The organism is Saccharothrix coeruleofusca (assembly GCF_017876325.1).
Taxonomy (GTDB): Bacteria; Actinomycetota; Actinomycetes; order Mycobacteriales; family Pseudonocardiaceae; genus Actinosynnema; species Actinosynnema coeruleofuscum.
The window spans coordinates 114,386-169,521 of sequence record NZ_JAGINV010000001.1 but is presented as its reverse complement, the minus strand read 5'-3'; the positions used below and the strand labels follow the sequence as shown (position 1 = coordinate 169,521).

Below are 55,136 nucleotides of genomic sequence, written 5' to 3'. Positions count from 1 at the left end.
GCCGGTGGAGATGCCCGCGAAGATGCCCTCCACCTCCAGCAGCTGCCGGGTGCGGCGCAGCGCGTCGTAGGAGCCCACCGAGTAGCGGCCGGTGAGCACCGTCTCGTCGTACAGCTCGGGCACGAAGCCCTCGTCGAGGTTGCGCAGCCCGTAGACCAGCTCGCCGTAGCGCGGCTCGGCGGCGACGACCTGCACGTCCGGCTTGTGCTCGCGCAGGTACCGGCCGGTGCCCACGAGCGTGCCGGTGGTGCCCAGACCCGCCACGAAGTGGGTGATCGTGGGCAGGTCCTTGAGCAGCTCCGGACCGGTGCCGGAGTAGTGCGCGCCCGCGTTGGCGGCGTTGCCGTACTGGTAGAGCATCACCCAGTCGGGGTTCTGCTCGGCCAGCTCCTTGGCCCGCGCCACGGCCTGGTTGGAGCCGCCCGCGGCCGGGGAGAACACGATCCGCGCGCCGTAGGCCTGCAGCAGCTGCTTGCGCTCCGCCGAGGTGTTCTCCGGCATGACGCAGACCAGGCCGTAGCCCTTGAGCTTGGCCGCCATGGCCAGCGCGATGCCGGTGTTGCCCGAGGTGGGCTCCAGGATCGTGCAGCCGGGGGTGAGCGCGCCGGACCGCTCCGCCTCCTCGATCATCGCCAGGACCGGGCGGTCCTTGATCGAGCCGGTGGGGTTGCGGTCCTCCAGCTTCGCCCACAGCCGCACGTCCGGCGACGGCGACAGCCGGGGCAGCCCCACCAGCGGCGTGCCGCCGACCGCGTCGAGCAGGGACTCGTAGCGGGCCACCGGGGATCAGCCGCCCGCGACGGCCGGGAGGATCGTCACGGTGTCGCCGTCCTTGACCGCGGCCTCCAGGCCGCCCGCGAAGCGCACGTCCTCGTCGTTGACGTAGACGTTGACGAAGCGGTGCAGGCTGCCCTCCTTGACCAGGCGCGCCTTCAGACCACCGTGGTTGGCCTCCAGGTCCTCGATGACCTCGGCGAGCGTGCTGCCCTTGGCCTCGACGGACTTCTGCCCACCCGTGTGGGTGCGCAGGATCGTGGGGATGGAGACGGTGACGGCCATGCTGGAACCTCCGAGGAACCGGGATGTGCTGTGCGGCGGGACGCGCGTCAGGGACAGTCGGGCGTGTCGTCCGAGCCGGTGTGGGCGAACATGTACGACTCGACGACCTCGACCGGCTCTTCGGTCACGACGCCGTCCACGATCCGGTAGGAGCGCAGCTCGTGCTGCTCCGGGTCCCTGGTGGACACCAGGACGTAGTGCGCGTCGGGCTCGCCCGCGTAGGCCACGTCCGTCCGCGACGGGTACGCCTCGGTGGCGGTGTGCGAGTGGTAGACGACGACCGGCACCTCGTCGTTGCGGTCCATCTCGCGCCACACCTTGAACTGCTCGGCGGCGTCGAACCGGTAGAAGGTCGGCGAGCGCTCCGCGTTGTCCATCGGGATGAACCGCTCGGGACGGTCGGAGCCCTCGGGGCCCGCGATGATCCCGCACGCCTCGTCGGGGTGGTCGCGACGGGCGTGCGCCACCATCGCGTCCACGAGGTCACGGCGAATCACCAACACACCGCCATCCTACGTGGTGGCGGAAGTCGTCCCGCCCGGTGAGAAGTCCCACCTGCCGACGCCCGCCCGCTGCCGGTAGGTGAGGTGGCCGCCCAGGTAGCCGCCCGCGCCGATCAGGGACATCCCGACGTAGCCCACCGCCCTGGCGACCACGCCGAAACCGTGGTTGCGCAGCCGGTAGGAGGTCAGGTAGCACAGGGCGGCGGCGGTGTTGGCGGTCAGGTGGGCCACCGCGGTGCGGCGCTGCGGCTCGTCCAGGGTGGTGTACTCGGCCAGGCCGGTGGCCACGGCGGCGGGCGTGACGGCCAGGCCGAGGCCGATCATGGTCTTGGCGGCCCGGCCCTCGCCGGGCATCAGGTCCAGCACGGCCGAGGCCGCGTACAGGCCGACCGGCAGCAGCACCACCACCGGGTGCGCGGCGTGCCCCAGCGGCTCGCCCTTGAGGACCTCGGTGACGCGGTGCTGCCGCAGTTGGGGCGGGATCAGCTCGGCGAGCGCGCCCGCGGCGCGGTCCAGGGCCTTGCTCTCCTCGATCCGCTTCATCAGCCTCATGAGTCGCGACATGGCCCTCGTGTACCCGCCCGCGCGCGAGTCGAACGCGCGGGCGGGCCTACTTCACCCCATGACCACTTCGACCAGCGTCTCCTGCACCCAGGTCAGCCAGTGGTAGACGCCCAGGTGCGGTGCGCGGGGGTCGTCGGGGGGCAGCTCGTCGGGCATGTCCTCCTGCACGTCCAGCGCCGTGCCCAGGGCCAGCCGCACGTCGTTGAGCGCCGCCAGCCACGCCTCGGCCTGCTCCTGCGACAGCCGCACCTGGCCCCCGTCGGGCGGGCAGGTCGCCAGCACCACGCCCGCCACGCCGGTCTTGAGGTCCAGCAGCTCGGGCTCGTGCAGCGAGCGCAGCGCGGCCGCCGAGTCGACCTCGGCCGGGTCCGGGGCGTCCGGGTCCAGCCGGTGGAAGTCCGGCAGCAGCCTGCTCAGGATCGGGTCGTCCGGCGGCGTCGACGGGCCGGTGCGGATGCCGGTCAGCTGCGCCAGCTCGTCCTGCGGCGCCTCGTCGGCGCGCGCCCGGAGCATGTCCTGGACCTGGCTGACCAGACCGCGCACCACGGCGGCCTCCTGGCGGTCGAAGCGACCGAGCACCGCGCCGCCCCTGCGGCTCCACTTGTTCACGACGAGCGCTGCATGGTCGCCCAGAGGCCCGCCGCGTGCAGCTTCGCCACGTCGGCCTCCACCTTGTCCTTCGAGCCGGACGACACGATCGCCCTGCCCTTGTGGTGCACGTCCAGCATCAACTTCGTCGCGTGGTCCCGGCTGTACCCGAACAGCTTCTGGAACACGTAAGTCACGTAGGACATCAGGTTCACCGGGTCGTTCCAGACCAGCGTCTGCCACGGCCGGTCCTCGAAGGCGACGTCCTCGCCGACCGGGTCAACCTGCGTCCGCTCGTGCTCGACGGGCGTGGTCATACCGCCAATGGTGTCACGTCCCGGTTCGTGGCGGAGCCCATAGGGGCACCCCGTGTGATCCGGCGTGGCGCGCGCCTAGGCTTTGCCCTCATGTCGACCACGGCGTTGTTGACCGACCACTACGAGCTGACCATGCTCGCCGCGGCGCTGCGCGACGGCACCGCGGAGCGGGACTGCGTCTTCGAGGTCTTCGCCCGCAGGCTGCCCGAGGGCAGGCGGTACGGCGTGGTGGCGGGCACCGGGCGGCTGCTGGAGGCCATCGAGTCCTTCCGGTTCGGCGAGGCGGAACTGGCCCAGCTGGAGCGCACCGGGGTGGTCGACGAGCGCACCCTGGCCTGGCTGGCGGACTACCGGTTCACCGGCGACGTGGACGGCTACCCCGAGGGCGAGCTGTACTTCCCCGGCTCGCCGATCCTGTCCGTGCGGGCCCCCTTCGCCGTGGGCGTGGTGCTGGAGACGCTGGCGCTGTCCATCCTCAACCACGACAGCGCGATCGCCTCGGCCGCGGCGCGGATGGTGAGCGCGGCCAACGGCCGCCGCATGATCGAGATGGGCTCGCGGCGCACCCACGAGGAGGCCGCGGTCGCCTCGGCCCGCGCCGCCTACCTGGCCGGGTTCACCGCCACGTCGAACCTGGAGGCCGGGCGGCGGCACGGCATCCCCACCGCGGGCACCTGCGCGCACGCCTTCACGCTGCTGCACGACAGCGAGGAGGACGCCTTCCGCGACCAGGTCGAGGCGCTGGGCGTGGGCACCACGCTGCTGGTGGACACCTACGACATCACCGAGGGCATCAACACCGCGATCCGGGTGGCGGGCCCGGAGCTGGGCGCCATCCGGATCGACTCGGGCGACCTGGGCGTGCTGGCCAGGCAGGCCCGCGACCAGCTGGACTCGCTGGGCGCGAAGAACACCCGGATCGTGGTCTCCGGCGACCTGGACGAGTACTCCATCGCCGCGCTGCGGGCCGAGCCGGTGGACGCCTACGGGGTGGGCACGTCGCTGGTGACCGGCTCCGGCGCGCCGACCGCGGGCATGGTCTACAAGCTGGTCGAGGTGGACGGCCGCCCGGTGGCCAAGCGCAGCTCCTCCAAGGAGTCGCGCGGCGGGCGCAAGAACGCGCTGCGCAGGCACAAGGACACCGGCACCGCGCTGGAGGAGGTCGTGTTCCCGCACGGCGAGCAGCCGGAGCTGGGCGAGCACGACCGGCTGCTGCCGGTGCCGCTGATGCGCGCGGGCGACCGCGCCGAGGGCCTGGACTCCCTGGCCCAGAGCCGGGAGCGGCTGCGCGCGGCGCTGGTCAGCGTGCCGTGGGAGGGTCTGAAGCTGTCGCGCGGCGAGCCCGCGATCCCGACGACGTTCCGGTGAGGGGTTGGACATGACCAAAGCGCTGATCGTGGTGGACGTGCAGAACGACTTCTGCGAGGGCGGCTCGCTGGCCGTCACGGGCGGCGCGGCGGTCGCGGCGGCGATCTCGTCGCACGTCAGGGACAACGCCTACGACCACGTCGTGGCGACCCGCGACTACCACGTGGACCCCGGCCCCCACTTCAGCGCGGAGCCCGACTACGTCGACTCGTGGCCGGTGCACTGCGTGGCGGGCACGGCCGGGGCGTCGTTCCACCCGGAGCTGGACGTCACGGCGGTGGAGGCGGTGTTCTCCAAGGGCGAGCGCGCCGCGGCCTACTCGGGTTTCGAGGGCGCGTCGGGCTCGGGCGAGCCGCTGGCGGAGTGGCTGCGGGCGCGCGGCGTGGAGGAGGTGGACGTGGTGGGCATCGCCACCGACCACTGCGTGCGGGCCACCGCGCTGGACGCGGCGCGGGCCGGGTTCACCACCACCGTGCTGCTGGACCTGACCGCCGGGGTGGCCGCGCCGACCGTGGCGACCGCGGTGGACCAGCTGCGGGAGGCGGGCGTGGCGCTGCGGGGCGAGCCGCGCGTGGGCTGACGACCGGACCCGGCCCACGGGAGTGCTCCCCCGTGGGCCGGGCGGTGTCCGGCGCGGTTGTCCGGCGCGGTGTCCGGCGCGGTGTCCGGCGCGCGGTGTCGCGGGCGTTACGGCGTCGGCGAGCAGGCCGCCGCGCCCAGCACGACCTCGCCGCTGAGGTGCGACTCGGGGGTGAAGCGGAAGCGCGCGAGGCTCACCGACATGCTGCCGTCGTTGGGGTCGGGCAGCACGACCTCGCTGAACGTCACCACCGCCAGCACCACGCCGGAGCGGCTCTTGACCTCGTGCGCGTAGTTGGCGGGCAGCTGCGCGGGCAGGTCCGCGAAGCCGCTCATGCCGCCCAGCTCCCACGCGCTGTCGGTGCCCCTGTCGGTGGCCGAGCAGGAGATCCGCCACGAGCCGACGCGCAGCCTCGGGCCGCCCGCCGCCACCAGCGCGGACAGCTCGAAGTCCCGGCCGACCGCCTCTGACCTGGTCCTGGTGGTCCCGCCGGCCGGGTCGACGACCTCCCTGACGCAGCTGGACGAGCCCGCGCCGAACCGCACGCCCGACGCGACCACCGGCTCCGACGAGCCCGTCGGCGCGTCGTCGACCGCGCAGGCGGCCAGCGCGGGGACGAGGACCCGCTTGCCGTCCTTGGTGAAGTCGGCGGAGCCGACCGAGGCGACCCCCGGTGGGTTGGCCGCCCAAGCCGGCGCCGCCGCGGCGGCGGTCAGGGTGATCGCGAGCGCCGCGGCCACCGCTGCGGTCCGGCGCGCTCGGAGGTGTCTCATCGCATGACCTTCCTTGGTAGTCCCACTTCTCGGGGCCCACTTCTCGCGGCGATGATCGGCCGGAGCGGCGCGCGTGGTGGCGGTTCTCCAGCCACGTCACTCGACCGAGCAAGCACGCCACTCGATCGAGCACACGTCGTCCCGGCTCCGGGACGCGGGCACCCGCTCGCGTGACGTGGCCAACTTTGTAGAAGTTCGCCAAAGACCGAATCGGTGATCGCCGGTTAACCTCCCCCCGAGAAGCACCCCCTTGATCCCCCGGAGGTCATCCCGTGTCCGTGCTCGCCGTTCCCGGCCGCCGTGCGGTCCTCGCCGATCTCGTCCCCGGTGCGCTGGCGCGCGACATCGCCCTCGTCGTCGCGGGGGCCGGTCTGACCGGACTGGCCGCGCAGGTGGCGCTGCCGGTGCCGGGCAGCCCGGTGCCGATCACCGGCCAGACCTTCGCCGCCCTGCTGGTCGGCGCGGCGCTGGGCTGGCGGCGCGGCGCCGCCTCGATGGCGCTCTACCTCGTCGCGGGCGTGGCGGGCGTGCCCTGGTTCCAGGGCGGCTCGTCGGGCTGGCCCGCCTCGCTGGGCTACGTCGTCGGCTTCGTGCTGGCGGGCGCGCTGGTCGGCCACCTGGCGGGCCGCGGCGGCGACCGCACGCCGCTGCGCACCATCGGCACGATGGTGCTGGGCAACCTGGTCATCTACGCCTGCGGCGTGCCGTGGCTGATGGCCGCCGCGGGCGTCGACCTGGGCAAGGCGCTGCAGCTCGGCGTGCTGCCGTTCCTGATCGGTGACGCGCTCAAGGTCGCGCTGGCGGCGGGCCTGCTGCCCTCCGCGTGGGCGCTGGTCAAGCGCCGCTGAGAGCCTCCCCGGTCCCCGCCCAGGCGGGGACCGGGGACCGCGTCAGCCGCCGGTGCGGCGGCGGTCGAAGTCCGGGTAGAACTGGCGCAGCAGCCGCGAGGTCTCGCCGAACTCCAGCTGCCCCGAGGTCGGCCGGTCACCGATGAAGGAGTAGGTCAGCCGGGAGCCCAGCGCGGGGAAGAAGACGCGGGAGAGGGTGCCCGTGGCGCCCATGCCGATGACGATCATCCCGAGGTCCTCCGGGGCGTTCGTCAGCAGGGTCGCCAGCCGCCGCACGTCCTCCCGCGAGTTCGCCATCGTCGACACCTTGACCAGGTCGGCCCCGACCTCCCCGGCCTCCGCCACGACCGCCCGCAGCCGGTCCAGCTCCGGCGTGCGCTCGAAGTCGTGGTACGACGCGATCACCACGGCGTCGTGCCGCCGCGCCTCGGCGATCACGTCGTCCCTGATCTCCCGCGAGGACAGCTCCACGTCCACCGCGTCCACGTGCGGCGCGAGCGCGCGGAACAGCTCCAGGCGCTGCTGCTCGGACCCGCCCCACTCGCCGCCCTCGCGGCGCGACCGCACGGTCGCCAGGGTGGCCAGGTCACCGAACTCGGCCGCGCAGGCCAGGACGTGCTCGACGTCGGTGCGCTCGAACTGGTCCACGCGCAACTCGGCGACGTCGACCCCGGCGGCCTTCGCCTCCTTGGCCGTCCGCGCGCAGTCGTTGTCGTAGAAGCTGACGGCGACGAGGGGAACACCGCTGTCCAGCAGCGCCCGCATGGTGCTCATCCCGGCCACTTCCCTCGCTTCGTCCCGGTCCCGGTTGCCGCGCAGGCCGCACCCTACACCGGGAAATCGCGCGGATTCACGGCGCGAGGACCGGTGACCGCCGCCCCGGGGGTGCCGGTGGGGGCGGCGGGTACGGTCTTCGCCGTGCCCGCTACCACCATCCCCGACACCCGAACGCTGCTCTCCGTCGCCGTCGAGGCGGTGGGCGGAGCCGAGCGCGAAGGGCAGGTCGAGATGGCCAGGGCCGTCGAGCGGGCCATCCGCACCGGCGAGCACCTCGCCGTGCAGGCCGGGACCGGCACCGGCAAGTCGCTGGCCTACCTCGTCCCCGCCCTGCGGCACGCGGTCGCCGAGGAGTCGACCGTGGTCATCTCCACCGCGACCATCGCGCTGCAGCGCCAGCTGGTCGACCGCGACCTGCCCCGGCTGGCCAAGGCGCTGCGCCCGGTGCTGGGCCGCGAACCGCGCTTCGCCATCCTCAAGGGCAGGCGCAACTACCTGTGCATGCACCGCCTGCACACCGGCGCGCCCGACGAGCCCGAGGAAGCCGGGCTGTTCGACCCGTTCGCGGTCTCCCGGCTGGGCCGCGAGGTCAAGCGGCTGCACGAGTGGTCCTCCGACACCGAGACCGGCGACCGCGACGAACTGGTGCCCGGCGTGAGCGACCAGGCGTGGCGGCAGGTGTCGGTGACCGCCCGCGAGTGCCTCGGCGTGAGCAAGTGCCCGGTCGGCACCGACTGCTTCGCCGAGCGCGCGCGGGCCGAAGCGGGCCGCGCCGACGTGGTGGTCACCAACCACGCGATGCTCGCCATCGACGCCCTGGAGGGCTACCAGGTGCTGCCCGACCACGACGTGGTCGTCATCGACGAGGCGCACGACCTGGTCGACCGGGTGACCTCGGTGGCCACCGAGGAGCTGAACCCCTCCGCCATCACCGCCGCCGCGCGGCGCTGCGGCAGGCTCGTCGACCAGGGCGTGGCCGACCGGCTGGCCGAGGCGGGCGACGGGCTGGCGATGATCCTGGAGGACGCCCCGGTCGGCAGGCTCGACGCGCTGCCGCAGGCGCTGGCGGGCGCGCTGCGCGCGACCAGGGACGCCGCCCACGCCTGCATCACCGCGCTCGGCCCGGAGCGCAAGGAGGACGTCGAAGGCGCGACCGACCGCAAGCTCGCGCGGGCGCTGCTGGACGAGGTGCACGACTGCGCGGCGCGAATCCTCGACGCCTTCGACGACGACCACGACGTGGTGTGGGTGTCCGGCGACTTCGCCGACCGCGGCCGCACCCCGTCGCTGCGGGTCGCCCCGCTGGGCGTGGGCGGACTGCTGCGCGAACGGCTGTTCGGCACCCGCACCACCGTGCTGACCTCGGCCACGCTCACCCTGGGCGGCACGTTCGACGCGCTGGCCCGGCAGTGGGGGCTGCCCGCGTCCTCGTCCGCGAAGCAGGCCGACGGCGCGGCCACGGAGAAGGAAGCGCCCTCGGACGCGGCCCCGGTGCGGTGGACCGGGCTGGACGTGGGCTCGCCGTTCCAGCACGGCAGCAGCGGCATCCTGTACGTGGCCAGGCACCTGCCGCCACCGGGACGCGACGGACTGCCACCGTCCTATTTGGACGAGCTGGAGGGCTTGGTCAACGCGGCGGGCGGCCGGACGCTGGGGCTGTTCTCGTCCATGCGCGCGGCCAAGGCGGCCACGGAGGCGTTGCGGGACAAGCTGGACCACCCCGTGCTGTGCCAGGGCGACGACCAGACCGGGCAGTTGGTGAAGAGGTTCGCCGAAGACCCCAGGACGTGCCTGTTCGGCACGTTGTCGCTGTGGCAGGGCGTGGACGTGCCGGGGCCCGCGCTGCAACTGGTGGTGATGGACCGCATCCCGTTCCCGCGCCCGGACGACCCGCTGGTGTCGGCGCGGCAGAAGGCAGTGGAATCGCGCGGTGGCAACGGGTTCCTGACCGTGGCGGCCACGCACGCGGCACTGCTGCTGGCGCAGGGGGCGGGGCGGCTGCTGCGGTCGATGAAGGACAAGGGCGTGGTGGCGATCCTCGACCCCCGGCTGGCGACCGCGCGGTACGGCGGGTTCCTGCGGGCCTCCCTGCCGCCGTTCTGGACCACGTACGACCCCGAGGTCGTGCGAGCGGCGCTGAAGCGCCTCGACGCCGCCAACCCCTGACCCCCTCCCCGCGAGTCGAACGCTCGGGTACCGCGAGTCGAACGCTCGGGTACCGCGAGTCGAACGCTCAGGTACCGCGAGTTCGTCGTTGGGGTTGGGTTATCCAGCAAAGCGGCGCTCGCCGCGCGGCAGGTCGCCAAGGATGGCGGGTCGCGCCGTCCCCGCATGACCTGCCGGAGGCGAACCACACGCGTCAAGGGGCCCCGGCTCGTGTCCGGGGTTGGTACTGCGTTCAGGGCCCCTTGACACGCGTGGTCGGGACGAGCCCAGGTCATACGGGGACGGCGCTCACGGGCACCCCGCTGCGCGCGCTCCGCGCGCGCCCCCTGGTGCGTGGGCAAGTACTACCCGACGGGGCTGGGGAGGCCGGTAACTACTACCCGAGGCACGGAAGCGGGCGCGCGAGCGCGGGCTGGGGCGCGAAAGCGCGGGGCGAGGCCGCGAGAGTGCGGGTGCGGGGTGCGCGAATGTTGAATTCGGGGTGTCTGAGCGTTCGACTCGCGGGGGCGACACGCCCAACACGCCCATAGGCGGGTGACGCTGGGAGCGGGCGTGGTGGGGTTAGCCGTCGACCAGGAGGCCTCGGAGGGGGCCTTGGAGGCGGCCTGCGCGGCGGGAGACGCCGGGGAGGGCGGCCACGCGCTCGTGGCCGGACTCCAGGGCGGGACGCCAGCAGTGGTCGACCACGTCCGCCGGGTCGCCGGAGACGTCCTGGACCGGGCGCTGGAGGTGCTCGGCCCACAGCCGCAGCCGGGTGGCGCGAGCCACCTCCGGGGCGTCGCTGACCAGGTTGGCCTCGGTGTCGTTGAACAGCGAGTGCTCGTTGAGGTTGGCCGACCCCACGGTCAGCCACCGGTCGTCCACGATGGCGAGCTTGGCGTGCACGTACACCGGGGTCCGCTCGTGGCTGATCAGCGTCGCCGCGACCAGTCTGCGCCCGCCGTCGTCGGCGTCGAGCAGCCTGCCGAGCTGGCCGCGCGTGGTGTCGGCGCCGTTGCTGGGTTTGCGCGGCAGCACCAGCACCACCCGGAACCGGTCGTCCGGCGGGGTGCGCAGCTTCTCGATGAGGATCTCGGTCACCTCGGGCGACCACAGGAACTGGTTCTCGACGTAGATCAGCCGCCGCGCCGACCGCAGCATCCGCAGGTGCGCGTCCAGCAGGCTGAACTCCCCCTGCGGGGCGAAGTCGTAGGTGCGCTCGGGGATGGTGCGCACCAGTTGCACCGAGGAGTTGCCCGCCGGTGCGGGCGTCGACGGCTCGGGCAGGTGCTCGCCCGCCACCTCCTGCCAGCGCTGCCGGAAGTGCTCGGCCACGTCGGCGACCACCGGGCCGCGCACCCGGCCCACCAGGTCGTGCCAGCCCAGCGGGCGGCGCGGCGGGTGCTCGGTGCTGTCGTGCCGGTCGCCCTCCAGGGCGGTGAAGTCCATGCCGCCGACGAACGCCAGCTCGTCGTCGACGACCACGATCTTCTCGTGGTGGCAGTGCAGGGTGCGCTCGCGCGAGTCGAGCACGCACTTGACGCCGGTGCCTCGGGTGAACTCCTGCCGCGCCTCGATCATCCGCTTGCGGGTCGGCTCGAACATGGGCACCGGGGGCCCGGCCCACAGCAGCAGCCGCACGTCCACCCGTTCGGCGGCCTCGGCCAGCAGCTCGCGGAACGTCGGCGCGCCCGGCTCGCGGGTCAGCCGGAAGTCCGGGCTGGCGCACCAGCTCGCGATGTGCACGTGCGAGCGGGCGGTGCGGATCGCCTCGGCGATGCGGGGCAGCGCCTCGCGGCCGTCGACCAGCACCTCCAGGTCGTTGCCCGCGCGCACGGGCCGCCGCGGCGACCAGCCGTCCGCGCACTCCTCGAACACCGAACCCCAGCCCAGCCGGTTCAGCCTGCGCCCGTGGTGCGCGCACAGCAGGTTCTCCAGCCCGTCCCCGAGACGGGCGTCGAGCACGTCCAGCAGACCCATGCCCGTGTTGTTTGCCCGGTTCGACCCGCGTCAAACTCGATGCCCTCGGAGCGGGATTTCCGCTACCGTCGTCCGCCAACACCGGGGGGCGTCATGGGCGTGCGGGTTTCCGACCTGACCAGGACCTACCGCCGGGGCAAGGGGTGGCGGCCCAGGGGGGCGGAGGTCACCGCCCTGGCCGGTCTGTCGCTGGAGGTCCCGACCGGCGAGGTGCACGGGCTGCTCGGCCCGAACGGCGCGGGCAAGACCACGCTGTGCAAGGTCCTCTCCACGATCCTGCTGCCCTCGTCGGGCAGCGCGGCGGTGCTGGGCCACGACGTGGTCGCCGAGGCGGCGCTGGTCCGCCCGCTGCTGGGCATCGTCTTCGGCGGCGAGCGCGGCCTGTACTGGAAGCTGTCCGGGCGGCAGAACCTGCGCTACTGGGCCGCGCTCTACAAGCTGCCCGACGACGTGGCCCGCAGGCGCGCCGACGAGCTGCTGGAGCGCCTGGGCCTGACCGCCAAGGCCGACGACCTGGTGGAGACCTACTCGCGCGGCATGAAGCAGCGCCTGCACCTGGCTCGGGGCCTGATCGGCGACCCGAAGGTGGTGCTGTTCGACGAGCCGACCACCGGCATGGACCCGGTGGCCGCGCACGACTTCCGCGGGCTGATCGGCGAGCTGCGCGACGAGGGCCGCACCATCCTCATCACCACCCACGACATGGCCGAGGCCGAGGAGGTCTGCGACCGCGTCACGCTGATCGACAAGGGCCGCGTGCTGGCCACCGAGACCCCGCGGCCTGGCCAGGATGTCCGCCCGGCACCGCTGGGTCGAGGCGGACGAGGCGGAGGTGGACGTGCGGCACCTGCCCGGCGTGGTCGAGGTGGCGCGGCGCGACGGCGTGCTGCGGGTGCGGACCGACGGCGACGCCTCCGCCCGCGCGGTGCTGGACTTCCTGCTGGACAACGGGGTCCGCTCGGTGCGCGCCGCGCCACCGACCCTGGAGGAGGTCTACCTGGAGATCATCGGCTCGCGCGGCATGGGGGTGTGAGCGGTGCGCCTGTTCCTGACCGGGCTGCGGGTGCAGTTCGAGGTGATGCGCAGGCAGCCCGACCACCTGCTGACCCTGTGCACGCTGCCGTTCACCGCGGTCATCCTGCTGTCGGTGGTGCTGCACTCGGCGCGGCCCGACCTGGTGGTCAACGCCTTCCTGGCGCCCGCGCTGATGGGGCTGTGGGGCTTCGCCACCGGTTCGGCGGTCGAGGTCGTGACGGGCGACAACTGGTCCGGCACGCTGGAGCCGGGGATGGCCGCGCCGGGGGCGCTGCACCCGGTCTACCTGGGGCGCATCGCCGCCGTGATGGGTCTGGGCGTGATCCCGCTGGGCGAGACCTGGCTGCTGGGCGGGGTGCTGTTCGGCGTCACGCCGACCATCCACCACCCGTGGGTGTTCTGGGCGGCGATGGCGGCGTCGGTGTTCGCCATGACCGGCACGAGCCTGCTGATGGCCGCCGCGCTGCTGTTGAGCCGCAACGGCGGGATCTACCAGAACTTCCTGAGCTTCCCGATCTACGTGCTGTCGGGCGTGATGGTGCCGGTGTCCTACCTGCCGGAGCCGCTGCGGCCGTTCTCGCACCTGGTGTTCCTGTCGTGGGCGGCCGATCTGATGCGGGACAGCGCGTCGCCCGGCCCCGTCGCGGCGGTGGGGTGGCGGTTGCTGGCCGTCGTGGTGCTGGGCGTGGTCGGGCTGGTCGCCGGGCGGCTGCTGCTGGCCGCCGTGCTGCGGCGGGCGCGCGAGCTGGGGACGGTGCGGTATGCGTGACCAGCTGCGGGTGCTGCGGCACGCCACCGCGGCGGCCTGGGTCCAGTACTCCGCGTACCACACGTGGCGGACGTGGGCGTTCACCTGGTTGAGCAGGTTGCTGATCCAGGCCTGCTTCTACGCCCTGATCGGGCGGATGCTGGGGTCCGCGGACCAGGTGGAGTTCCTGCTGATCGGCAACGTCGTGGCGGTCATGGCGATCGACGCGACCGTGGTGGTGCTGCTGACCGTCACCGAGCGGCACCTGGGGACGTTGGCGCTGATGGTGGCCGCGCCCGCCAGCCACCTGGTCACCTACCTGGGGCGGGGCCTGCCCAACCTGGCGTCCGGGATCGCCGCCTCCACCATCGCGTTCCTGGCGCTGCCCCCGCTGTTCGACGTGCCGGTGCCGTGGCCCCAGGCGCTGGTGGTGCCGCTGATGATCGCGGTCGTCGGGGCGTCCTGCTACTGCTACGGGGCGTGCGTCGCCTCGCTGGTGCTGGGGTTCCCGTCGGCCCGGTGGGTGGCCCTGAACCTCAGCTACCTGACCCTGATGACGTTCTGCGGGGTGAACGTGCCGATCTCGTTCTGGCCCGACTGGTTGGGGGCGCTCACCTCGGTGCTGCCCATGGCGCACGGGCTGGGCGCGATCCGGGCGTTCCTCGACGGCGGGACGTGGAGCGCCGTGCTGGGCGGGCTGGGGCTGGAGGTGTGCGTCGGCGCGGCCTGGTTCGCGGTGGCGGCGTACGGCTTCCGCCGCATGGTCGCCAAGGGCCGCGCCGACGGCACGATCGAGTTCGGCGTCTAGCGCTCGGGCGTTCGGGGAGCAACGGCCACGGTCGCGGTTCCGGGGGCGACTTCGGTGTACCCCGCGTCGCGGACCACGACGGCGTCGGGGCGGGCCGTCAGGGCGTCCCACTCGGCTGGTGCGGGAGTGCGCACGGCGCAGCGGTACTCGGCCGCGGCCCACTCCTTGAGCTCCTCCTCGGACAGCGTGGGCGCCAGCAGCATCGAGGCGTGCCCGACCTGGGCCGCGGCCTTGCCCGCGGTCATCTCCACGCGCGGGTTCAGCCACAGCAGCCGGGCGTGCGGCGGCACCGGCCCCGGCTCGTCCTCGGGCAGCTCGCTGCCGGAGATCTGCAACCGGGTCAGCTCCTTGGGCGCCTGGCCCACCCGGCCGGGCACCAGGGCGCGCACCTGCGCCCCGCCCACCTCGACGGTGATCCCGGGCAGCGCCTGGACGGCCTCCCAGTGCACCCCCCGAGCCCGCCGCGACACCTTCCGGATGCGTCCCCGCACCCAGGCCGCGACCTCCTCGTGCCACTCCCCGCCCGGCTCGGCGCGCGGGTCCAGGCAGACCGCGATGGCCGCCGCGGCGGCGGCCTCCAGCACGTCGGTGCGGCACGGCGGGGCGGTCCGCTCGATGCGCAGCACCACCGGCATGGCGCGCACCGCCGCCGGGTCCTCCTCGTCGGTCGAGTAGTGCCTGCCGACGAGCATCTCCAGGATCGGGTTCACAGCCGTTCCGGCTCCAGTCCGTCCGCCGCGTCGGCGGCCTCCACCTCGGCCCTGGTCACCCCGAGCACGAACAGCACCGCGTCCAGGAACGGGTGCGACAGCGCGGTGTCGGCCACCTCGCGCAGCGCGGGCTTGGCGTTGAACGCCACGCCCAGCCCCGCCGCCCCGATCATGTCGATGTCGTTAGCGCCGTCGCCGACCGCCACGGTCTGCGCCAGCGGCACGCCCTCGGCCTCGGCGAACCGGCGCAGCGCGGCGGCCTTGCCCGGCCGGTCCACCACCTCGCCCAGCACCCGGCCGGTGAGCTTGCCGTCCACGACCTCCAGCTCGTTGGCCGCGCAGAAGTCCAGGCCCAGCTCGTCCACCAGCCGCCGGATCACCCTGGTGAACCCGCCGGAGACCACCCCGCAGCGGAAGCCCAGCCGCTTGAGCGTGCGCACCGTGGTGCGGGCGCCGGGGGTCAGCTGCAGCGACCCGGCGACCTCGTCGAGCACCGACTCGTCCAAGCCCTCCAGCAGCGCCACCCGGCGGCGCAGCGACTCGGTGAAGTCCAGCTCGCCGCGCATCGCGGCCTCGGTGATCTCGGCGACCTGCGGCTCGCAGCCCACGTGCGCGGCCAGCATCTCGATGACCTCGCCCTGGATGAGCGTGGAGTCCACGTCGAAGACCACCAGCCGCTTGGCCCGCCGGGTCAGCCCGGCCCGCTCCACCGCGATGTCCAGGCCCACCCGCACGGCCACCTCGGCCAGCGCCGAGCGCAGCTGACCGTCCGCCTCGGCGGTGTCGTCGGCCACCGAGACCCGCAGCTCCAACCCGGTCACCGGGTAGTCCGCGACGCCGCGGATGGCGTCGATGTTGGCGCCGAGGGCGGCCAGCTTGCGGGCCACCTCGGTGAACCCCCTGGCGGTCACCGGGTGGCCGAGCAGGATCACCACGTGGCTGGACTCCAGCCGCGCGGCGCGCCGGGACTCCGCGCCGATCTCCACCTCCACGTGCATGGAGACGGTGGCCATGGCCTGCTCCACCGCCTCCTGGATGGCCTCCGGGTCGTGCGGGGCGGAGACCAGCACGCCCAGCACCAGCCTGCCGCGGATGACCACCTGCTCCACGTCGAGGACGTCCACCTCGTGCCTGGTGAGCACGGCGAACAGCACCGAGGACACCCCCGGCTTGTCCGGCCCGGTGACGGTGATCAGGACTGGGGTCGCGCTCGGCTTGCTCAACTCCGGCTCCTCTGCCAGACAGACCACGGCCCCGGCGACCGCGAGGGGGCGCCGGGGCTCGTCGTCGAACCTGCGGTCAGGTTAGCGGTGGTCTTCCTCGGTGCTCTCCGAAGCCGTCCCGGACTGCACGGCGCGCGCCGCCACCTCGGAGGGGGCGGGCTTGGCCTTCTCGTGCGAGATCGCCTTGCCGGTGAAGGTCACGTGCGCCTCGTCGTGCATCCGCTCGATCATGTGCGGGTAGTGCAGCTCGAAGGCCGGGCGGGCGGAGCGGATGCGGGGCAGCTCGGTGAAGTTGTGCCGCGGCGGCGGGCAGGAGGTCGCCCACTCCAGCGAGTTGCCGAAGCCCCACGGGTCGTCCACCTGCACGGTCTCGCCGTAGCGGTAGCTCTTGAAGATGTTGTAGATGAACGGCAGCGTGGACGCGCCCAGGATGTACGCGCCGATGGTGGAGATCATGTTCAGCGTGGTGAAGCCGTCACCGGGCAGGTAGTCGGCGTACCGGCGCGGCATGCCCTCGTTGCCCAGCCAGTGCTGCACCAGGAACGTCGCGTGGAAGCCGATGAACGTGGTCCAGAAGTGCAGCTTGGCCAGCGGCTCGTCCAGCATCCGGCCGGTGAACTTCGGGAACCAGAAGTAGATGCCCGCGAAGGTGGCGAACACGATCGTGCCGTAGAGCACGTAGTGGAAGTGCGCCACCACGAAGTAGGTGTCCGAGACGTGGAAGTCCAGGGCGGGGGCGGCCAGCAGGATGCCGGACAGGCCGCCGAACAGGAACGTCACGATGAAGCCGATGCTGAACAGCATCGGGGACTCGAACGTCAGCTGCCCCTTCCACATGGTGCCGATCCAGTTGAAGAACTTGATGCCGGTCGGCACGGCGATGAGGAAGGTCATGAAGGCGAAGAACGGCAGCAGCACCGCGCCGGTGGCGTACATGTGGTGCGCCCACACGGCCACGGACAGCGCCGCGATGCCCAGCGTGGCGTAGACCAGGCCGTTGTAGCCGAAGATCGGCTTGCGGCTGAACACCGGGAAGATCTCCGACACGATGCCGAAGAACGGCAGCGCGACGATGTAGACCTCGGGGTGGCCGAAGAACCAGAACAGGTGCTGCCACAGGATCACGCCGCCGTTGGCCGGGTCGAACACGTGCGCGCCCAGGTGGCGGTCGGCCATCAGGCCCAGCAGCGCGGCGGTCAGGATCGGGAACGCCAGCAGCACCAGCACGCTGGTCACCAGGATGTTCCAGGTGAAGATCGGCATCCGGAACATCGTCATGCCCGGCGCGCGCAGGCAGACCACGGTGGTGATCATGTTGACCGCGCCGAGGATGGTGCCCAGACCGCCGACCGCGAGACCGGCCAGCCACAGGTCCGCGCCCGCGCCCGGCGAGTGGATGGCGTTGGACAGCGGGGTGTAGGCGAACCAGCCGAAGTCGGCCGCGCCGCCCGGCGTGATGAAGCCCGCCAGCACGATCAGGCCGCCGAACAGGTACAGCCAGTACGAGAAGGCGTTGAGCCGGGGGAACGCCACGTCCGGCGAGCCGATCTGCAGCGGCAGGATGAAGTTGGCGAAGCCGAACACGATCGGCGTCGCGTACAGCAGCAGCATCACCGTGCCGTGCATGGTGAACAGCTGGTTGTACTGCTCCTGCGAGAGGAACTGCATACCCGGCCGAGCCAGCTCGGTGCGGATCAGCATGGCCATCGCGCCGCCCACCATGAAGAAGGCGAACGAGGTGACCAGGTACATCAGCCCGATCTGCTTGTGGTCCGTGGTGCGGAACATCCGCAGCAGGAACGATCCCTTGACCGCCTCGCGAGTCCCGAAGGGCCGCGTTGCGATCGGCTGCGGGGCTACGGCCGTCACGGTGCCTCCTGCACGGTTGGTTCTGTCTTCACCGGACAGCGGCGCACCGCCACCGGCTCATCGGATCGTAGACGGCGCTGATCGGGCGGGCGTCGCTGGGCCGGCCCCTGGATCGGGCGAGGTAGCGCAGGTCACAACGTCCAGGGGCCGGTCAGCGGTGCGCGGCGTCAGCGCCGTCGGCGCCGTCAGCGGCGCAGCAGGGCCCTCAGCTTCGGCGAGGCCACGGCGAGCGCGCCCGCGGCCACCAGGCCCAGGCCCGCGAAGAGCAGCCACAGCGAGCCGAAGCCGGTGTTGGCCAGGTCGTCGTCCGAAGGGGACGCCGCGGCGACGGGCGTGGTGGTGGTCGTGGCCGTGGTCGACTCCGCGGCCGACTCACCGGTGGTGCTCGCCCCGGTGGTCTCCGCCGTGGTGGTGGGAGCCGTCGTGGTGGGCGTTGTCGCGTCCGTCGTGGACTGGGTCGGAGTGGTGGTCACCACCGTTGTCGTGGTGGTGGTCGTCGTGGTCGTGCTCTTCGTCGCGCAGAAGAACCAGTGGCTGATGGCCGGCACCCCGGCGTTCTTGTTGGCCAGCAGCGGCGAGTGCAGGTCCGCCCAGGGCAGCTCGCCCAGCTTGTCGACCGGGTAGACGTTGTAGGCGTTGCCGCCCTTCACCACCACGCCGGTGACCTCGTAGCCGTTGAAGCCGGTGATGGTCAGGTGCGTGGCGGTCTGGGTGCTGGTCAGGCCCTTCTCGTAGGCGGTGCCGGTGAGACCGGCGGTGCGGCACGAGTCCCTGTGGTCCCAGGCCAGGTTGCCGGAGCGGGCGGTGGCGCGGGGGTCACCGGGGTCGGGGGCCTCCGTCGCGAGGGCCGCGGGCAGCGCGGAGAACGTCGTGGCGGCCAGCGCCACGGCGGTGAGGACGAAGCGACGGGCGGTCATGCGCATGGAAAGCTCCATCGGACGAGAAGTGGCTGACCGGCGGATCTGATTCCTCCGGACGCACCCGTATCGCGCTGGGGCGTTCGGGGGATACGGCCTGTCGCCGATTCGTTATAGGCCGCCGAGGGGAGTGATCGTGGCACTACGGCGAGTGCTCGCCCTGGCCCGTGAGCTGGGGCTGCCCACCGGTGACCCGGTGGTCGTCAAGGACGGCAGCAACCTGCTGGTGCACCTGCGCCCCGCGCCGGTGGTGGCGCGGGCGGCGACCACCACGGCGGCCGTGCGCGGCCCGCGCGTGGCCGACCACTTCCGGCGGGCGATCGCGGTGAGCGGGCACCTGGCCGCGCGCGGCGTGCCGGTGGTCGGCGACCCGGCGGACGCCCCGCCCGGTCCGCACCTGGTCGAGGGGGTCGTGGTGGCGTTCGCCGCGTTCGTCGCGCACGACCCGGACTGGCGGCCCGACCCGGCCTCGTTCGCGACGCTGCTGGCCGAGCTGCACGCCGAGCTGCGCGACTACCCCGGCCCGCTGCCCACCCGAGGGCCGCTGGACGACGTCGACGCCGCGCTGGCGCTGCTGGGCGGGCCGCCCGAGCTGGTGGCGCGGCGCGACGAGCTGGTCGCGCGGTGGCCGGAGCTGCTGGTGCAGCCGCTGCACGGCGACGCGCACGCGGGCAACCTGCTGGGCACCGCCCGCGGACCGGTGTGGAACGACTTCGAGGACACCTGGCGCGGGCCGGTGGCCTGGGACGTGGCCACGGCCGCGCGCAGCAGGCTGCTGGACCGCGCGGCCGTGGTGGCCCGCTACCCGGCGGCGGGCCTGGAGTTCCACCTCGCCCTGCGCGAGCTGATGGCCGAGTGCTGGGCACTGGCCGCCAGGGCGGTCGCTCAGCCCCGGTGACCCGCCATCAGCTCGTCGAAGGTCGGGAACGACCGGGCGATGTCGCTGCCGGTGAAGTTGCCGACCCAGCCGTCGTCGTCGTGGAAGAACCGGATCGACACGTAGTCCGGCCGGGTGCCCATGTCGAACCAGTGCGTGGTGTTCTTGGGCACGCTGAGCAGGTCGCCCGCCTCGCACAGCACCGCGTGCACGCGGTCGCCCACGTGCAGGTAGAACACGCCCGCGCCGCGGGCGAAGAAGCGGTCCTCGTCGTCGTCGTGGGTGTGCTCGGCGAGGAACTTCTGCCGCGCCTGGGCCGCCGCGGCGATCCACTCGGGGTCGTCGGAGGGGGTCTGGTCCATGGCGTCGACCAGGATGTAGCCCTCGGTCTCGACCACCCGCGCCACCTGGTCCCGGTAGACCTCCAGGGCGTTGTCCACCGTCACGCCCGGCACCACCGGCCACCGCTCGTAGCGCACGCCGAGCCGCTTCAGCTCGACCTGGACCTCCTCCGGGTCGGAGGTGCGGACCAGCACGGTCCCCGGATCGCCGTCCGGCCACACGGTCAGCAGGGTCATGGCGCGTGCCTCCTCGTCTCGACCTTGAAGCGCAGCAACCACTCCAGGCACTCCAGCCGGTGCCGCGCCCGGCGCAGGTCCTCACCCCACACGTACACCCCGTGCCTGGCGACGAGCAAGGCCGGGACGTCGGCCCGGAACCCGGCCTCGAAGGCGTCGCCGAGCACCCGCATGTCCTGGCTGTTGGGCACCACGGGGACCACCACGCGGTCGTCGTGCGCGGCCCGGCCGAAGCCCTTGAGCATCTCCAGGTCGCGCAGCTCCACGCCGTCCGGCCACAGCTCGGCCGCCACGACGGGGGCCAGCGCGTGCACGTGGACCACCGCGCCCGCCCCGGCCACCGCGGCGATGCGCGCGTGCAGCCCGGCTTCGGCCGACGGCACCTTCACCGGGTCCTCGGTGGCGCCGTCGGCGTCGACCACGACCACGTCGTCCGGCGTCAGCTCGCCCTTGTCCTTGCCGCTGACCGTCACCGCCAGGCGCAGCGGGTCGCGGTCGAGCACCACGGACAGGTTGCCCGACGTGCCGCGCATCCACCCCATCGCGGTGTAGCGGGCGCACTCGGCGGCCAGCTCCTCCCCCGCCCGTGCCAGGTCCGGGGTCACAGGGCGCTCACGGTCCGGTGCGGGGAGAAGTCCGCATCGCCGTAGGGCTCGCCGGGCCGGGCCACGCCGACCGTCCGCCACCCCGCTTCCGCCGCCGCGTGCAGCTCGGCCGGGACGTCGGAGTAGAAGGTGATGTCGTCGGAGCCGAGCACGGCGGCGATCCTGCGGTAGGAGTCCGCCTCCCGCTTGGGGCCGGCGTTGACCGTGTCGAAGTGGTGCTCGAACAGCGGCGTCAGGTCGCCCTCGGTGGTGTGGCCGAAGAACGCCACCTGCCCCGGCACCGAACCGGAGGAGAACACGGCCAGCTTCACGCCGTCGTCGTGCCACTCGCGCAGCGCGGGCACCACGTCCGGGAACAGCTCCGCCACCAGGTCGCCCACCTCGTAGCCGCGCTGCCAGATCAGGCCCTGCAACGTCTTGAGCGGGGTGACCTTCCGGTCGGCGTCCATCCAGCCGTGCAGCACCGCGACCAGCTCCTCGGTGCCACCGTCCACACCGGACAGCTCGCGGATCTGCGCGACCGCCTCGCGCACCGCCGGGTCGTCCGGGTGCTCGTCGATCCACGGCCCCAGCCTCGGCCGCGCGTAGTCGTACAGCACGACCAGGACCTGGTCGGTGGCGCTGAGCGTGCCCTCGATGTCGAGCACGACCCATTCAGTCATCCCGCGTTCCCCTGCTCGTCGGCGTAGTAGTCGGCCAGCCGGTCGGGAGCGTACGGCCCCCGGTCGGTCACCACCGTGGTGACGAACCTCGGCGGCGTGACGTCGAAAGCCGGGTAGTGCCCGCGCACCCGGTCGCTCGCGGTGCGCCTGCCCAGCGTGTGCAGCACCTCCTCGCCCTGCCGGTGCTCGATCGGCACGTCGGCGGCGGTCGGCGCGAGCCGGTCCGGGGCCTGCACCATGGCCAGGAACGGCACGCCGAACGCGGACGCGGCCACCGCCAGGCCCAGCGTGCCCACCTTGTTCACCACGTGCCCGTCCATGGTGACCCGGTCGGCGGCGGTCAGCAGCACGTCGACCTCCCCGGAGGCCAGCACCGCCGCGCCCATGCCGTCGGTGATCAGCGTGGTGTCCACGCCCATCTCGGCCAGCGTCTCCGCGGTCAGCCGGGCGCCCTGCAGGTAGGGGCGGGTCTCGGTGCAGAAGAACCGCAAGCGCTTGCCCGCGCGCTGGGCGGCGGCCACCGTCTCGGTGAGGTACAGGTCCGCCCAGCAGTGCGTGAGCACCGCGCCGTCCTCGGGCAGCAGCTCGGCGGTGGCCGCGCCCAGCGCGCGGCTGCGGCGGCGGTACCGCTCGTCGCCCGCCCGCGCGCCCTCCAGCGCACCCTGCTCCACGTCGCGCCCCTCGGCCACGGCCGCACGCACCCCGGCCAGCACCGCCGCGACCGCCTTGCGCAGGTGGTTGTTGGTCGGTCGGGTCGCCACCAGCAGCTCGCCCGCCCGCTCCAGGTGCGCCACGGCCCGCTCCGGGGGCAGCCCGCGCGCCTCGCGGGCTGCCAGCACCATGCCCCACAGCACGGCGAAGTACGGTCCGGACGACTGCGTCACCATGTCCTCGACGGCCTTGGCCACCTCGGCCACCGTCGCGCAGCGCACCCACGTCCGCTCGAACGGGAAGCCGCGCCGGTCCAGCACGTGCACGCCGTCGTCGGCCAGCCGCACGCTGTTCGCCAGCACCGGCTCCATCAGCTGTACCCGGTGTGGGGGGCGTGCTCGCCGGTGAGGAAGTACGCGCCGACCTCGCGCGCCTTGTACGACACCGGGTCGTGCAGGGTCAGCGTGCGGGCGTTGCGCCAGAACCGGTCGAAGCCGTAGCCGGCGGCGGTGGCCCGCGCCCCGCACAGCTCGAAGACCTTGGCGGTGGTGTGGTTGGCGACCCTGGTGGAGACCACCTTGGCCGCCGAGATCTCCGCCGCGGCGGCGGCGCGCTGCTCGACGGTCAGGTCCGCGCCCAGGTCCGACGCCTCGCCCAGCGCGGCGGCGGCCCGGTCGGCCAGCAGCCCGGCCGCCTTCACGTCGGAGACCAGCTCGCCGTAGGTGCCCAGGACGTACGGGTCGGCGGTGGCGGAGTCCACGCCGCTGAGGAACCACGGCCTGGTCGTGGTGCGGGTGTACCGCGCGGCCTCGTCCAGCGCGCCCTCGGCCAGCGCCACGTACAGCTGGGACAGCGCGAGCTGGAAGCCCAGCGCGGCCAGCGACAGCCGGGGGCTGCTCTCGTCCGCCTCGCCCAGCACCTGCTCGGCGGGCACGCGCACGCCGTCGAACCGCACGCCGCCGCTGGCGGTCAGGCGCTGCCCGATGTTGTCCCAGTCGCCGAGGTAGGTGATGCCCTCGGCGCGGGCGTCGAGGGTGAAGGTGAGCTTCTGCCCGGTGTCCTCGCGGGTGGCGCTGACCACCAGCCGGTCGGCCACGGAGGCCCCGGTGGCGAAGGTCTTGCGGCCGTCGACGGTGAACCCGTCCCCGGTCGGGGTCAGCCGCAGCGCCGCGTCCAGCGGGTTGCTCACCCCCGCCCAGAACAGGTCCTCACCGGGGTCGAAGGACGGGTTGTCGAACAGCTCGCCGCGCCACACCTGCAGGTAGTGGTAGCCCAGCAGGTGCCCGATGTTGGCGTCGGCCGCGCCGACCACCCTGGTCACCGCCTGCTGGGTGGTCCAGTCCCGCAGCCCCAGCAGGCCCGACGCGCGCAGCGCCGCGACCTCGGCCACCGGCTCGGCCCCGCGCCGGTCGCGCTCGGCCGCGTCCGTCCGCAACCCGGCGGCCACGTCCTCGGCGACGGCCAGCCACTTCCGCATCCACTTGCCTCCACGCTCGCTTCCCGGCCAACCGAGCCTAATCGCCCTCGCGGGTGTCGAGATGAGCTTCCCGTCACGTGGGAGGTGGACGGCCCGCCGCCGTTCCCGCTGTCGTTACGGTGTGCGGGCCCGCACCGAAGAGGGAGCCACGACGATGGACCTGTCACGCCGATCGTTCTCCGGCGGCACCGCCGTCGCGGTGCGCGCGGGGACGTCCACACCGCACCTGCTGGCGGCCGAGCAGCTCGTCGACCACCTGTCCCTGCCGACGTGCCCGCTGTCCAACAACACCTATAAAGCCCCGGAGCAGCGCAACGTCGTCACCTGGGGCACGCCGGGCGACGCGGCCACGTGGTTCAACCAGAGCCAGTGCGCGTCGTTCCAGACCGCCGTGCTCAAGCGGGCCTACCCGCGGTGGGCGACGCCCGCGTTCTTCACCGCCCACTTCGGACTGGCCAGCCCGTTCGCGCGGGACTACCGCGCCGTGTTCGCCGCCGACGCGACACCGCACTTCGAGCGGGTGACCAGGGTCGCCGACCTGCTGCCCGGCGACCTGATCGCCATCGACTACCGCAACGACCAGGACACCAACACCGGGCACATCGTGATGGTCCGGTCGGTGAAGGGCGTCCACGTCGCGTCCGGGCGCGGCCTGAACTTCCCCGGCGAGACCCAGTACGCCGTGGAGGTCGTCGACTGCACCGCCGAGCCGCACGGGCGGCACGGGGTGGGCGACTACGCCGCCTTCCCGGACAGCCGCGTCTTCAACGCGGGCAGCCGCGCCGAGGGCGCGGGCTACGGGCACATGATGTTCTACGCCGCCGACCGGACCGGTGAGTTCGCCCGGTACCGGTGGAGCGTGAACACCGCCTCCACCGGCGCGCACACCACCGAGCAGCGCCCGATCGCCGCCGCCCGCGTCGTGCCTTGACCTCCACTTAACTCGAACTCCTACGTTCGGCGCGGTCGAGTCGATCCTGACGGAGGACGTGGTTTCGGTGCGTGCGGTCCAGGTGCGTGAATTCGGTGGTCCCGAGGTGCTCGTCGCGGCGGAGGTGCCCGCCCCGGTCGCCGGGCGCGGGCAGGTGGTGATCGGGATGCGGGCCGCCGACGTGATCTTCCTCGACACGTTGCTGCGCGGCGGCTGGGGGCAGGAGTTCTTCCCCGTCCAGCCGCCCTACGTGCCGGGCGGGGGCGGCGCGGGGCACGTGCTCTCGGTGGGCGAGGGCGTGGACCCCGGCTGGGTCGGGCGGCACGTCGTCGCGCGGGCGTCCGGCGGGTACGCCGAGCAGGTCGTGGCCGACGTCGACAGCCTCGTCGAGGTGCCCGCCGGTGTGGGCTCCGACGTGGCCGCGGCGCTCGTCCACGACGGCGTCACCGCGTTGTCCCTGTTCAAGCAGGCGAAGGTCGGCGCGGGCGAGCGGGTGCTGGTCGCCGCCGCGGCGGGCGGGGCAGGGTCGCTGCTCGTGCGGCTCGCGCGGGGCGCGGGCGCGCGAGTCGTCGCGGCGGCTCGCGGGGAGCGCAAACTGGCGCTGGCCCGCGAACTGGGCGCCGAGGAGGTCGTCGACTACTCGGAAGCAGGCTGGCAGCGGCGGGTCGAGGCCGTCGACCTCGCCTTCGACGGGGCGGGCGGCCCGCTCGGCGCGGCCGTGTTCGACACCGTCGCCGAGGGCGGGCGGTTCGTCACCTACGGCACCTCCGACGGGTTCACCGAGGTCGACCCGCAGGTGGCCGAGCAGCGGCGGATCCACGTGCACAACCCGCTGGCCGACGGTCCACCCGACCACGCCACCGTGCGCGAACTGCTGACCGAAGCGCTCGCACTCGCCGAGCGGGGACAGCTGCGCCCCTTCATCGGCGCGACCTACTCCCTGGAGCGGGCCAAGGACGCGCACGTGTCACTGGCGCGGCGCGACACCGTCGGCAAGTCACTGCTCATCATCTAGCTGTTTCACCTGCCTCTCCCCTTCCCCCACCCCCGTCACAACTCCCCCATCCGCCCGGCGTGTCGCCCCCTCCACCCCGCGAGTCGAACCTCCAGACACCCCGAACTCAACATTCGCGCACCTCGGGCAGTACTTACCGACCCACACGCACCCGCCGGGTAGTACTTGCCCACGCACCCCGCTGCGCGCGCGGAGCGCGCGCAGCAGGCCCTCGCGAGCGCCGTCCTTGGCGACCTGCCGCGCGGCGAGCGCCGCTTTTAGTTCTGAACGCTCAGTTCGCGACCTGAACGTTGAACTCGCACGACCTGAGCGTTCGACTCGCGGGCGAGGGGGTTTCCACGTGAGCCCGGAATGGGTCTACCAAGCCGCCGCTTTGCGGTGTTCACCCAGTTCAAGCGGGGTAATCGGGTGACGGGGGAACAACGGGGCGCGTTGCGGTTGTCACAGTGAGTGCTGGACAATCCTGGATTCGGCTGGACACGAGCGGGGGGCGGGATGGCGGATGCGCCGAGGCGGGAGGGACGGGTCTCCCCGACGGAGGTGCACACGCCCGCCGACCTGGCGCGGGAGCTGGAGCTGCTGCGCGGCCGGGCGGCTCGGGGCAGCGGCAAGGCGAAGGTGAGCCTGGCGGACCTGGCCGCCAGGGTCGGGGTGCCGCGCTCGACGATGCACACCTACATCACCGGCACCACGCTGGCGCCCGCCGACGTGCTGGACCGCATCGTGATCGCGCTGGGCGCCTCGCCCGCGGAGCAGGCGCTGTGGGGCGAGGCGTGGTTCCGGGTCGCCGAGCACGTGCACCAGTCGCGCAAGCCCGCGCCGACCGACCGGCCGGTGCCCAGGCAGCTGCCCGCCGCGCCGCGGCCGTTCACCGGCCGGGAGCGCGAGCTGGCGGCGCTGGACGAGGCGCACCGCGCGGCGCCGGGTGCCGACGCGCTGGTGGTGGCCGCGCTGGGCGGCGCGGGCGGGATCGGCAAGACCTGGCTGGCGCTGCACTGGGCGCACCGCAACCTGCACCGCTTCCCGGACGGGCAGCTGTACGTCAACCTGCACGGCTTCGACCCCAGCGGCACGCCGGTGCCACCGGGCGTGGCGGTGCGCGGGTTCCTCGACGCGCTGGGCGTGCCCGCCGCAGTGATCCCGGCCGACCTGGACGCGCAGGTGGGGCTGTACCGCAGCCTGGTGGCCGGGCGGCGGATGCTGGTGCTGCTGGACAACGCCCGCGACTTCGCCCAGGTGGAGCCGCTGCTGCCGGGCAGCGCCACCGGCACCGTGCTGGTCACCAGCAGGCAGAAGCTGCCCGGCCTGGTCAGCACGTACGGCGCCCGCCCGGTGAACGTGGACGTGCTAACCGGGCAGCAGGCGCGCGAGCTGCTGGCCAGGCACCTCGGCGCGGACCGGGTGGCCGCCGAGCCCGCGGCGGTGGAGGCGATCATCGGCACCTGCGCCGGGTTGCCGCTGGCGCTGGGCATCGTGGCGGCGCGCGCGGCGACCGAGCCGGACCTGCCGCTGGCGGTCTTCGCCCGCGAGCTGGCCCGCTCGCTGGACGCGCTGGACCTGGACGGCCCGGCCACCGGTCTGCGCGCCACGTTCTCCTGGTCCTACCGGGAGCTGCCCGCCGAGGCGGCCCGCGCGCTGCGGCTGCTGGGCGCGTGCCACTGCCCGGAGCTGGACGTGGCCGCGGTCGCGGCGCTGACCGGCGCGGAACCGGGCGAGGCGGCGCGGGCGATGGCGGTGCTGAGCCGGATGCACTTCGCGCACCGCACCCCCGACGACCGCTTCCACATCCACGACCTGGTGCGCGCCTACGCGGCGGACCTCGCCGCGTCGACGGAGCCGCCGCGGGTGCTGGCGGCGGCGCTGGAGCGGCTGGTGGAGCACTTCCTGCGGCGGGCTTCGGCGGCGATGGACGCCATCGCGCCTTACGAGCGCCTGCACCGCCCGGAGGTGCCGGGCCCGGCCGCGCCGCCGCCGGACTACGACCAGGCGCTGGCGTGGTTGGACGCCGAGCGGCACAACCTGGTGGCGCTGGCGGGCCGGGGCAGCCCGGAGCAGACCGGCAGGCTGTCCACGACGCTGCACCGCTACTTCGTGGTGGGGGCGCACTTCACCGACGCGATCTCGGTGCACAGCAAGGCGTTGGCGGTGGCCACCGACCTCGCGCAGCGGTCCAACGCGCTGCGCCACCTCGGCGCGGTGCACCGCTGGCTGGGCGACTACGGCAGGGCGCTGGAGTACAACGAGCAGGCCGCCGAGCTGGGCCGGGAGCTGGGCGACAGCAGGTTGGAGCACGCCGCGGTCAACAACATCGGCATCATCCACGAGCGCACCGGCAGGCACGAGCAGGCGCTGGACCACTACCAGCAGGTGCTCAAGTACGCCGACGACGCGGAGGACCACTTCGCGCAGGGCACGGTCCTGCACAACATGGGCAGCCTGTACCGGCGGATGGAGCTGCACGAGGAGGCGTTGGCGCACTTCCGCGCGGCGCTGGCGGTGGCGCGGGAGTACGACGACCACAACCTGGAGGGCTTCACGCTGGCCGACCTGGGGCGGCTGCACCTGCAGCTGGGGCAGACCGCGGAGGCGCTGGACTACCTGGACCAGGCGCTGGCGCTGGCGAAGAAGCACAACGACCGCAGCTTGCAGACCGAGGTGCTCAACGGGCTGGGCGAGCTGCACCACGCGCAGGGCGAGTTGAGCAGCGCGCTGGCCTACCACCGGGAGGCGCTGGTGCTGGCGGAGAACATCGGCCGCAGCGGCGAGCGGACCCGCGCGGAGCAGGGCGTGCGGCGCTGCGAGCAGGCGTTGGGGGCCGAGACCCGCTAGACCGGAAGTGCACGAGGTCACACCCGTTCGGGGGAACCCTTAGGTTAGCCTCACCTCATGTCTGAGGGTGTCCTGCTCACCGGCCGCGACCTGGTCCTGGCCCACCACGACCGCGCGGTCGTCGAGGGCGTGTCCCTGGAGCTGCGGGCGGGCGCGGTCACCGCCCTGGTCGGCCCCAACGGCTCGGGCAAGTCGACCGTGCTGCGCTCGCTGGCCCGGCTGCACCGGCCCAGCGACGGCGAGGTGCACCTGGGCGAGCAGCCGGTCTGGACGGGAGCCTTGTCCGGCAAGGAGTTCGCCCGCAACGTCACGCTGCTCACCCAGCACCGGCCCACCCCGTCCGGGGTGTCCGTGCGCGACGTCGTCGGCTACGGCCGCTACCCGCACCGCGCGGGCTGGCGCGGCGCGGACCCCGATGGCGCCGCCGCCGTCGAACGCGCGATGGAGCTGACCGGTGTCGCGCCGATGGCCGCGCGCGGCGTGGACGAGCTGTCCGGCGGCGAGCTGCAGCGGGTGTGGCTGGCCTCCTGCCTGGCGCAGCAGACCTCCGTGCTGCTGCTCGACGAGCCCACCAACCACCTCGACCTGCGCTACCAGGTCGAGGTGCTGGACGTGGTGCGCGACCTGGCCGACGAAGGCGTGGCGGTCGGCGTCGTGCTGCACGACCTCGACCACGCGGCGGTCATCGCCGACCACGTCGTCCTGCTGTGCGGGGGACGGGTGGTGGCCAGCGGCGACGTCCGCTCCGTGCTCACCGCCGAGCACCTCACCCGCGCCTACGGCGTCACCGTGCACGTCGCGCACGACCCCGTGACCGGTTCGGTCCACTGCCGCCCCGTGGGGCGGCACCGGCCGCGCGCGGCCTGATCCACCACTAGAGAAAGACGAACCCATGCGTGTGCTGACCCCTGCCCTGATCGCGGGCGCGCTCCTGCTGTCCGCCTGCGGCACCACCGAGCAGGCCGCGCCGAGCACCACCGCCACCTCCGGCGGCGGCCCGGTCTCGGTCACCGACTCGCGGGGCAAGGAGATCAAGCTGGACTCCCCCGCCCGCCGCGTCGTGGCGCTGGAGTGGGGCGAGGCCGAGATGGTCGTCTCCCTCGGCGTGATGCCGGTCGGCGCGGCCGAGACCGCCGACTACGCCAAGTGGGACTCGGTGGCGCCGCTGGACTCCTCGGTCAAGGACCTGGGCACCCGCGCCGAGCCCAGCGTGGACGCCATCGTCGCGCTCGACCCCGACCTGGTGATCGTCGCCGCCGCCCGCGACACCACGCTGGTGACGCAGCTGGAGCAGTACGTGCCGGTGCTGGTGACCAAGGCGGGCACCGAGGGCGGCAACCTCGACCGCACCCGCGCCGACTTCAAGGTCATCGCGCAGGCGCTGGGCAAGACCGCCGAGGCCGAGACCGTGCTGTCGGAGATGGACAAGGCGCTGGCCGACGGGCGCGAGGCCGTCGAAGCCGCGGGCAAGGCGGGCACCCCCGTGTTCATCGCCGACGGCTGGATGGCGGGCAGCACCGTCAGCATCCGCCCGTTCGGCAAGGGCTCCCTGGTCTCCGACGCGGCCGAGGCGGTCGGCCTGGTCAACGCCTGGACCGGCGAGGTCGACGCGCAGTGGGGCCTGGGGCAGACCGACGTGGAGGGCCTGACCGCGCTGACCGACCCGAGGACCGCGATGTTCTACAGCGCCTCCGAAGAGGACGTGTTCACCACCGGCCTCGGCTCGAACCCGGTGTGGCAGCGGCTGCCGTTCGTCGCCTCCGGCGAGGTGACCCGGTTCGAGCCGGGCACCTGGACCTTCGGCGGCCCGCGCTCCGTGGTGCACATCGCCGAGCAGGTCGTGAAGGCCATCACCAGCTGATGGCCGGCGTCCGCACCGGTCCGGTGACCGGGGCCCGCACCGCTGTGGTGACCGGAGCCCGCACCGCTGTGGTGGCCGGGGGCGCGGTGCTCGCCATCGCGCTGCTGTGCGCGGTCCACCTGACCCAGGGCACCTCCTCGACCGGCGTGCTCGACGTGCTGCGCGCCGTGTTCGGGCAGGCCGACCCGCAGACCGAGGCGGTGCTGTCCGGGGCGCGGGTGCCGCGCCTGCTGACCGCGCTGCTGGTGGGCCTGGCGCTGGGCGCGGCGGGCGCCGGGATGCAGTCGGTGGCCCGCAACCCGCTGGCCGCGCCGGACACCCTCGCGGTCAACGGGGGCGCGCACCTGGCCGTGGTGGCGGTGGCCGCGTTCGGGCTGGACCTGCCCGCGCTGCCGTCGGGCGCGGTGGCGTTGCTGGGCGGGCTGGGCGCGGCGGTGGTCGTGCTCGGCCTGTCCGGCGGCGGGGGCACCAGCCCCCGACTGGTGCTGGTGGGCTCGGCGCTGGCGCTGGCGCTGCACTCGGTGACCGTCCTGCTGCTGCTGACCTTCGAGCAGCGGACCACCGGCCTGTTCGCCTGGGGCAGCGGGTCGCTGACCGCGGGCGACCTGGTGGCGGCCGGGCAGATGACGCCGGTGGTGCTGGTGGCGCTGGCCGCGCTGGTGGCCATGGGCCGGTCGCTGGACCTGCTCGCGCTGGGCGACGACAACGCCGCCGTGCTGGGCCTGCGGGTGCGCCGGACCAGGGTGGGCGCGGTGCTGCTGACCGTGGCGCTGACCGCCGCCGCGGTCACCGTGGCCGGGCCGGTGGGGTTCGTCGGGCTGTGCGCGCCGGTGCTGACCCGCCTGCTGCTGCCGCGCGCCGGTCACCGGACGCTGCTGCCGGTGTCCGCGCTGGTGGGCGTGGTGCTGGTGCTGGGCGCGGACGTGGGGCTGCGCGCGGCGCTGGGCGCGGCCGAGGCGGTGCCGGTGCCGACCGGTGTGGTGACCACGGTGCTCGGCGCGGTGGTGCTGGTGTGGCTGGCCCGCCGCACCGCTTCCGGGGGCGCGGCGCGGCAGGCGCCGGCGGGCCGGGTCGGGGTGGCCGGGTCGCGGCGCAGGCTGGTGGCCACGGCCGTGGCGCTGGCGGCCCTGCTGGTGGCCGCCCCGCTGGCCGGGCTGATGCTGGGCGACCGGCTGGTGCTGCTGGGCGACCTGGCCAACTGGGTGTCCGGGCGCACCGGCACCGCGCTGACGTTCGTGCTGGACCAGCGGCTGCCCAGGGTGCTGGCCGCGCTGCTGGCGGGCGCGGCGCTGGCGGTGGCGGGCTGCGGCGTGCAGTCGGTCAGCCGCAACCCGCTGGCCGAGCCGGGCCTGCTGGGCATCACGGCGGGCGCGGGGCTGGGCGCGGTGCTGGTGCTGACGGTGGTGCCGCGGGCGGGCGGCTGGTCGGTCGCCGGGGCCGCCGGCCTGGGCGCGCTGGCGGCGTTCACGCTGGTCTACGGGCTGGCGCGGCGGTCGGGGCTGGGCTCGGACCGGCTGGTGGTGATCGGCATCGCGGTGTGGTCGGGAGGCACCTCGCTGACCTCGCTGCTGGTGGTCGTGTCCGACCCGTGGAACACCGCCAAGGCGTTGACCTGGCTGTCCGGCTCCACCTACGGCCGCCAGCTCGACCAGCTGGCCCCGGTCGCGCTGGCGCTGCTGGTGGGCCTGCCGCTGCTGCTGGCCCGGCACCGGGAGCTGGACCTGCAGAGCCTGGACGACGACACGCCGCGCGTGCTGGGGCTGCCGGTGGAGCGCTCGCGCCTGGTGGTGCTGGTGACGGCGGGCGTGCTGGCCGCCACCGCGGTGTCCGCGATCGGCGTGGTCGGGTTCATCGGCCTGGTCGCCCCGCACCTGGCCCGCTCGCTGGTGGGCGGCAGGCACGCGCGGGTGCTGCCGGTGGCGGCGGCGCTCGGGGCGCTGCTGGTCAGCGCGGCGGACACGATCGGGCGCACGGCCATCGCGCCCGCCCAGATCCCCGCAGGCCTGGTCATCGCACTGGTCGGCACGCCCTACTTCGTCCTGGTCCTCTGGCGCACCAGGGAGACCAAGCTTTAAACGCCTGCAAGTACTACCCGTTCACCCGTTCCGCGCCGTTAACTACCACCCGCGTCGGGTAGTAGTTAACGGCCCTCGCGGAGGGGTCGGGTAGTACTTGCAGGCGCTGGGTCAGCCCGCGTAGTGGACGTCGGGCCAGGGTGGGGTGGCCATGCCGTCGCCGAGGAAGAAGCTCGGGTGCGGCGGCTGGTTGTAGGCGGTGTTCTGCCAGGCGATCGCGGTCCGGTACTGGGTGTCGTGCATCAGCGTCGGGATGCGCCGGTCGGTCTGGTGCCCGGTGGCGTAGACGCGCAGCGCGGTGTTGTCCGACGTCGGCCACACCACCTCCTCGCGCCAGTCGCCGAACAGGTCGGCGCTCAACGACGGGGTGGCCTTGGTGCCGTTGACCGCGCGCACCCCGCTGCCGGTCAGCAGGCGCGTCTCGCCGCCCGTGCCGTACTTGTCGACGCGGGTCTGGTCCAGCAGCTCGCGCACCGGGTCGCCGTCCCACCACACCAGGAAGTTGCTCGACGAGGGCTCGCGCCCGATCGCGGCGCCCCTGGTGTCGCGCAGGCTGGTGTCCACCGCCGACCACGACTCCGCGCCGGGGCTGCCCGCCCAGATGTCGCCGGAGACGCCGCGGCCGTTGTCGCCGCCCGCCGCCGTGGTCCACAGCCGCTGGCCGGTGCGGGCGTCGGCGAACCAGGAAGCGGGTTTGGCGGTGTCCTCGGAGACCTTGAAGTACTCCAGCCCCGGCCGCGACGGGTCCAGGTCGCCCAGGTGCGCCGCGTCGCCGTGGCCGAGCCCGGTGGTCCACAGGCCGCGCCCGTCGTCGTCGATCGCCGCCGCGCCGTAGACGATCTCGTCGCGGCCGTCGCCGTCCACGTCGCCGACGGTCAGCGCGTGGTTGCCCTGGCCCGCGTAGCCGCCGTTGCCCGAGGTGTTGCTGTCGAAGGTCCACCGCCGCACCAGCCTGCCGTCGCGGAAGTCCCAGGCCACGACGACCGCGCGGGTGTAGTAGCCGCGCGCCATGATCAGCGAGGGCCGCGCGCCGTCCAGGTAGGCCGTGCCCGCCAGGAACCGGTCCACGCGGTTGCCGTAGTTGTCGCCCCAGGAGGCGACGTTGCCGCGCGGCGGCTCGTAGTTCACCGTGGACACCGCCGCGCCGGTCCAGCCGTCGAACACGGTCAGGAACTCCGGTCCGGCCAGGACGTAGCCGCTGGAGTTGCGGTGGTCCGCGCTCGCGTTGCCGATCACGGCGCCCCGGCCGTCGCGCGTGCCGTCAGCGGTCTTCATCGCCACCTCGGCCCTGCCGTCGCCGTCGTAGTCGTAGACCTGGAACTGCGTGTAGTGCGCGCCCGCGCGGATGTTGCGGCCCAGGTCGATGCGCCACAGCCGGGTGCCGTCGAGCCGGTAGGCGTCGATCAGGACCACGTCGGTGGTGCCGGACTGGGAGTTGTCCTTGGCGTTGTTGGGTTCCCACTTCAGCACGAACTCGTAGCGCCCGTCGCCGTCGAGGTCGCCGACGCCGGCGTCACCGGCGCCGTAGGCGTTGGACGGCGGCTGGATCGGCACGTCCCGGTAGCCGCCGGGGAACGCCAGGGAGGCCGGGGAGGCGGGTTCCTCGACGCCGTCGACGACCGCGCGCACGGTGTAGGAGGCGTCGGCGGGGGCACCGCTGTCCAGGTAGTTGGTGGACGTGGTGAGGGGTGTGCCGGTCAGCTTGGTGGCGCCCCGGTAGACGTTGAACGCCACGTTGCGGGGGTCACCGGCCAGCAGCCGCCAGCTGACCAGGTTCCCGCTGCCCGAGCGCACGCTGATCAGGCCGCGGTCCAGCCGCTCGACCTGCTTGCGGCCCGCGGGGTCGGCCTCCGCCGTGGCCGGGCAGGCGTCGGCCGGAGAGCCGTCGGCCGGGCAGGCGTGCGCGGGCCCGGTGAGCAGGCCGCCCGCCAGCAGGGCGGTCGCCGCCGCGGCCACCCGCGCGCGGAACGAGTTGGTGAGCACCGTTGCTCCTTCGCCTCGATTCTGGGAGCGCTCCCAGGCGGCGGTGGACCACGCCCCGGACCGGTTCATGACAGCAGTCCGGCGCGATGGCCGTCAAGGGATACGGTTCATCGCCCACGCCGGGGACGAACGGGCCGCCTGCTGGACTCGCGCACCACCAGCTCCGGCGCGAACAGCACGTGCCGGTGCTCGTGCTCGGCGGGCGACATCGTCTCGGCGATCACCAGCTCCGCCGCCGTGCGGCCGATCTGCTGGCGCGGCTGCCGCACGGAGGTCAGCGGGACCGCCGCCGCGGCGGCGAAGTCGATGTCGTCGTAGCCCACCACGGCCATCTCCTCCGGCACCCGCACCCCGGCCCGCACCAGCACCTGGAGCACGCCCAGCGCGAGCAGGTCGTTGGCGCAGAACACCGCGTCCGGCCGGGTGGAGCGGGCCAGCAGCCGCTCGGCCGCGCGCTGCCCGGAGGCCACGTTGAGCGCGGGCACCACCAGCTCCTCCAGCACCGACCTGGAGCGCCCGGCCTTGCGCACCGCGTCCACCGCGCCGCGGTGCCGCTGCCGCGCCTGGTGGATGCGCGCGGGCCCGTTGACCATGACGATCCGCTGGTAGCCCTCGGCCAGCAGGTGGGTCACCGCCAGCTCGCCGCCCTGGCGGTCGTCCACCGCCACCGAGCACAGGTCCGGCTCGTCGGTGGGGTGGTCCAGCAGCACCACCGAGATGCCCCGGTCGCGCAGCCTGCGCACCGCGGCCAGGTCGGTGTCCACCGGGGTGATCAGCACGCCGTGCACGCGCTGCTCGGCCAGCAGCTCCACGTGCCTGGCCTCGCGCCGCGCGGACTCGTCGCTGTTGCACAGGATCACCGCGTGCCCGGCCTCGCTGGCGGTGTCCTCCACGCCGCGGGCCACGTCGGTGAAGAACGGGTTGCCCACGTCCAGCACCACCAGGCCGATCGCGCGCGGCGTGCCCGAGCGCAGCTGGCGGGCCGCGTCGTTGCGCACGAAGCCCAGCTCCGTGATCGCGCCCAGCACCCGCTCGCGGGTCGCCGGGGCGACCACCTCGGGCCGGTTGAGCACGTTGGACACGGTGCCGACGGACACCTTCGCGCGCGTCGCCACGTCGCGGATGCTCACCGGTGACCCCACCGCGCCTCCCTCTTGACCTCGCCCCGCCGCACCCTTGATCCTAGCTGCCCGCAGAGGTGTTAAAACGTTTCAGGAGGTGCCGGTGCGACGGGTGGCGGCGGTGGACCTCGGGGCCTCCAGCGGACGGGTCGTGGTGGGCGAGGTCGGCGCGGGCGAGCTGGCGCTGACCGAGGTCCACCGCTTCCCCAACGGGCCGGTGCGGCTGGGCGGCACGCTGCACTGGGACGTGCTCGCGCTCTACCGCGGCGTCCTCGACGGCCTGCGCGCCGCCGGCGACCCGCTGGCGAGCGTGGGCATCGACTCCTGGGCGGTCGACTACGGACTGCTCGACCGCTCCGGCGCGCTGCTGGGCAACCCCGTGCACTACCGCGACTCCCGCACCGAAGGCGTGGCCGAGCGGGTGCTGTCCCTGGTGGACGACCTGTACGCGACCACCGGCGTGCAGGTGCTGCCGTTCAACACCCTCTTCCAGCTCGTCGCCGCGGCGCGCACCCCGCAGCTGTCCGTGGCCGACCGGCTCCTGCTCATCCCCGACCTGCTGACCCTGTGGCTGACCGGCGACGTGGCCGCCGAGCGCACCAACGCCAGCACCACGCAACTGCTCGACATCCGCACCGGCCGGTGGGCCACCGGCCTGATGGAGCGCGTCGGCGTCGACCCGTCCCTGTTCCCGCCCCTGTGCGAACCCGGCGACCACCGGGGCGACCTGCTGCCCGCCGTGCTGGCCGAGACCGGGCTGACCGGGACCGGGCCGACCGGGAGCGGGCCGACCGGGTCGGTGCCGGTGCACGCGGTGGGCTCGCACGACACGGCGTCCGCGGTGGTCGGCGTGCCCGCCGAGGGCAGCGCGTTCGGCTACATCTCCTGCGGCACGTGGTCGCTGGTCGGGGTGGAGCTGGACCGGCCGGTGCTGACCGAGGAGAGCAGGCGGGCCAACTTCACCAACGAGGCCGGAGTGGACGGCACGATCCGCTACCTGCGCAACGTGATGGGGCTGTGGCTGCTGCAGGAGTCGTTGCGGGCGTGGCCCGGCCTGGCGCTGGAGCCGCTGCTCGCCCAAGCCGCGTCGGTGGACGCGTTCGCCTGCCTGATCGACCCGGACGCGCCCGAGTTCCTGGCGCCGGACGACGGTTCGCTGGGCCCCATGCCCGACCGCATCGCCGAGCACTGCCTGCGTGGCGGCCGGCGGGTGCCCACCAGTCCGGCAGAGGTGGTGCGGTGCGTGCTGGACAGCCTGGCGCTGGCCTACCGCGACACGCTGGCGCAGGCGCAGCGGTTGTCCGGCAAGGAGATCGAGGTCGTGCACCTGGTGGGCGGCGGGGCGCGCAACGGGCTGCTGTGCCAACTCACCGCCGACGTGTGCGGGCTGCCCGTGGTGGCCGGGCCGGTCGAGGCCACCGCCCTGGGCAACGTCCTGGTCCAAGCCCGCGCCATCGGCGCCGTCCACGGCACCCTGGCCGACCTGCGCGCCCTCCTCCGCACCACCCAACCCCTCCGCCGCTACACCCCCTCCTGACCCCACCCACGGCGAGTCGAACGCCCAGGTACCGCGAGTCGAACGCTCAGGACCCCTGAGTTCGTCGTTGGGGTTGGGTTATCCAGCAAAGCGGCGCTCGCGGGCACCCCGCTGCGCGCGCTCCGCGCGCACCCCTGGTGCGTGGGCAAGTACTACCCGACGGGGTTGGGGAAGCCGGTAACTACTACCCGAGGTGCGGAAGCACGCGGCGGGACGCGAAAGCGCGGGGCGGGACGCGAAAGTGCGGGGCGGGGCGTGAGAGCGCGGGTCGGGGCCGCGAGAGTGCGAGTCGGGGTGCGCGAATGTTGAATTCGGGGTGTCTGAGCGTTCGACTCGCGGGGGCGACACGCCCGACACGCCCATAGGTGGGTGACACCGGGGGCGGGCGTGGTGGGTTGGGGGGTGGACTCAGGGGGCTGGGAGGCTACTCGCGGGGGGTGTGGACGAGGCGGCGGTAGCGGTCCTTGACGGTGGTCAGGACCTGGTCGGGGGGTGTGTTCCACACGTCGGCGTTGAAGATCTCCACCTCGATGTCGCCGGTGTACCCGGCGGCGTTCACGGCGGCGGTGAACGCGGCGAAGTCGATGTGGCCGTCGCCCATCATGCCCCGCCCCAGCAGCACGTCGGCGGGTAGCGGGGTGATCCAGTCGGAGACCTGGTAGCTCGCGATCCGCGCGCCCGCGCGGGCGATCTGCTGCCACACCTGGGGGTCCCACCACAGGTGGAAGGTGTCCACCACCACCCCCACCTGTGACACCGGGAACCGCTCGGCCAGGTCCAGCGCCTGCTCCAGGGTGGACAGCACGCCGCGGTCCGCGCAGTACACGGGGTGCATGGGCTCCAGTGCCAGCCGCACGCCGCGCTCCCCCGCGCACGGGGCCAACTCGGCGATGGCGTCGGCCACGGCCATGCGCGCTCCGGCGAGGTCCTTCGATCCGGGGGGCAGGCCGCCGACGACCATCACCAGGCAGTCGGTGCCCAGTGCCGCCGCCTCGTCGATGGCGCGCCGGTTGTCCCCCAGCGCGCCGGGCGCGGTGAGGAAACCGCCGCGGCACAGCGAGGACACCCGCAGGCCGGCGTCGCGGACCAGCTTCGCGGTGCGCCGCAGGCCGTGCTCGGCGACCGGCTCGCGCCACAGGCCGATGGCCTCGACGCCCGCGCGCACGCAGCCGTCGACCGCCTCCGGGACGCTCCACGAGGCGGTGGTCCTCTGGTTGAGCGACAGGCGTCGCATCACGCCACCCCCGCCACGGTCAGGAACGCCCGCATCCGCCGCTGGGCCAGTTCCGGGTCCTCGAACAGGCCGATGCCGGACGCCAGGTGGTAGGCGGTGCGCAGGTGCGGCACGCCGCGACCGGCTTGCAGGCCGCCGACCATGGTGAAGCCGGGCTGGTGCCCGGAAAGCCAGGCCAGGAAGGCGATGCCGGTCTTGTAGTAGTACGTCGGCGCTTCGAACAGGTGTCGGGCCAGCGGGAGCGTCGGCTCGAAGGCGGCCCGGTAGCCGTCGTGGTCGCCGGAGTCCAGTGCCCGCAACGCCCGCGCCGCGACGGGGGCGATGGCGGCGAACACGCCCAGCAGTGCGTCGCTGCCGCCCTCGATCAGCTCCGGGTAGTGGAAGTCGTCGCCGGTGTAGACGCGCACGGACAGCGCTTCCCGCAGCCGGACCTCGTGGGCCGCGTCCAGCAGCGAGACCTTGACCCCGTCGACCTTGTCGGCGTGGGCGCGCACCAGTTCGACGAACGAGTCGGTCGCCAGGTCCAGGTCGTCCGATCCCCAGTAGCCCTTGAGCGCCGGGTCGAACACGGGGCCGAGCCAGTGCAGGATGACCGGTTCCCGCACCTGCCGGAGCACCTCGCCGTAGACGGCGTGGTAGTCCCGGGGACCGCGCGCCACGGCGGCGAGGGCGCGACTGGCCATCAGGATCACTTGCGCGCCAGTGGATTCCACCACTTCGACCTGCTCTTCGTAGGCCGCACGTACACCGTCCACTGTGGACGGTAAGAGGTGGTCGGTGCCCGCTCCGGCGGCGATCCGGCCGCCCACCGAGCGGGCTTCGGCGGCGGAACGGCGGATCAGCTCCCTGGTGGCGGCCCAGTCCAGGCCCATGCCGCGCTGGGCGGTGTCCATGGCCTCGGCCACGCCCAGGCCGTGCCGCCACAGGTGGTGCCGGAACGCCAGTGTCGCGTCCCAGTCCAGCGCGGCGGGGGCACCGGGGCGGTTGTCGCCCGCCGGGTCCGCGGCGACGTGCGCGGCGGCGAAGGCGATGCGGCTGCGGAAGCTCACGGGGCGATCTCCTCCAGCTCGACGCGGCGGCCCTCGGCCGACGAGCGCAGCCCGGCCTCGGCGAGCCGGATGCCGCGCGCTCCCGCGTAGAAGTCGTACGGGTGCTCGCCGTCGCCGGCCACGGACCGGATGAACTGCTCCCACTGCGCCTTGAACCCGTTGTCGAACACCGCGTTGTCCGGCACCTCGGCCCACTGGTCGCGGAACCGCTCGGTGGTGGGCACGTCCGGGTTCCACACCGGCTTGGGCGTCATCGAGCGGTGCTGCACCCGGCACCCCCACAGCCCGGCCACCGCGCTGCCCTCGGTGCCGTCGACCTGGAACTCCACCAGCTCGTCCCGGTGGACCCGGACCGCCCAGGAGGAGTTGACCTGCGCGATGATCCCGCCGTCGAGCTCGAAGATGCCGTACGCCGCGTCGTCGGCGGTGGCCTCGTAGGGCTCGCCGCGCTCGTCCCAGCGGCGCGGGATGTGCGTGACGGCCTTGGCGGTCACCGCGCGGACCCGGCCGAACAGGTTCTCCAGGACGTAGTTCCAGTGGCAGAACATGTCCACCACCACTCCGCCGCCGTCCTGCTTGCGGTAGTTCCACGAGGGCCGCTGCGCGCTCTGCCCGTCGCCCTCGAACACCCAGTAGCCGAACTCGCCGCGCACCGACAGCACCCGGCCGAAGAACCCGGCGTCCACCAGCCGCTTGAGCTTGAGCAGCCCCGGCAGGAACAGCTTGTCGTGCACCACGCCGTGCCGCAGGCCCGCCGCGTCGGCCAGCCGGGCCAGCTCCACGACCTGCCGCGCGGTCTCGGCGACCGGTTTCTCGGTGTAGAGGTGCTTTCCCGCCTCGATCGCCGCGACCACGGCCTTGTGCCGCACGCTGGTCAGCTGCGCGTCGAAGTACACCTGCCAGCGCGGGTCGCCGAGCACGGTGTCCAGGTCGGTGGACCAGTGCTCGACGTCGTGCCGCCGGGCCAGCTCGCGCAGCTTGGTCGCGCCGCGGCCGACCAGGACTGGTTCCAGCAGCACGCGGCGGCCGTCGGACAGCGGCACCCCGCCCTGCTCGCGGATGGCCAGCACCGACCGCAGCAGGTGCTGCCGGTACCCCATCCGCCCGGTCACGCCGTTCATCACGACGCCGATGCGGGTGGTCACGTCCACGGCCGGCCTCCTTCGCGTCAGTCGTCAGTCGTCAGTCGAGGTGGCAGACCTCGGTCGGCGGGTGTCGACCTCGCGCGCCCCGCGCCCCGCGCTCCGCAGCAAGAAGCAGATGCGCCGCACGCCGTCCTCCGCAAGGGCTGTCACTGGTCCGGGTGAGCGCGCACGCCGTTGACCTGGTTCTCGCCGCTCGCGTCGGCGGTGAAGACGCGCACCCCGCCGGCACGGCAGGCAGCGCGGGCGCGACCAGCCCGCCCACCTGGGCTGCTACTCGGGTTCGGGCACCGGCTGGTCCCGCGTTCCGCGGTGAGCCGGGTAGTGGTGAGCGGCCCTGTGGGGCGCGGCGGGTAGTACTTGCAGGCGCGGTCAGGGGGTGGTGACGACGGCCCAGACGGTCTTGGTGGTGGTGTCGCCGTGCACGCCCCACGCGGCGGCCAGCGACTGGACCATCTTCAGGCCGTGGCCCCGGTGCGGCCCCAGCGTCGACATGCCCACCTGCGGGAACCGGTCCGGCGTCGCGTCGCGCACCTCCACCAGCACCGACGGCAGGCCGTCGCGGGTGCCGTGCCGCAGCACCAGGTGGTGCGGACCGGCCGCGTGGTCGCAGGCGTTGGCCGCCAGCTCCGTGCAGACCAGCTCGACGTCCTGCACCAGGTCCTGGTCCAGCTCCGCCAGCGCCGCCCGGACCCGCTGGCGCATCGCCGCCAGGTCGCGGCCGTCGACCTCCATCTTCAGCACGAACCCCTCCGCCTCGGCGGAGGCGGAGACGGGTTTCGCGGCGTTGGGCGGTTCGGCTAGCACGGGCGTCCTCGCGGGTGGGGCGATGGGTCTCTACGGGGATGACCGGATCTGCTCAGGTTGACACCTAACGGCTCAGTGCCGCTTCCAAAGTGTCGTGCAACCGAAGCGCCCGGTCCAGCCCCACGGCGGTCAGCGCGCGGCGCACCACGGGGGCGGCGACCACGTGCAGCGTGCCGCCGACCTGCCCCAGCCGCTCGTGCGCGACGAGCAGCGCCTCGATGCCGGGTGAGGAGAAGAAGGTGATGCCGGTCAGGTCGGCCACCACCGTGCCGCCCTCCGGGGTGCGCCCCGCCAGCTCGATCAGCGGCTTGCGCAGGTCTTCGGCGGTGGCGATGTCGATCTCGCCCGCGGCGGCCAGCACCACCACGTCCTCGCCGATCCGCTGGGTTTCCGTGTGCAACCCATCAACACGTCGTGCAGACGTCATAGCGATCCATTTCGATTAATAGCTCAGGCGACCGCACCGCTGTTTGCTCAACGTCACAGCCCTTGCGAGGGTCTTGTCAAGCTACCCGGACGACCTGGCGACCGTGGTCGAGGTGGCGCAGCGCCCGTGGGTGGTCCTCCAGCACCCGGCTCATCGCGCTCATGGCGACCTCGGTCGAGGCCACCGGGACACCGCGGGCGGCGAGCACCTCGGCTGTCCAGGCCATGAACTCGCCGAACAGCTCCACGTCGTCGACGTAGACCGAGGCGCTGAGGAAGTCCACGATGTGCCCGACGTCCTCCAACGTGGCGTCGAGCCTGCGCTCATCGTAGCCCCGCATCGGCGGGAACCGCTCGTACAGGGCGTCCACCGCCGCGCCGATCAGCTCGGCGCGGCGGATGCGCAGCGCGGCGTACTCCGGGTCGGCCCGCCGCGGCGGGGCGGGCTGGGCGGTGCGCCGCCACTCCGGGTGCTCCAGCAGCTCGGCGGCGGCCGGCGCGGTCGGCGCCCAGCTGTCCACGCCCAGCTGCTTGGCCCACCGGCCGTCCGCGCCGAAGCCGCGCCCGCCGACCAGCACCGGCGTCCCGGTGGCGCGGCAGGCGGCGACCACCTGGTCGGCGCGCGGCAGGCTGCGCGACAGGGTGCAGCTCAGCGCGACCGCGTCCGGGCCGTGCTCGTGCAGGTAGGACACCAGGTGGGCGGTGGGCACGCTGGCGCCGAGGAAGGTGACCCGCCAGCCCCGGCCGCGCAGCACCTCGGCGACGATGCGCGGCGGCACCGCGTGCCACTCGCCGTCCAGGCACGACACGACCACGTGGCCCTTGGTCGGCGGCACGTCGACGCGGCTGCCGACCGCCGCGATGACCCGCTCGTTGATCGCGGTGGCGGCGTGCTCCCTGGCGACGCTCCACTCGTTGACCTGCCACCGCCTGCCGACCTCGGCCTGCGCCTCGGCGACCAGGTCGAGCAGCACGGTCTCGGCGGGCACGCCCCGGTCCAGCAGCCGCAGCGCCACCGCCACGGCCGCGCGCTCGTCGGCGGCGGCCAGCGCCGCCATCAGCTCCTCGCGGTCGGTCACGCCGCCGCCCGCAGGGCCAGCACCGCGATGTCGTCGTGCTCGCGGCCCGCCAGCCACTCCTGCGCGCCGAGCACCACCCGCTGCGCCACGGCCGTGGGCGGCATCACGTGGCAGCCGGTCAGCAGCGCGGCGAGCCGCTCGGCCCCGAACAGCTCCGCGCCGTCCGCGCCGCCGCGCGCCTCGGTGACCCCGTCGCTGTAGAACACGCACACCTCGCCGGGGCGCAGGTCGACCTCGACGGTGCGGAACGACGCCGCCGGGAGCGCTCCCACCAGCATCCCGCCGACCTCCACGAACTCCGCCCGGCCGTCGCGGCGCAGCACCAGCGGCGACAGGTGCCCGCCGCCGGTCAGCTCCAGCCGGATGCCCCCGTCGACGCCCACCTCCGCGTCGCCGAGCACGGCGGTGACGAACCACCGCCGGTCGACGGGCGCGTTGTCCAGCAGGGAGCTGTTGAGCACCTCCAGCGCGCGGCGCGGCTCGACCGGCACCCGCCGCAGCGCGCCCAGCGCCTGGCGGACGACGCCGCTGGTCACGGCCGCCTCCACGCCCGTGCCGACCACGTCGCCGAAGACGAACGCGGCCCCCGCCCCGGACGGCACCACCTCGTAGAAGTCCCCGCCCAGGCTGCCCACGCCGGTGGCGGGCCGGTACTCGGCGCCGAACGCCAGGCCGGGCACGTCGGGCAGCGGCGCGGGCAGCAGGCCGCGCTTGAGCACGGCGGCGGTGCGCGCCTGCTCGGCGTGCGCCCGCGCGGCGGCCAGCGCCGTGCCCGCGCGGGTGGCGAACTCCTCGAGCACCTCGCCGTCGGGGTCCTCGACCGCCTGCGCCTCCCCCGACAGCCACAGCACCAGGGCCGGGCCGGGGGCCTCGGCGCCGCGCAGCGGCACGGTCACCGCCTCCACCGCGCGGCTGAGGTCCACGTGCCGGTGCGCGCCGAAGTGCGCGGCGTGGTGCCGCTCCACCCCGCCCGCGGTGCCGTCCATGGCCTCCACCAGCGCCGGCGGCAGCTGCTCCGAGGTCCACCGGCCGACCTGCGGCGTCGCCCCGCGCACGCCGTGCACGTACTCGCCGGTGGGCAGCACCACGGTCGCCGCGTGCCCCAGCTCGGCGGCCAGCTCCACCACGGTCCGCGCGGTCCTGGTCGGGTTCAGCGACAGCCCCAGCTGCCTGCTGGCGCGGGCCAGGAACCGGCTGCGCGCCCGTTCGGCCAGCATCGCGTCGTCGCGGGCCCGCCGCGCGGTCACGTCCCGCAGGTGCCAGGCGGTCCATCCGCCGCCCAGCTGCCGCCGCCGCCCCACCAGCGCGCGACCGCCCGCCGACGCCTCGAAGGCCGCCTGGCCGCGCGCGGCGGCCGCGGCCAGCTCGGGCACGGCGGAGTCGGTCAGGGAGCCGCCCTCGGCGACACCGGGCGCCAGCCGCCGCGCCTCGGCGCTGACCTGTCGGACGACGCCCCGCTCGTCGCACACCACGATCGCGAGGTCGAAGCCGTCCAGCAGCCGCATGGCCCAATCAGCGGTGGACGGCTCCTGCGGTGGGGGTTGCGGGGGCACCGCCTCCACCTGTGTGGCAGGGCGTGGCCTCTCCTCGTTCAGGACCACGTCCGTCACCGCCTCGGCGTTGTGGTGCCAGCACACAACGCGGCGAAGCGTGCCTCAGAGCAAGTATCGTACGCGCGCTAAAGGGGGCGGAAGGGGCGCTCGGTCCCCTTCCGCCCCCTTCAGGGCGCTCGTCTAGCGCAGACCGGCGACGATGCCGTCGATCGCCTTGCCCAGCGCGGCGTACTTCTCGGTGTAGAGCACGGGGAAAACGCCCTCCGGGTCGGCCGGGCGGTGGTGGTCGACGTAGTCGGTGCCCAGGTTGCAGAACACGACCACGACGTAGTTGCGCTTGTCCGCGCCCTGGATCGAGCGGACGATGCCCGCGTCGCTGCCGGTGGTGTCCACCCAGCCGGTCTTGTGCGCGAAGGTCACCTCGGCGGCGGCGTCGCACGGCCGCACGTCGCGGTCGTACACCGCGCCGCCCACGGTCATGGTGCCGTCGGCCGGGTCGACCCAGCGCTTCGGCGTGACCTGCGGGATGCCCTGCTGCGGGTACTCCCGGCCGCACCAGTTGGTGGTCGAGAGCATCTCGTTGTGGCCCTGCTCACCGAGGGTCCTGAGGAACAGGGCGCGGGAGGCGGCGCTGAGCGCGTCCCTGGTGACCGGCTTGCCCGCCGGGGTGGTCCACAGCGTGCCGGGGCCGCCGTTGACCAGCAGCAGCAGCTTGGCGGTGTCGATGCTGCTCATGTTCGACCCGATCCAGCGCCCGCCGTTGTCCGGGTTGGTGCCGGTCACCATCAGCGTGGGCATCCCCAGCTCGACGAACGAGGCGTTCATCGCGTCGATCGCGCGCAGGTCGTGCAGCATCTTGATCAGCGCGCAGGTGGACCCGTTGTCGGACATGGTGAGCATCGCGTCGAAGTACTGCCGCACCGGCTTGGCGGTGGGGCCGCCGCAGGCCGGGTTGAGCGTCACCGGCTGGTAGGAGTACTCCGCGTCCAGGTTCACCCGGCCCTGGTCGGCCAGCCGCAGCACGCCGAAGCCGACCATGAGCTTGAGCACCGAGCCGGGGTAGGGCGAGGAGAAGTCGATGGGCGCGTTCTCCCGGCCCGCCAGCACGTCCCTGCTGCCCCGGCCGCCGTTGACGTCCCACTCGGTGTCGTCCCACCAGCGGTAGCGCACCTTGTCGGTGGACAGGCCGCGGCGGTCCAGCGGCACCACGACGCCCTGCGGGTGCTGCGGGCTGAGCAGCACGTCGGCCATCGCGACCGGTCGGCCCTGGTCGTCGAGCTCGATCACCGCGGCGTCCAGGTTGGGCGTCTGGTGCAGCGGCCTGGGCTCGGCGGCGGCGGTGCTGAACCGGGTGGCCGGTCCCCACTCGGTCGAGTCGTACTTCTCCGCCGCGCCGGTCCGGGAGGACCTGGCCACCGCGGCCGAGAGGTCCGGCGGGGTGAGGTCGACCACGTCCTTGAAGTCCTGCGCGACGATCGCCTGCCGCAGCGCCTCGGCCAGCCGCTTGCTCGCGTCGGCCTCGACGGTGCTCGCGGGCGCGCCGGTCGCCGAGGTGAGCCCGCCCGCCAGTGCCGACGCGGTCAGCAGGGCGGTCGCGGTGAGCAGCCCGCGCTTGAGCGTTTTCATCCAACCCCCAGTGGAAGCGATTCGGTGCGGCCGACCGTAGAGGATTGCTCCAGTGGTGTGAACCACAGGGGGTGATCAGTCCACAAAGGACCGGTCAAATCAGCTGAAAGCGGTGAGGAACCTGTCCCGGAAGGAGTTCATCGGCCAGACCGGGGCGTCCGGGTCCGGCCGCAGCCCCTCCGACCAACCCCAGTCCGAGATCCGCGCGAGCACCGCCGGGTCGCGGGCGACCACGGTGACCGGCACGTCCCTGCCCGCGTCCGCGCCGGTGACGACCTGCGCGGGCTGGTGGTCGCCGAGGAAGACCAGCACCAGGTCGTCGTCGCCGTGCTCGATGACGTAGGACACCAGCGCGTTCAGCGAGTACCCGATGGAATCGCCGTAGTCGGCGCGCACCCGCGCCGGGTCGCGCCCGAAGATCGCGTCCGGCGCGTCCTCGCCCGAGGCCGTGCCGTGGAACACCGAGCCGTCGCCCAGCTCGTCCCAGCCGACCGGCCTCGGCGTCGGCGACCACGGCGCGTGGCTGGTCACCAGCGGGATCGTGGCCATCACCGGGCCGGTGGCGGCCGCCCGCTCGGCGCGCTGGAACGCCGCCAGGGTGTACTGGTCGGGCGTGGTGGCGTAGCCGAAGCGCGGGCCCCGGTAGCCGAGGTCGGCCGCGGCGTAGATCCGCTCGTAGCCGAAGAAGCGCCCCTCCGGCCAGGCGCGGGTGATCCCCGGCACCACGCCGACCGACCGCCAGCCCGCGCGCCGGAACGCGCCGCTGAGGGTGAGCCGGTCGCCCGCCACCAGGGTGTCGTAGCGCTGCTGGTTGTCGATCCACAGGCCGGACAGCAGGGTGGCCTGGGCCAGCCAGCTGCCGCCGCCCGCCGTCGGCGAGGTCAGGAAGCCGCTGCGCGCGGCGTACCCGGCCTCGGCCAGCCGCCGGGTGCCCGCGTCGAGCACCTCGCGGACCCCGGCCGACAGCCGCGGGTCCTCGACGGCGTCGCGGCCGTAGCTCTCCACGAAGGCGAGCACGACGTCCTTGCCGCGCAACGCGGTCAGCAGCCGCTCGCCGGGGGTGTCGCGGAAGGCGTCGACGGCCGCGTCGACGGCGAACGCCCGCTGGTCCTGCCAGCTCTCGCGGACCTGGCGGGCGTGGCCGTGGACGAACGCCACCGCGTCGCGGGAAGCGATTTCCGCCCCCGGCACGGCCAGGCTGATCCAGACCACCACGAGCACGGCGACCGCGCGCGTGGCCGCGAGGCGGTGCCGCGAGACGACCCCGCCCAGCCGCGAGACCGCCAGCGCCATCAGCACGACCACGGCCAGCACGAGCAGGCCGGCCAGCACCACGGCGGCGATCGTGCCCGCCCGGCCGGCGGTCACGTCCAGGAACTCCACCGCGGGCCGCAGCAGCGGCCAGTCCAGCACCGGGTCGAACGGCCGGTACAGGACCAGGTCGAAGCCGATGTCGAGCACCTTGAGCACGAGCAGCAGGCCGAGCAGCGCGCCGCCCGCCAGAGCCGCCACCGGTCGTGCCCGCTGCGGCAGGACCACCAGCAGCACCACGCCGAGCAGCGCCTCCACCGGCAGGCGCAGGAACGCCTCCGGCGCGAAGAGGTCCAGATCGCTGGGCGCCAGCAGGGCGAACAGCACGAACAGCGCGGCCAGGGCGGTGATCGCCCGACCCGCGACCCGGCGTGCCACCACATCACTCCCAACCCGTCGGCTGATCCGGTAAACGGATGATCGCGCCCGGCGGTTCACCGCGTACCGTGTCGGCGTGACCCGTCCGCACGTCCTGCTGAGCGTCGCCATGAGCCTGGACGGCTACATCGACGACCGCAGCGAGCACCGCTTCCCGCTGTCCAACGCGGAGGACTTCGACCACGTGGACCGGCTGCGCGCGGAGTCCGACGCCATCCTGGTCGGCGCCGGGACGGTCCGCCGGGACAACCCGCGCCTGCTGGTCAACGACCCCCGGCGGCGGCGGGCCCGGCTGGCGCGCGGGCTGCCCGAGTTCCCGCTCAAGGCAACCGTGACCGCGACCGGCGACCTCGACCCGGACCGGCTGTTCTGGCACAACGGCGACCGGAAGGTCGTCTACACCACCGATTCCGGCGCGCGGCGGGCGTCGGCCGCCCTGGGCGGGCTGGCCGAGGTCGTCGCGCTGGGCCCGGAGGTCGACCTGGCCAGGATGCTGGACGACCTCGGCGGGCGCGGGGTGGGCAGGCTGATGGTGGAGGGTGGCGGCGCGGTGCACACCGCTTTCCTGGCCGCCGGGCTGGCCGACGAGGTGCGCGTGGCGGTCGCGCCCATGCTGGTCGGGCAGGCCGCCGCACCGCGCTTCGTCAACCCCGCCGAGTTCCCCGGCGGCCCCGCCCGCCGCTTCCACCTGGAGGACGTGACGCGGGTCGGGGACGTCGCGGTGCTGCGCTACTTCCCCAAGCGCGGTGCGGAAGCAGGCCCAGGGGAAGCCCCGGAAGAAGACCCCGGCGAAGACCGGGCGTAGAGGGCGATCACGGTGTCCCGCCGGACCAGCGCCACCACGGCGGCCAGGCCCAGCAGGGCGGCGGGCAGGCTCGCGTCCCCGTTGTCCACCAGGAACAACTCGGTGACGACCGCGCCGGTCATCACGCCCATCAGCCCGAGCGCGGCGAGCCCGCACAGGCGCGGCACCAGCAGGCCCACCGCGCCGCCGACCTCCAGCACCCCGGTCAGGTAGCGCAGCCACTGGCCGAAGCCGATCCGGTCGAACTTGTTCACGAAGTCGTCGCCGAACAGCAGCGAGCCGCTGTAGGCGAAGTAGGCGGCGAGCGCGAGTTGCAGCCCCCACACCAGAACGCTGACCGCGGTGCGCGCGGTGGCCGTTCGCTCAGCCATGACGGACCCCTTCCATCGCGTTGTGCCGCAACCACAGGGTGTCGCGGCCGAAGGACCACAGCAGCGCCGCCAGCGCGAGTCCCACCAGGACCGCGCCGTGCGGGACGACGCCCGCCGCGGCGACGACCAGGACGACGCCCTGCGCGGCGGCCACGGCCTTGCGCGCGAAGCTCGGCGGCAGCGCGCCGCGCAGCCAGCGCAAGCCCCAGGAGGCCGCGACGAACGCGTACCGCAGCGCGCCGATGACCAGCACCCACGGGCCCAGCTCCAGCGCCACGTGGGCACTGAGCACCAGGATCAGGAAGGCGTCGACCTCCATGTCGAACCGCGCGCCCAGCGGCGAGGCGGTGCCGGTGCGCCGGGCCACCCGGCCGTCGACGAAGTCCAGGGCGAGCGCGACCGAGGCGAGCACGACCAGCAGCGCCGTGGGCACGTCGTGACCGAGCCGGTCGGCCACCAGCGCGGCCACCCCGCCGACCAGCAGCGCCCTGGCCAGGGTGACCCGGTCGGCCGGTCCCAGCGCCACCGCGCCCGCCCGGTGCGCGGCCTGGCCGAGCAGGACCGGGGTGGCCAGCGCGTAGGCCAGGCCCACCAGCAGGCCCAGCGGGCCGAGGCCCACCGCGACGTCCAGCGCGCCCAGCAGCAGGACCTGCGCGCCCGCCCAGGCGACGGGCTCCCGCACGGCCGCCGCGGTGTTGTGCTGAAGTGTGGTCATCGCGCCCCTCGTGGCAGTGGGCCCCGTTTTCGGAGGTTGTTAGATGACACGTGCGGCAAGGGCCCTTTGGTTCACCTCGGCCGGGAAGTGCGAGGTCAGGCCGGTGGCGGTCGGCGAGCCCGGCCCCGGCGAGGTGCTGGTGCGCACGCTGTGGTCGGGGATCAGCCGGGGCACCGAGGCGCTGGTGCTGCGCGGCGGCGTCCCGCGCAGCCAGCACGAGGTGATGCGCGCGCCCTTCCAGGAGGGCGAGTTCCCGTGGCCGGTGAAGTACGGCTACCTCAACGTGGGCGTGGTGGAGGCCGGCGCGCCGGAGTTGCTGGGACGCACCGTTTTCTGCCTCTATCCACATCAGACGCACTACGTGGTGCCCGCCGACGCGGTGACCCCGGTGCCGGACTCGGTGCCCGCCGAGCGGGCGGTGCTGGCCGGGACGGTGGAGACCGCGGTCAACGCCCTGTGGGACGCCGCGCCGCTGCTGGGCGACCGGGTCGCCGTGGTGGGAGGCGGGATGGTGGGGTGCGCCGCGGCGGCGCTGCTGGCCCGGTTCCCCGGCGTCCGGGTCGAGCTGGTCGACACCGACCCGGCCCGCGCGGACGTGGCCGCCGCCCTGGGGGTGGGCTTCGCGCCGCCGCAGCGGGCTCGGGGCGAGTGCGACCTGGTGATCCACGCCAGCGCCACCGAGGCGGGTCTGGCGCGGTCGCTGGAGCTGCTCGCGCCGGAGGGCCGCGTGGTGGAGCTGAGCTGGTACGGCGACCGGCGGGTCAGCCTGCCGCTCGGCGAGTCCTTCCACTCGCGCAGGCTCACCGTGCGCGGCAGCCAGGTCGGCGTGGTGGCCCGTCCCGATCGGACGTTCGCCCAGCGCATGGCGCTCGCGCTGGACCTGCTCGCGGACCCGGCGTTCGACGCGCTGATCACCGGGCAGAGCCGGTTCGACGAGCTGCCCTCGGTGCTGCCGCGACTGGCGGGCGGGGAAGTTCCGGCGCTGTGCCACCGGGTTGACTACGGTCAGGCCCATGCTTCCGCTTGACACCACCGCCGACGTGCGCGACCGCGGCGCGCGGGTGGCCGTGCTGCCCATCGGCAGCCACGAGCAGCACGGCCCCTTCCTGCCGCTGGCCACCGACACCGTGATCGCGTGCACGATCGCGCGGGAGGTCGCCGCCGCGCACCCGGTCCAGCTGCTCCCGCCGCTGGCGATCACGTGCTCGCAGGAGCACGCCGGGTGGCCGGGGACGGTGAGCATCTCGGCGCGGACGCTGCACGCGGTGGTGACCGACATCGCCGAGTCGCTGCGCCGCTCCGGCGTGCCGAATCTGGTCCTGGTCAACGCGCACGGCGGCAACTACGTGCTGTCCAACGTCGTGCAGGAGGCCGAGGGCATGGCGCTGTTCCCCGGCCGGGCGGACTGGGCCGCCGCCCGCGCCGCCGCCGGGATCGAGACCCCGTCGGGCGGCGACATGCACGCGGGCGAGCTGGAGACCTCGATCCTGCTGCGCTTCCACCCGGAGCTGGTGAAGCCGGGGTACGAGACCGCCGACCACCTGGCCGACGACCGGCGGCACATGCTGACCCTGGGCTTGGCCCCCTACACCGCCTCCGGTGTCGTCGGCCGCCCCTCGCTGGCCTCAGCGGACAAGGGCGAGGCCCTGCTCGCCTCGCTGGTCGAGTCGTTCGGGCAGTACCTGGCGGTGCTGGACGGGTGAGCCCCGGCGCGGCAGCACCAGGACGCCGGGCAGGCTCGCGATCAGCGCCAGCACCCCGTAGACCACGCCGGTGGTGAACCCCTGCGCGGCGCCCAGCCCGGCCGCGCCGAAGGCCACCGCCAGGAACGCCTCGCGCGGCCCGAAACCGCCGACGTTGACCGGCAGCGCCATCACCAGCAGCGCCAGCACCAGCAGCGGCACGAGCCGCGCGGGTGGTGCCCCCACCCCGGCGGCCCGCGCCGCGACGAGGAACATCGCGACGTGCCCGGCCGTGGTCGCCGCCGACAGCAGCACCACGGCGGGCAAGATCTTGCGGGACAACAGCTCGCGCCCGTCGGCGAAGGTCGCCGCCAGCGCCCGGCGCACGCGCGGCAGCAGCAGGGCCACCGCCGCAGCGGGCACCAGCGCCGCCGCGACCCCGACACCGGGCGTGAAGTCGAGCACGGGGGCGGGTCCGGTGAACAGCACCACGGCACCGATGGCGACGAGCACCACCTGCCCCGCCGCGCGTTCGAAGAACACGGCCCGCACGCCGCGCCCCAGGTCGCCGGACTGCCGTCCGTGGCGCACCGCGCGATCCACGTCGCCGAGCACGCCCGCGGGCAGCACCGCGTTGAGCAGCAGCCCCCGGTAGTAGTCGGAGACGGCCGCGCGCAGCGGCAGCGGAAGTCCCAGCCCGCGCGCCACCAGGCACCACCGCCACGCGCAGGCCACCGTGGTCAGCAGCCCGATGCCGAGCGCGGCCAGCGCCGACCCGGCGGTGACGGCGCGCAGCCCGTCCAGGAACGCGCCGGTGCCCAGCCGCCACGCCAGCGCCGCCAGCACGCCGACCGCCGGAACCAGCCGCAGCCACGGCCACAACCACGGCCACCGCCGCTTCACGGCAGGGCCAGCAGGTCTTGGTGGTGGACCACCGCGCGCAGCTCGCCGCCCAGCCGTCGCCGCAGGTAGTCCTCCGCTTCCGGGAGCAGGTCCGGCTCCTGCTCGCAGGCCGCGCCGACCCAGCCGCGCAGCCACCGCTCGGTCAGCTCCGCCTGCCCAGGCCCCAGCCGCCACGGGCTTGGCCGTGTGGACACCGCCATGCCGAGGTCCTGGAACGCCGCCACGGCCACCGGGACCGCGTCCGGGCCGAGCAGGGCGCGGCCGTGCTCGGTGCGCCGCTGGTGGGCGTTGAACGCCTCGGTGAACGCGGCGTCGAGCGGGTCGGGCGGGTCGAGCTCGACCCGCCCGATGACCGACAGCGTCAGCAGCGCCGGGCACCCGGCGCCCGCGCACGCCGCCGCCAGCGCGCCGACCTCGTCCTCGGTGAGCAGGTCCAGCAGCGCCGAGGCGGTCACCAGGGAGGTGCCCGCCAGGTCGTCGGCGCGCAGCGCGGTGAGGTCGCCCTCCCGCGTCTCGACGGTCACGCCGGGGCCGGTCACCGTCGCACCGGCCAGGGCGAGCAGGCGGGGGTCGCGGTCGTGCAGCACCCAGTGCTGCGGGCCGGGCAGCCGCCCGGACAGCCATCGTCCCATCGATCCAGTGCCACACCCGAGATCACGGATGAGCACGGGGGTCCGGTTCACAACGATCTTGCGCAGCGGGTCCACCAGCTCCCCCGCACGGGCCTGGGCATCGGCCTCCTCGCGCAGCGCCAACCACTCCGGAGCGAAAGTCATCCGCGCAGAGTAGCCAGCACCTCCGCGAGAGCCCGCGCGGTTTCGTCCCAAGTGGACAGTTCGGCGCGTCGCCGCCGCGCCGAGGCGCGCAGTTCACCGCGCCACCCGGCGTCGTCGAACCAGCGCCGCAACGCCCGCGCGAGCGCCCCCGCGTCCTCCGGCGGCAGCAGCGGACCGGCGTCGCCCAGCGCGTCGGGCACGGCGCTGGCCAGCACCGGGACGCCGCGCGCCAGGGCCTCGGCGACGACCATGCCGTAGGTCTCGGCGCGCGAGGGCAGCACGAACAGGTCGGCCGCGGCGTAGGCCCGGTCCAGCGGCTCGCCGCCCAGCGGACCGACCAGCGCCACCCGGTCGCCCAGGCGGTGCTCGGCGATCAGCCCGCGCACCCGCGCCACGTGCGCGCTCTGCGGCGCGGGACCGACGAACGCGCAGGTCCACGACCGGTCGGCGACCTCGGCAAGCGCTTGCACCAGCAGGTCGTGGCCCTTGCGCGGGGTCACCGAGGCGACGCAGAGCAGCCGCGACGCGCCGTCGGTGCCGGGGGCGAGCGGGGCGGGGTCCACGCCCGGCGCGACGGTGCGCACCCGCTGCGCCGCCAGGCCGTGCCGCCGGACCAGCCCGCGCGCCGCGCTGGGGCTGGTCGCCACGACCGCGCTCGCGGCGCGCAGCACCCGCCGCTCGGCGGCGTCCAGCTCGGCGGCGGTCGCGGGCGGCAGGCCGGTCTCGTCGGCCAGCGGCAGGTGCACCAGCACGGCCAGGCGCAGCCGGTCGGCGTGCGGCAGGAGCACGTCCGGCACCCCGCACGCGACCAGGCCGTCGAGCAGCACGACCGCGCCGTCCGGGACCTCGGCGAGCACCCGGCCCAGCTCGGCGCGGGCGCGCTGGTCCGGGCGCGGCCACGCGCCCGCCACGGCCGCTTCCCGCACCGCGACGCCCAGCGCGGCCAGCCCCCGGCAGACGCGCCGGTCGTAGACGTTGCCGCCGCTGGGGGTGTCCGGGTCGTCCACCCCGGCGGGCAGGACGACGTGGACGGTCACAGGGGACGTTCGTAGCTCGCCCACGCCACGTGCGACTCGTGCAGCGTGACCGCGATGCCCGCCAGGCCGCGCGCGCCCTCGCCCAGCGCGCCCGCGCCCACCAGGTCGGCGAGGCGGTCGGCGATGACCTTGGCCAGGTACTCCGTCGAGGTGTTGATCCCGGCGAACTCCGGTTCGTCGTCGAGGTTGCGGTAGTTCAGCGCGGACAGCACCTCGCGCAGCCGCTCGGTGGCCAGTCCGATGTCGACGACGATGTTGTCGGCGTCCAGCTCGGTCCGCTTGAACGTCGCGTCCACCACGAACGTCGCCCCGTGCAGGCGCTGCGCCGGTCCGAAGACGGCGCCGCGGAAGCTGTGAGCGATCATCACGTGATCGCGAACAGTGACGCTGAACAGGGTGACCTCCGACGGGTGATCGGGTTACGGTGCAATTACTGATCGAGCGTAGTGAACGCCCGGTCGGCGCCTGGTGACAAGGGGACCGGATGCACGAGCAAGCCATTGAGGACATCGCGGAGTCGGACCTGGTGACGCGGCGCGGCACGTTCCGCGCGGTGGCGTTCCGGGTGGACGGACACGAGCACATGGCACTCGTCCACGGCGGACCGGACCTGTCCGAGGACGTGCTGGTGCGCGTGCACTCCGAGTGCATGACCGGGGACATCTTCCGCGCGATGCGCTGCGAGTGCGGCGACCAGCTCGACGCCGCGCTGGACCGGATCATCAGCGAGGGCAGCGGCGTCCTGGTCTACCTCAGGGGCCACGAGGGGCGCGGCATCGGCCTGGTGGCCAAGGTGCGCACGCACGTGCTGCAGGACGAGCAGGGCCTGGACACCCTGGACTCGGCCACCAGCCTGGGGCTTCCGGTCGACGTCCGGGACTACCGGCCCGCCGCGCAGGTGCTGCGGCACCTGGGCATCCGCTCGGTGCGCCTGATGTCCAACAACCCCGACAAGATCGAGGCGCTGGAGCGGCACGGCGTCGCCGTGGTGGCCAGGGTGCCGCTGCTGGTGCCCGCCAACGACCACAACGTGGGCTACCTGACCGCCAAGCGCGACCGGCTGGGCCACGACCTGCCCCAGGTGGATCTGTTCTCCAACGCGGCCGACCGCTGAGCCCGCCGCTTCAGCCCGCTGCTCAGCCCTCCGCCGCGACCGCCCGCTCCACCAGGTGCTCGGGCAGCCCGGCGCGCTGCCCGAGCCACCGGACCCAGCGCGGCAGCATCCGCT

Annotated in this window: 55 protein-coding genes and 1 pseudogene (2 of these 56 running past the window's edge); 20 read left to right on the top strand and 36 right to left on the bottom strand. The window is 73.9% G+C overall.

Annotated features, from left to right (window positions below; all coding sequences use genetic code 11):
* The 6 genes in view from JOF41_RS00870 to clpS are tightly spaced (at most 51 nt apart) and all read right to left on the bottom strand, a layout consistent with a single transcriptional unit that may run on beyond the window.
* Window positions 1–780: the 5' portion of a PLP-dependent cysteine synthase family protein gene (locus JOF41_RS00870; RefSeq protein ID WP_189222323.1), read on the bottom strand. Its footprint begins 171 nt before the window's first position; the window shows 780 of its 951 coding nt (coding positions 1–780); it begins with the start codon at window positions 778–780; its stop codon lies off the left edge, out of view.
* A 6-nt stretch (window positions 781–786) separates the two neighbouring features.
* The gene (locus JOF41_RS00865) at window positions 787–1,059 is read right to left on the bottom strand and encodes a MoaD/ThiS family protein (protein WP_189222325.1); all 273 of its coding nucleotides are present in this window, start codon (window positions 1,057–1,059) and stop codon (window positions 787–789) included.
* A gap of 47 nt (window positions 1,060–1,106) precedes the next feature.
* Window positions 1,107–1,562, bottom strand: coding sequence for a M67 family metallopeptidase (locus JOF41_RS00860; RefSeq protein WP_268248665.1), 456 nt, complete (start codon window positions 1,560–1,562; stop codon window positions 1,107–1,109).
* A gap of 9 nt (window positions 1,563–1,571) precedes the next feature.
* On the bottom strand, window positions 1,572–2,126 hold the full coding sequence (locus JOF41_RS00855) for a DUF2231 domain-containing protein (protein ID WP_189222327.1): 555 nt from the start codon (window positions 2,124–2,126) through the stop codon (window positions 1,572–1,574).
* Window positions 2,127–2,177: 51 nt separating this feature from the next.
* Window positions 2,178–2,735, bottom strand: coding sequence for a DUF2017 domain-containing protein (locus JOF41_RS00850; protein ID WP_209615364.1), 558 nt, complete (start codon window positions 2,733–2,735; stop codon window positions 2,178–2,180).
* On the bottom strand, window positions 2,732–3,031 hold the full coding sequence (clpS, locus tag JOF41_RS00845) for an ATP-dependent Clp protease adapter ClpS (protein ID WP_189222331.1): 300 nt from the start codon (window positions 3,029–3,031) through the stop codon (window positions 2,732–2,734). Before clpS ends, JOF41_RS00850 begins: the two co-directional genes overlap by 4 nt.
* 90 nt (window positions 3,032–3,121) lie before the next feature.
* Between clpS and JOF41_RS00840 the strand changes: the two genes are divergently transcribed.
* Together JOF41_RS00840 and JOF41_RS00835 are read left to right on the top strand one after the other, a co-directional pair.
* Window positions 3,122–4,399, top strand: coding sequence for a nicotinate phosphoribosyltransferase (locus JOF41_RS00840; RefSeq protein WP_189222333.1), 1,278 nt, complete (start codon window positions 3,122–3,124; stop codon window positions 4,397–4,399).
* Between the two features lie 10 nt (window positions 4,400–4,409).
* Window positions 4,410–4,979 carry an isochorismatase family protein gene (locus JOF41_RS00835; RefSeq protein WP_209615360.1) on the top strand — a complete coding sequence of 190 codons (570 nt, stop codon included), beginning with the start codon at window positions 4,410–4,412 and terminating at the stop codon, window positions 4,977–4,979.
* 107 nt (window positions 4,980–5,086) lie between these two features.
* Here the strand turns inward: JOF41_RS00835 and JOF41_RS00830 are convergent, their stop codons facing one another.
* A complete protein-coding gene (locus tag JOF41_RS00830; RefSeq protein WP_209615357.1) occupies window positions 5,087–5,752 on the bottom strand; it encodes a hypothetical protein in 666 nt (221 codons plus the stop codon).
* 272 nt (window positions 5,753–6,024) lie between these two features.
* Between JOF41_RS00830 and JOF41_RS00825 the strand changes: the two genes are divergently transcribed.
* Window positions 6,025–6,600, top strand: coding sequence for a biotin transporter BioY (locus JOF41_RS00825; protein ID WP_189222336.1), 576 nt, complete (start codon window positions 6,025–6,027; stop codon window positions 6,598–6,600).
* A 42-nt stretch (window positions 6,601–6,642) separates the two neighbouring features.
* On the opposite strand, the gene aroD is transcribed toward JOF41_RS00825, so the two are convergent.
* Entirely contained in the window at window positions 6,643–7,374 is a 732-nt protein-coding gene (gene aroD, locus JOF41_RS00820; protein WP_209615354.1) for a type I 3-dehydroquinate dehydratase, read from the bottom strand.
* A 144-nt stretch (window positions 7,375–7,518) separates the two neighbouring features.
* Between aroD and JOF41_RS00815 the strand changes: the two genes are divergently transcribed.
* Window positions 7,519–9,543, top strand: coding sequence for an ATP-dependent DNA helicase (locus JOF41_RS00815; RefSeq protein ID WP_209623973.1), 2,025 nt, complete (start codon window positions 7,519–7,521; stop codon window positions 9,541–9,543).
* 561 nt (window positions 9,544–10,104) lie between these two features.
* Here the strand turns inward: JOF41_RS00815 and JOF41_RS00810 are convergent.
* Entirely contained in the window at window positions 10,105–11,502 is a 1,398-nt protein-coding gene (locus JOF41_RS00810) for a phospholipase D-like domain-containing protein (RefSeq protein ID WP_189222340.1), read from the bottom strand.
* A 39-nt stretch (window positions 11,503–11,541) separates the two neighbouring features.
* Between JOF41_RS00810 and JOF41_RS38485 the strand changes: the two are divergent.
* From JOF41_RS38485 to JOF41_RS00785, 4 genes and pseudogenes are all read left to right on the top strand, one after another.
* Window positions 11,542–12,150 (top strand): annotated as a pseudogene (locus JOF41_RS38485) (ABC transporter ATP-binding protein); the annotation flags it as partial.
* 142 nt (window positions 12,151–12,292) lie between these two features.
* Window positions 12,293–12,535: a DUF4162 domain-containing protein gene (locus tag JOF41_RS00795; RefSeq protein ID WP_209615349.1), complete on the top strand. Its 243-nt coding sequence runs from the start codon at window positions 12,293–12,295 to the stop codon at window positions 12,533–12,535.
* 3 nt (window positions 12,536–12,538) lie between these two features.
* A complete protein-coding gene (locus JOF41_RS00790; protein ID WP_209615346.1) occupies window positions 12,539–13,306 on the top strand; it encodes an ABC transporter permease in 768 nt (255 codons plus the stop codon).
* Complete coding sequence (locus JOF41_RS00785; RefSeq protein WP_189222345.1) at window positions 13,299–14,093, top strand: ABC transporter permease; 795 nt, start codon at window positions 13,299–13,301, stop codon at window positions 14,091–14,093. Before JOF41_RS00790 ends, JOF41_RS00785 begins: the two co-directional genes overlap by 8 nt.
* On the opposite strand, the gene JOF41_RS00780 is transcribed toward JOF41_RS00785, so the two are convergent.
* From JOF41_RS00780 to JOF41_RS00765, 4 genes are all read right to left on the bottom strand, one after another.
* Window positions 14,090–14,785 (bottom strand): peptidyl-tRNA hydrolase, encoded by a 696-nt coding sequence (locus JOF41_RS00780; RefSeq protein WP_209623972.1) that lies wholly within the window; start codon window positions 14,783–14,785, stop codon window positions 14,090–14,092. The genes JOF41_RS00785 and JOF41_RS00780 overlap by 4 nt on opposite strands.
* 14 nt (window positions 14,786–14,799) lie before the next feature.
* Window positions 14,800–16,026, bottom strand: coding sequence for a phosphoserine phosphatase SerB (gene serB / locus JOF41_RS00775; RefSeq protein ID WP_189222347.1), 1,227 nt, complete (start codon window positions 16,024–16,026; stop codon window positions 14,800–14,802).
* Window positions 16,027–16,107: 81 nt separating this feature from the next.
* On the bottom strand, window positions 16,108–17,895 hold the full coding sequence (ctaD, locus tag JOF41_RS00770; protein ID WP_189222348.1) for an aa3-type cytochrome oxidase subunit I: 1,788 nt from the start codon (window positions 17,893–17,895) through the stop codon (window positions 16,108–16,110).
* Window positions 17,896–18,080: 185 nt separating this feature from the next.
* Window positions 18,081–18,812: a hypothetical protein gene (locus tag JOF41_RS00765; RefSeq protein ID WP_209615343.1), complete on the bottom strand. Its 732-nt coding sequence runs from the start codon at window positions 18,810–18,812 to the stop codon at window positions 18,081–18,083.
* 136 nt (window positions 18,813–18,948) lie between these two features.
* On the opposite strand from JOF41_RS00765, the gene JOF41_RS00760 reads away from it, so the two are divergent.
* Entirely contained in the window at window positions 18,949–19,710 is a 762-nt protein-coding gene (locus tag JOF41_RS00760; RefSeq protein ID WP_209615341.1) for a phosphotransferase, read from the top strand.
* Here the strand turns inward: JOF41_RS00760 and JOF41_RS00755 are convergent.
* The 5 genes from JOF41_RS00755 to JOF41_RS00735 are packed head-to-tail and all read right to left on the bottom strand — an operon-like array spanning window position 19,698 to window position 23,662.
* Window positions 19,698–20,267, bottom strand: coding sequence for a 1,2-dihydroxy-3-keto-5-methylthiopentene dioxygenase (locus JOF41_RS00755; RefSeq protein ID WP_209615339.1), 570 nt, complete (start codon window positions 20,265–20,267; stop codon window positions 19,698–19,700). The two genes, JOF41_RS00760 and JOF41_RS00755, sit on opposite strands and share 13 nt — an antisense overlap.
* Window positions 20,264–20,872, bottom strand: coding sequence for a methylthioribulose 1-phosphate dehydratase (gene mtnB, locus JOF41_RS00750; protein ID WP_209615337.1), 609 nt, complete (start codon window positions 20,870–20,872; stop codon window positions 20,264–20,266). Before mtnB ends, JOF41_RS00755 begins: the two co-directional genes overlap by 4 nt.
* Window positions 20,869–21,534: an acireductone synthase gene (gene mtnC, locus JOF41_RS00745; RefSeq protein WP_189222358.1), complete on the bottom strand. Its 666-nt coding sequence runs from the start codon at window positions 21,532–21,534 to the stop codon at window positions 20,869–20,871. Before mtnC ends, mtnB begins: the two co-directional genes overlap by 4 nt.
* Window positions 21,531–22,556, bottom strand: coding sequence for a s-methyl-5-thioribose-1-phosphate isomerase (locus tag JOF41_RS00740; RefSeq protein WP_209615335.1), 1,026 nt, complete (start codon window positions 22,554–22,556; stop codon window positions 21,531–21,533). Before JOF41_RS00740 ends, mtnC begins: the two co-directional genes overlap by 4 nt.
* Window positions 22,556–23,662 (bottom strand): acyl-CoA dehydrogenase family protein, encoded by a 1,107-nt coding sequence (locus JOF41_RS00735; RefSeq protein WP_209615333.1) that lies wholly within the window; start codon window positions 23,660–23,662, stop codon window positions 22,556–22,558. Before JOF41_RS00735 ends, JOF41_RS00740 begins: the two co-directional genes overlap by 1 nt.
* Before the next feature lie 154 nt (window positions 23,663–23,816).
* Between JOF41_RS00735 and JOF41_RS00730 the strand changes: the two genes are divergently transcribed.
* The 6 genes from JOF41_RS00730 (at window position 23,817) to JOF41_RS00705 (ending at window position 32,373) form a co-directional block, all read left to right on the top strand.
* Entirely contained in the window at window positions 23,817–24,593 is a 777-nt protein-coding gene (locus JOF41_RS00730) for a hypothetical protein (protein ID WP_189222364.1), read from the top strand.
* 67 nt (window positions 24,594–24,660) lie between these two features.
* Entirely contained in the window at window positions 24,661–25,608 is a 948-nt protein-coding gene (locus JOF41_RS00725) for a zinc-binding dehydrogenase (RefSeq protein ID WP_209615331.1), read from the top strand.
* A gap of 495 nt (window positions 25,609–26,103) precedes the next feature.
* The gene (locus tag JOF41_RS00720; RefSeq protein ID WP_209615327.1) at window positions 26,104–28,437 is read left to right on the top strand and encodes a tetratricopeptide repeat protein; all 2,334 of its coding nucleotides are present in this window, start codon (window positions 26,104–26,106) and stop codon (window positions 28,435–28,437) included.
* Between the two features lie 57 nt (window positions 28,438–28,494).
* A complete protein-coding gene (locus JOF41_RS00715; protein WP_209615325.1) occupies window positions 28,495–29,304 on the top strand; it encodes an ABC transporter ATP-binding protein in 810 nt (269 codons plus the stop codon).
* 25 nt (window positions 29,305–29,329) lie between these two features.
* The gene (locus tag JOF41_RS00710; RefSeq protein ID WP_209615322.1) at window positions 29,330–30,298 is read left to right on the top strand and encodes an ABC transporter substrate-binding protein; all 969 of its coding nucleotides are present in this window, start codon (window positions 29,330–29,332) and stop codon (window positions 30,296–30,298) included.
* Entirely contained in the window at window positions 30,298–32,373 is a 2,076-nt protein-coding gene (locus JOF41_RS00705) for an iron ABC transporter permease (protein WP_209615319.1), read from the top strand. The genes JOF41_RS00710 and JOF41_RS00705 overlap by 1 nt, the downstream gene beginning before the upstream one ends.
* 111 nt (window positions 32,374–32,484) lie before the next feature.
* Here JOF41_RS00705 and JOF41_RS00700 read toward each other — a convergent pair whose 3' ends face one another.
* Together JOF41_RS00700 and JOF41_RS00695 are read right to left on the bottom strand one after the other, a co-directional pair.
* Window positions 32,485–34,356 carry a rhamnogalacturonan lyase gene (locus JOF41_RS00700; protein ID WP_307867151.1) on the bottom strand — a complete coding sequence of 624 codons (1,872 nt, stop codon included), beginning with the start codon at window positions 34,354–34,356 and terminating at the stop codon, window positions 32,485–32,487.
* A 107-nt stretch (window positions 34,357–34,463) separates the two neighbouring features.
* Window positions 34,464–35,498: a LacI family DNA-binding transcriptional regulator gene (locus tag JOF41_RS00695; protein WP_209615316.1), complete on the bottom strand. Its 1,035-nt coding sequence runs from the start codon at window positions 35,496–35,498 to the stop codon at window positions 34,464–34,466.
* An 82-nt stretch (window positions 35,499–35,580) separates the two neighbouring features.
* On the opposite strand from JOF41_RS00695, the gene JOF41_RS00690 reads away from it, so the two are divergent.
* Window positions 35,581–37,014: a rhamnulokinase gene (locus JOF41_RS00690; RefSeq protein WP_209615313.1), complete on the top strand. Its 1,434-nt coding sequence runs from the start codon at window positions 35,581–35,583 to the stop codon at window positions 37,012–37,014.
* Window positions 37,015–37,438: 424 nt separating this feature from the next.
* Here JOF41_RS00690 and JOF41_RS00685 read toward each other — a convergent pair whose 3' ends face one another.
* The 9 genes from JOF41_RS00685 to JOF41_RS00645 all read right to left on the bottom strand — a co-directional run bounded on the left by JOF41_RS00685 (window position 37,439) and on the right by JOF41_RS00645 (window position 47,619).
* Entirely contained in the window at window positions 37,439–38,248 is an 810-nt protein-coding gene (locus JOF41_RS00685; RefSeq protein ID WP_209615310.1) for a sugar phosphate isomerase/epimerase family protein, read from the bottom strand.
* A complete protein-coding gene (locus JOF41_RS00680) occupies window positions 38,248–39,297 on the bottom strand; it encodes a dihydrodipicolinate synthase family protein (protein ID WP_307867149.1) in 1,050 nt (349 codons plus the stop codon). Before JOF41_RS00680 ends, JOF41_RS00685 begins: the two co-directional genes overlap by 1 nt.
* On the bottom strand, window positions 39,294–40,418 hold the full coding sequence (locus JOF41_RS00675; RefSeq protein ID WP_189222608.1) for a Gfo/Idh/MocA family protein: 1,125 nt from the start codon (window positions 40,416–40,418) through the stop codon (window positions 39,294–39,296). The genes JOF41_RS00680 and JOF41_RS00675 overlap by 4 nt, the downstream gene beginning before the upstream one ends.
* 393 nt (window positions 40,419–40,811) lie before the next feature.
* On the bottom strand, window positions 40,812–41,246 hold the full coding sequence (locus tag JOF41_RS00670; protein WP_209615307.1) for an ATP-binding protein: 435 nt from the start codon (window positions 41,244–41,246) through the stop codon (window positions 40,812–40,814).
* Between the two features lie 64 nt (window positions 41,247–41,310).
* The gene (locus tag JOF41_RS00665; RefSeq protein WP_189222383.1) at window positions 41,311–41,646 is read right to left on the bottom strand and encodes an STAS domain-containing protein; all 336 of its coding nucleotides are present in this window, start codon (window positions 41,644–41,646) and stop codon (window positions 41,311–41,313) included.
* A 103-nt stretch (window positions 41,647–41,749) separates the two neighbouring features.
* Window positions 41,750–42,751 (bottom strand): cobalamin-dependent protein, encoded by a 1,002-nt coding sequence (locus JOF41_RS00660; RefSeq protein WP_209615304.1) that lies wholly within the window; start codon window positions 42,749–42,751, stop codon window positions 41,750–41,752.
* Window positions 42,748–44,304 carry a PP2C family protein-serine/threonine phosphatase gene (locus JOF41_RS38070; protein WP_209615301.1) on the bottom strand — a complete coding sequence of 519 codons (1,557 nt, stop codon included), beginning with the start codon at window positions 44,302–44,304 and terminating at the stop codon, window positions 42,748–42,750. Before JOF41_RS38070 ends, JOF41_RS00660 begins: the two co-directional genes overlap by 4 nt.
* A gap of 180 nt (window positions 44,305–44,484) precedes the next feature.
* Entirely contained in the window at window positions 44,485–45,930 is a 1,446-nt protein-coding gene (locus JOF41_RS00650; protein WP_209615298.1) for a serine hydrolase, read from the bottom strand.
* 99 nt (window positions 45,931–46,029) lie between these two features.
* The gene (locus JOF41_RS00645) at window positions 46,030–47,619 is read right to left on the bottom strand and encodes an alkaline phosphatase family protein (RefSeq protein ID WP_307867147.1); all 1,590 of its coding nucleotides are present in this window, start codon (window positions 47,617–47,619) and stop codon (window positions 46,030–46,032) included.
* Window positions 47,620–47,695: 76 nt separating this feature from the next.
* On the opposite strand from JOF41_RS00645, the gene JOF41_RS00640 reads away from it, so the two are divergent.
* Window positions 47,696–48,424 carry a RibD family protein gene (locus JOF41_RS00640; RefSeq protein ID WP_209615292.1) on the top strand — a complete coding sequence of 243 codons (729 nt, stop codon included), beginning with the start codon at window positions 47,696–47,698 and terminating at the stop codon, window positions 48,422–48,424.
* Here JOF41_RS00640 and JOF41_RS00635 read toward each other — a convergent pair.
* Together JOF41_RS00635 and JOF41_RS00630 are read right to left on the bottom strand one after the other, a co-directional pair.
* On the bottom strand, window positions 48,349–48,795 hold the full coding sequence (locus JOF41_RS00635) for a DoxX family protein (RefSeq protein ID WP_209615289.1): 447 nt from the start codon (window positions 48,793–48,795) through the stop codon (window positions 48,349–48,351). The two genes, JOF41_RS00640 and JOF41_RS00635, sit on opposite strands and share 76 nt — an antisense overlap.
* Complete coding sequence (locus tag JOF41_RS00630) at window positions 48,788–49,510, bottom strand: CDP-alcohol phosphatidyltransferase family protein (RefSeq protein ID WP_209615286.1); 723 nt, start codon at window positions 49,508–49,510, stop codon at window positions 48,788–48,790. The genes JOF41_RS00635 and JOF41_RS00630 overlap by 8 nt, the downstream gene beginning before the upstream one ends.
* 43 nt (window positions 49,511–49,553) lie before the next feature.
* On the opposite strand from JOF41_RS00630, the gene JOF41_RS00625 reads away from it, so the two are divergent.
* Together JOF41_RS00625 and JOF41_RS00620 are read left to right on the top strand one after the other, a co-directional pair.
* Window positions 49,554–50,537, top strand: a complete 984-nt coding sequence (locus JOF41_RS00625) for a zinc-dependent alcohol dehydrogenase (protein ID WP_209615283.1) — start codon at window positions 49,554–49,556, stop codon at window positions 50,535–50,537.
* Window positions 50,524–51,213 (top strand): creatininase family protein, encoded by a 690-nt coding sequence (locus tag JOF41_RS00620; protein WP_209615280.1) that lies wholly within the window; start codon window positions 50,524–50,526, stop codon window positions 51,211–51,213. Before JOF41_RS00625 ends, JOF41_RS00620 begins: the two co-directional genes overlap by 14 nt.
* Here the strand turns inward: JOF41_RS00620 and JOF41_RS00615 are convergent.
* Genes JOF41_RS00615 through JOF41_RS36505 form a run of 4 tightly spaced genes read right to left on the bottom strand, consistent with a single transcriptional unit; the run spans window position 51,136 to window position 54,303 of the window.
* The gene (locus tag JOF41_RS00615; protein WP_307867146.1) at window positions 51,136–52,095 is read right to left on the bottom strand and encodes a lysylphosphatidylglycerol synthase transmembrane domain-containing protein; all 960 of its coding nucleotides are present in this window, start codon (window positions 52,093–52,095) and stop codon (window positions 51,136–51,138) included. The genes JOF41_RS00620 and JOF41_RS00615 overlap by 78 nt on opposite strands.
* Window positions 52,092–52,871: a class I SAM-dependent methyltransferase gene (locus JOF41_RS00610; protein WP_209615277.1), complete on the bottom strand. Its 780-nt coding sequence runs from the start codon at window positions 52,869–52,871 to the stop codon at window positions 52,092–52,094. The genes JOF41_RS00615 and JOF41_RS00610 overlap by 4 nt, the downstream gene beginning before the upstream one ends.
* The gene (locus JOF41_RS00605) at window positions 52,868–53,908 is read right to left on the bottom strand and encodes a glycosyltransferase family 4 protein (RefSeq protein WP_307867144.1); all 1,041 of its coding nucleotides are present in this window, start codon (window positions 53,906–53,908) and stop codon (window positions 52,868–52,870) included. Before JOF41_RS00605 ends, JOF41_RS00610 begins: the two co-directional genes overlap by 4 nt.
* Window positions 53,905–54,303 (bottom strand): 6-pyruvoyl trahydropterin synthase family protein, encoded by a 399-nt coding sequence (locus JOF41_RS36505; RefSeq protein ID WP_244989811.1) that lies wholly within the window; start codon window positions 54,301–54,303, stop codon window positions 53,905–53,907. The genes JOF41_RS00605 and JOF41_RS36505 overlap by 4 nt, the downstream gene beginning before the upstream one ends.
* 89 nt (window positions 54,304–54,392) lie before the next feature.
* Here JOF41_RS36505 and ribA point away from each other — a divergent pair, with 89 nt between their 5' ends.
* The gene (gene ribA / locus JOF41_RS00600) at window positions 54,393–55,022 is read left to right on the top strand and encodes a GTP cyclohydrolase II (protein ID WP_209615274.1); all 630 of its coding nucleotides are present in this window, start codon (window positions 54,393–54,395) and stop codon (window positions 55,020–55,022) included.
* A 22-nt stretch (window positions 55,023–55,044) separates the two neighbouring features.
* Here ribA and JOF41_RS00595 read toward each other — a convergent pair whose 3' ends face one another.
* Window positions 55,045–55,136 carry the end of a hypothetical protein gene (locus JOF41_RS00595; RefSeq protein ID WP_209615269.1) on the bottom strand. The gene runs 1,159 nt beyond the window's last position, so the window shows 92 of its 1,251 coding nt (coding positions 1,160–1,251); its start codon lies off the right edge, out of view; the stop codon is at window positions 55,045–55,047.

Bases quoted from the DNA above. Each gene is read 5' to 3' on its own strand.
- JOF41_RS00865 (WP_189222325.1), bottom strand. From the start codon at position 1,059: ATGGCCGTCACCGTCTCCATCCCCACGATCCTGCGCACCCACACGGGT.
- JOF41_RS00855 (WP_189222327.1), bottom strand. From the start codon at position 2,126: ATGTCGCGACTCATGAGGCTGATGAAGCGGATCGAGGAGAGCAAGGCC.
- clpS (WP_189222331.1), bottom strand. From the start codon at position 3,031: ATGACCACGCCCGTCGAGCACGAGCGGACGCAGGTTGACCCGGTCGGC.
- JOF41_RS00840 (WP_189222333.1), top strand. From the start codon at position 3,122: ATGTCGACCACGGCGTTGTTGACCGACCACTACGAGCTGACCATGCTC.
- JOF41_RS00835 (WP_209615360.1), top strand. From the start codon at position 4,410: ATGACCAAAGCGCTGATCGTGGTGGACGTGCAGAACGACTTCTGCGAG.
- JOF41_RS00830 (WP_209615357.1), bottom strand. From the start codon at position 5,752: ATGAGACACCTCCGAGCGCGCCGGACCGCAGCGGTGGCCGCGGCGCTC.
- aroD (WP_209615354.1), bottom strand. From the start codon at position 7,374: ATGAGCACCATGCGGGCGCTGCTGGACAGCGGTGTTCCCCTCGTCGCC.
- JOF41_RS00810 (WP_189222340.1), bottom strand. From the start codon at position 11,502: ATGGGTCTGCTGGACGTGCTCGACGCCCGTCTCGGGGACGGGCTGGAG.
- JOF41_RS00795 (WP_209615349.1), top strand. From the start codon at position 12,293: ATGTCCGCCCGGCACCGCTGGGTCGAGGCGGACGAGGCGGAGGTGGAC.
- JOF41_RS00785 (WP_189222345.1), top strand. From the start codon at position 13,299: ATGCGTGACCAGCTGCGGGTGCTGCGGCACGCCACCGCGGCGGCCTGG.
- JOF41_RS00780 (WP_209623972.1), bottom strand. From the start codon at position 14,785: ATGCTCGTCGGCAGGCACTACTCGACCGACGAGGAGGACCCGGCGGCG.
- JOF41_RS00765 (WP_209615343.1), bottom strand. From the start codon at position 18,812: ATGACCGCCCGTCGCTTCGTCCTCACCGCCGTGGCGCTGGCCGCCACG.
- JOF41_RS00755 (WP_209615339.1), bottom strand. From the start codon at position 20,267: ATGACCCTGCTGACCGTGTGGCCGGACGGCGATCCGGGGACCGTGCTG.
- mtnC (WP_189222358.1), bottom strand. From the start codon at position 21,534: ATGACTGAATGGGTCGTGCTCGACATCGAGGGCACGCTCAGCGCCACC.
- JOF41_RS00740 (WP_209615335.1), bottom strand. From the start codon at position 22,556: ATGGAGCCGGTGCTGGCGAACAGCGTGCGGCTGGCCGACGACGGCGTG.
- JOF41_RS00735 (WP_209615333.1), bottom strand. From the start codon at position 23,662: ATGCGGAAGTGGCTGGCCGTCGCCGAGGACGTGGCCGCCGGGTTGCGG.
- JOF41_RS00730 (WP_189222364.1), top strand. From the start codon at position 23,817: ATGGACCTGTCACGCCGATCGTTCTCCGGCGGCACCGCCGTCGCGGTG.
- JOF41_RS00720 (WP_209615327.1), top strand. From the start codon at position 26,104: ATGGCGGATGCGCCGAGGCGGGAGGGACGGGTCTCCCCGACGGAGGTG.
- JOF41_RS00715 (WP_209615325.1), top strand. From the start codon at position 28,495: ATGTCTGAGGGTGTCCTGCTCACCGGCCGCGACCTGGTCCTGGCCCAC.
- JOF41_RS00710 (WP_209615322.1), top strand. From the start codon at position 29,330: ATGCGTGTGCTGACCCCTGCCCTGATCGCGGGCGCGCTCCTGCTGTCC.
- JOF41_RS00705 (WP_209615319.1), top strand. From the start codon at position 30,298: ATGGCCGGCGTCCGCACCGGTCCGGTGACCGGGGCCCGCACCGCTGTG.
- JOF41_RS00685 (WP_209615310.1), bottom strand. From the start codon at position 38,248: ATGCGACGCCTGTCGCTCAACCAGAGGACCACCGCCTCGTGGAGCGTC.
- JOF41_RS00675 (WP_189222608.1), bottom strand. From the start codon at position 40,418: ATGAACGGCGTGACCGGGCGGATGGGGTACCGGCAGCACCTGCTGCGG.
- JOF41_RS00650 (WP_209615298.1), bottom strand. From the start codon at position 45,930: ATGAAAACGCTCAAGCGCGGGCTGCTCACCGCGACCGCCCTGCTGACC.
- JOF41_RS00635 (WP_209615289.1), bottom strand. From the start codon at position 48,795: ATGGCTGAGCGAACGGCCACCGCGCGCACCGCGGTCAGCGTTCTGGTG.
- JOF41_RS00630 (WP_209615286.1), bottom strand. From the start codon at position 49,510: ATGACCACACTTCAGCACAACACCGCGGCGGCCGTGCGGGAGCCCGTC.
- JOF41_RS00625 (WP_209615283.1), top strand. From the start codon at position 49,554: ATGACACGTGCGGCAAGGGCCCTTTGGTTCACCTCGGCCGGGAAGTGC.
- JOF41_RS00620 (WP_209615280.1), top strand. From the start codon at position 50,524: ATGCTTCCGCTTGACACCACCGCCGACGTGCGCGACCGCGGCGCGCGG.
- JOF41_RS00610 (WP_209615277.1), bottom strand. From the start codon at position 52,871: ATGACTTTCGCTCCGGAGTGGTTGGCGCTGCGCGAGGAGGCCGATGCC.
- ribA (WP_209615274.1), top strand. From the start codon at position 54,393: ATGCACGAGCAAGCCATTGAGGACATCGCGGAGTCGGACCTGGTGACG.